Annotated in this window: 44 protein-coding genes (1 of these 44 running past the window's edge); 17 read left to right on the top strand and 27 right to left on the bottom strand. The window is 72.5% G+C overall.

Annotation, left to right across the window (positions count from 1 at the left end; all coding sequences use genetic code 11):
- Positions 1 to 1,326, top strand: partial view of a hypothetical protein gene (locus WG209_RS00430; protein WP_337173007.1) — the 3' portion only. Its footprint begins 69 nt before the window's first position; only the last 1,326 of its 1,395 coding nucleotides appear in the window; its start codon lies off the left edge, out of view; it ends in the stop codon at positions 1,324 to 1,326.
- A 155-nt stretch (positions 1,327 to 1,481) separates the two neighbouring features.
- Here WG209_RS00430 and WG209_RS00425 read toward each other — a convergent pair whose 3' ends face one another.
- Positions 1,482 to 1,694, bottom strand: a complete 213-nt coding sequence (locus WG209_RS00425) for a hypothetical protein (protein ID WP_337173006.1) — start codon at positions 1,692 to 1,694, stop codon at positions 1,482 to 1,484.
- A gap of 147 nt (positions 1,695 to 1,841) precedes the next feature.
- Here WG209_RS00425 and WG209_RS00420 point away from each other — a divergent pair, with 147 nt between their 5' ends.
- Both WG209_RS00420 and WG209_RS00415 read left to right on the top strand, forming a co-directional pair.
- Positions 1,842 to 3,179 carry a DUF1501 domain-containing protein gene (locus WG209_RS00420; RefSeq protein ID WP_337173005.1) on the top strand — a complete coding sequence of 446 codons (1,338 nt, stop codon included), beginning with the start codon at positions 1,842 to 1,844 and terminating at the stop codon, positions 3,177 to 3,179.
- Entirely contained in the window at positions 3,176 to 3,940 is a 765-nt protein-coding gene (locus tag WG209_RS00415; protein WP_337173017.1) for a vWA domain-containing protein, read from the top strand. The genes WG209_RS00420 and WG209_RS00415 overlap by 4 nt, the downstream gene beginning before the upstream one ends.
- Positions 3,941 to 3,958: 18 nt before the next feature.
- On the opposite strand, the gene WG209_RS00410 is transcribed toward WG209_RS00415, so the two are convergent.
- Positions 3,959 to 4,459, bottom strand: a complete 501-nt coding sequence (locus WG209_RS00410; RefSeq protein WP_337173004.1) for a DinB family protein — start codon at positions 4,457 to 4,459, stop codon at positions 3,959 to 3,961.
- 206 nt (positions 4,460 to 4,665) lie between these two features.
- Here WG209_RS00410 and WG209_RS00405 point away from each other — a divergent pair, with 206 nt between their 5' ends.
- Positions 4,666 to 6,063, top strand: coding sequence for an MATE family efflux transporter (locus WG209_RS00405; protein ID WP_337173003.1), 1,398 nt, complete (start codon positions 4,666 to 4,668; stop codon positions 6,061 to 6,063).
- Between the two features lie 17 nt (positions 6,064 to 6,080).
- Here the strand turns inward: WG209_RS00405 and WG209_RS00400 are convergent, their stop codons facing one another.
- From WG209_RS00400 to fdhD, 4 genes are read right to left on the bottom strand one after another with little or no spacing between them, the layout of a single operon-like run.
- Positions 6,081 to 7,319 (bottom strand): hypothetical protein, encoded by a 1,239-nt coding sequence (locus tag WG209_RS00400; RefSeq protein WP_337173002.1) that lies wholly within the window; start codon positions 7,317 to 7,319, stop codon positions 6,081 to 6,083.
- A gap of 2 nt (positions 7,320 to 7,321) precedes the next feature.
- The gene (locus WG209_RS00395) at positions 7,322 to 7,735 is read right to left on the bottom strand and encodes a hypothetical protein (protein WP_337173001.1); all 414 of its coding nucleotides are present in this window, start codon (positions 7,733 to 7,735) and stop codon (positions 7,322 to 7,324) included.
- 53 nt (positions 7,736 to 7,788) lie between these two features.
- The gene (locus tag WG209_RS00390; protein ID WP_337173000.1) at positions 7,789 to 10,161 is read right to left on the bottom strand and encodes an FdhF/YdeP family oxidoreductase; all 2,373 of its coding nucleotides are present in this window, start codon (positions 10,159 to 10,161) and stop codon (positions 7,789 to 7,791) included.
- 10 nt (positions 10,162 to 10,171) lie between these two features.
- The gene (fdhD, locus tag WG209_RS00385; RefSeq protein WP_337172999.1) at positions 10,172 to 10,966 is read right to left on the bottom strand and encodes a formate dehydrogenase accessory sulfurtransferase FdhD; all 795 of its coding nucleotides are present in this window, start codon (positions 10,964 to 10,966) and stop codon (positions 10,172 to 10,174) included.
- 362 nt (positions 10,967 to 11,328) lie between these two features.
- On the opposite strand from fdhD, the gene WG209_RS00380 reads away from it, so the two are divergent.
- Complete coding sequence (locus WG209_RS00380; RefSeq protein WP_337172998.1) at positions 11,329 to 11,838, top strand: hypothetical protein; 510 nt, start codon at positions 11,329 to 11,331, stop codon at positions 11,836 to 11,838.
- Positions 11,835 to 12,902 (top strand): endonuclease/exonuclease/phosphatase family protein, encoded by a 1,068-nt coding sequence (locus WG209_RS00375; RefSeq protein ID WP_337172997.1) that lies wholly within the window; start codon positions 11,835 to 11,837, stop codon positions 12,900 to 12,902. Before WG209_RS00380 ends, WG209_RS00375 begins: the two co-directional genes overlap by 4 nt.
- Positions 12,903 to 12,929: 27 nt before the next feature.
- Here the strand turns inward: WG209_RS00375 and WG209_RS00370 are convergent, their stop codons facing one another.
- Together WG209_RS00370 and WG209_RS00365 are read right to left on the bottom strand one after the other, a co-directional pair.
- The gene (locus tag WG209_RS00370; protein WP_337172996.1) at positions 12,930 to 13,883 is read right to left on the bottom strand and encodes a response regulator; all 954 of its coding nucleotides are present in this window, start codon (positions 13,881 to 13,883) and stop codon (positions 12,930 to 12,932) included.
- A gap of 99 nt (positions 13,884 to 13,982) precedes the next feature.
- The gene (locus WG209_RS00365) at positions 13,983 to 15,311 is read right to left on the bottom strand and encodes a protein kinase (RefSeq protein ID WP_337172995.1); all 1,329 of its coding nucleotides are present in this window, start codon (positions 15,309 to 15,311) and stop codon (positions 13,983 to 13,985) included.
- 469 nt (positions 15,312 to 15,780) lie between these two features.
- Between WG209_RS00365 and trpC the strand changes: the two genes are divergently transcribed.
- Complete coding sequence (trpC, locus tag WG209_RS00360; RefSeq protein WP_337172994.1) at positions 15,781 to 16,608, top strand: indole-3-glycerol phosphate synthase TrpC; 828 nt, start codon at positions 15,781 to 15,783, stop codon at positions 16,606 to 16,608.
- A 131-nt stretch (positions 16,609 to 16,739) separates the two neighbouring features.
- Positions 16,740 to 17,720: a hypothetical protein gene (locus WG209_RS00355; RefSeq protein ID WP_337172993.1), complete on the top strand. Its 981-nt coding sequence runs from the start codon at positions 16,740 to 16,742 to the stop codon at positions 17,718 to 17,720.
- Between the two features lie 78 nt (positions 17,721 to 17,798).
- Here the strand turns inward: WG209_RS00355 and WG209_RS00350 are convergent, their stop codons facing one another.
- Positions 17,799 to 19,475 carry a redoxin domain-containing protein gene (locus tag WG209_RS00350; protein ID WP_337172992.1) on the bottom strand — a complete coding sequence of 559 codons (1,677 nt, stop codon included), beginning with the start codon at positions 19,473 to 19,475 and terminating at the stop codon, positions 17,799 to 17,801.
- Between the two features lie 284 nt (positions 19,476 to 19,759).
- Between WG209_RS00350 and WG209_RS00345 the strand changes: the two genes are divergently transcribed.
- Positions 19,760 to 24,787: a PVC-type heme-binding CxxCH protein gene (locus WG209_RS00345; protein WP_337172991.1), complete on the top strand. Its 5,028-nt coding sequence runs from the start codon at positions 19,760 to 19,762 to the stop codon at positions 24,785 to 24,787.
- A 751-nt stretch (positions 24,788 to 25,538) separates the two neighbouring features.
- On the opposite strand, the gene WG209_RS00340 is transcribed toward WG209_RS00345, so the two are convergent.
- Together WG209_RS00340 and WG209_RS00335 are read right to left on the bottom strand one after the other, a co-directional pair.
- Positions 25,539 to 26,672, bottom strand: coding sequence for a DUF1559 domain-containing protein (locus WG209_RS00340; RefSeq protein ID WP_337172990.1), 1,134 nt, complete (start codon positions 26,670 to 26,672; stop codon positions 25,539 to 25,541).
- 159 nt (positions 26,673 to 26,831) lie between these two features.
- Complete coding sequence (locus WG209_RS00335) at positions 26,832 to 27,032, bottom strand: hypothetical protein (RefSeq protein WP_337172989.1); 201 nt, start codon at positions 27,030 to 27,032, stop codon at positions 26,832 to 26,834.
- A gap of 471 nt (positions 27,033 to 27,503) precedes the next feature.
- On the opposite strand from WG209_RS00335, the gene WG209_RS00330 reads away from it, so the two are divergent.
- Positions 27,504 to 28,262, top strand: coding sequence for a hypothetical protein (locus WG209_RS00330; protein WP_337172988.1), 759 nt, complete (start codon positions 27,504 to 27,506; stop codon positions 28,260 to 28,262).
- Here WG209_RS00330 and WG209_RS00325 read toward each other — a convergent pair.
- From WG209_RS00325 to WG209_RS00300, 6 genes are all read right to left on the bottom strand, one after another.
- Positions 28,243 to 29,706: a DUF1501 domain-containing protein gene (locus WG209_RS00325; RefSeq protein ID WP_337172987.1), complete on the bottom strand. Its 1,464-nt coding sequence runs from the start codon at positions 29,704 to 29,706 to the stop codon at positions 28,243 to 28,245. The genes WG209_RS00330 and WG209_RS00325 overlap by 20 nt on opposite strands.
- Positions 29,707 to 29,788: 82 nt before the next feature.
- Positions 29,789 to 30,175 (bottom strand): hypothetical protein, encoded by a 387-nt coding sequence (locus WG209_RS00320; protein WP_337172986.1) that lies wholly within the window; start codon positions 30,173 to 30,175, stop codon positions 29,789 to 29,791.
- A gap of 95 nt (positions 30,176 to 30,270) precedes the next feature.
- Positions 30,271 to 30,795, bottom strand: a complete 525-nt coding sequence (locus tag WG209_RS00315) for a methylated-DNA--[protein]-cysteine S-methyltransferase (protein ID WP_337172985.1) — start codon at positions 30,793 to 30,795, stop codon at positions 30,271 to 30,273.
- A gap of 11 nt (positions 30,796 to 30,806) precedes the next feature.
- The gene (locus tag WG209_RS00310; RefSeq protein ID WP_337172984.1) at positions 30,807 to 32,255 is read right to left on the bottom strand and encodes an AlkA N-terminal domain-containing protein; all 1,449 of its coding nucleotides are present in this window, start codon (positions 32,253 to 32,255) and stop codon (positions 30,807 to 30,809) included.
- A gap of 70 nt (positions 32,256 to 32,325) precedes the next feature.
- Entirely contained in the window at positions 32,326 to 32,940 is a 615-nt protein-coding gene (locus tag WG209_RS00305) for a nitroreductase family protein (RefSeq protein ID WP_337172983.1), read from the bottom strand.
- A 9-nt stretch (positions 32,941 to 32,949) separates the two neighbouring features.
- Positions 32,950 to 36,051, bottom strand: coding sequence for a PSD1 and planctomycete cytochrome C domain-containing protein (locus WG209_RS00300; RefSeq protein WP_337172982.1), 3,102 nt, complete (start codon positions 36,049 to 36,051; stop codon positions 32,950 to 32,952).
- Between the two features lie 281 nt (positions 36,052 to 36,332).
- Here WG209_RS00300 and WG209_RS00295 point away from each other — a divergent pair, with 281 nt between their 5' ends.
- The 4 genes from WG209_RS00295 to WG209_RS00280 all read left to right on the top strand — a co-directional run bounded on the left by WG209_RS00295 (position 36,333) and on the right by WG209_RS00280 (position 41,970).
- A complete protein-coding gene (locus WG209_RS00295) occupies positions 36,333 to 37,229 on the top strand; it encodes a glycosyltransferase family 2 protein (RefSeq protein WP_337172981.1) in 897 nt (298 codons plus the stop codon).
- A gap of 3 nt (positions 37,230 to 37,232) precedes the next feature.
- Positions 37,233 to 37,679, top strand: a complete 447-nt coding sequence (locus tag WG209_RS00290; RefSeq protein ID WP_337172980.1) for a lipid-A-disaccharide synthase N-terminal domain-containing protein — start codon at positions 37,233 to 37,235, stop codon at positions 37,677 to 37,679.
- 28 nt (positions 37,680 to 37,707) lie between these two features.
- The gene (locus tag WG209_RS00285) at positions 37,708 to 39,246 is read left to right on the top strand and encodes a hypothetical protein (protein WP_337172979.1); all 1,539 of its coding nucleotides are present in this window, start codon (positions 37,708 to 37,710) and stop codon (positions 39,244 to 39,246) included.
- Positions 39,247 to 39,720: 474 nt separating this feature from the next.
- Positions 39,721 to 41,970, top strand: a complete 2,250-nt coding sequence (locus WG209_RS00280; RefSeq protein ID WP_337172978.1) for a hypothetical protein — start codon at positions 39,721 to 39,723, stop codon at positions 41,968 to 41,970.
- A 679-nt stretch (positions 41,971 to 42,649) separates the two neighbouring features.
- On the opposite strand, the gene WG209_RS00275 is transcribed toward WG209_RS00280, so the two are convergent.
- The 8 genes from WG209_RS00275 to WG209_RS00240 all read right to left on the bottom strand — a co-directional run bounded on the left by WG209_RS00275 (position 42,650) and on the right by WG209_RS00240 (position 53,507).
- Positions 42,650 to 43,852 carry a SpoIIE family protein phosphatase gene (locus WG209_RS00275; RefSeq protein ID WP_337172977.1) on the bottom strand — a complete coding sequence of 401 codons (1,203 nt, stop codon included), beginning with the start codon at positions 43,850 to 43,852 and terminating at the stop codon, positions 42,650 to 42,652.
- Between the two features lie 81 nt (positions 43,853 to 43,933).
- Positions 43,934 to 44,971 carry a chemotaxis-specific protein-glutamate methyltransferase CheB gene (gene cheB, locus WG209_RS00270; protein ID WP_337172976.1) on the bottom strand — a complete coding sequence of 346 codons (1,038 nt, stop codon included), beginning with the start codon at positions 44,969 to 44,971 and terminating at the stop codon, positions 43,934 to 43,936.
- 114 nt (positions 44,972 to 45,085) lie between these two features.
- Entirely contained in the window at positions 45,086 to 47,452 is a 2,367-nt protein-coding gene (locus WG209_RS00265; protein WP_337172975.1) for a hybrid sensor histidine kinase/response regulator, read from the bottom strand.
- The gene (locus WG209_RS00260; protein ID WP_337172974.1) at positions 47,449 to 48,186 is read right to left on the bottom strand and encodes a chemotaxis protein CheW; all 738 of its coding nucleotides are present in this window, start codon (positions 48,184 to 48,186) and stop codon (positions 47,449 to 47,451) included. The genes WG209_RS00265 and WG209_RS00260 overlap by 4 nt, the downstream gene beginning before the upstream one ends.
- On the bottom strand, positions 48,183 to 49,499 hold the full coding sequence (locus WG209_RS00255) for a protein-glutamate O-methyltransferase CheR (protein WP_337172973.1): 1,317 nt from the start codon (positions 49,497 to 49,499) through the stop codon (positions 48,183 to 48,185). The genes WG209_RS00260 and WG209_RS00255 overlap by 4 nt, the downstream gene beginning before the upstream one ends.
- 122 nt (positions 49,500 to 49,621) lie before the next feature.
- Positions 49,622 to 50,065, bottom strand: coding sequence for a chemotaxis protein CheW (locus tag WG209_RS00250; RefSeq protein ID WP_337172972.1), 444 nt, complete (start codon positions 50,063 to 50,065; stop codon positions 49,622 to 49,624).
- Positions 50,066 to 50,110: 45 nt separating this feature from the next.
- Positions 50,111 to 52,126 (bottom strand): methyl-accepting chemotaxis protein, encoded by a 2,016-nt coding sequence (locus WG209_RS00245; protein WP_337172971.1) that lies wholly within the window; start codon positions 52,124 to 52,126, stop codon positions 50,111 to 50,113.
- A 55-nt stretch (positions 52,127 to 52,181) separates the two neighbouring features.
- Positions 52,182 to 53,507 (bottom strand): transporter substrate-binding protein, encoded by a 1,326-nt coding sequence (locus WG209_RS00240; protein ID WP_337172970.1) that lies wholly within the window; start codon positions 53,505 to 53,507, stop codon positions 52,182 to 52,184.
- A 263-nt stretch (positions 53,508 to 53,770) separates the two neighbouring features.
- Between WG209_RS00240 and WG209_RS00235 the strand changes: the two genes are divergently transcribed.
- Both WG209_RS00235 and WG209_RS00230 read left to right on the top strand, forming a co-directional pair.
- Positions 53,771 to 54,016, top strand: a complete 246-nt coding sequence (locus tag WG209_RS00235; RefSeq protein ID WP_337172969.1) for a hypothetical protein — start codon at positions 53,771 to 53,773, stop codon at positions 54,014 to 54,016.
- Entirely contained in the window at positions 54,013 to 54,408 is a 396-nt protein-coding gene (locus WG209_RS00230) for a type II toxin-antitoxin system death-on-curing family toxin (protein WP_337172968.1), read from the top strand. The genes WG209_RS00235 and WG209_RS00230 overlap by 4 nt, the downstream gene beginning before the upstream one ends.
- 33 nt (positions 54,409 to 54,441) lie before the next feature.
- Here WG209_RS00230 and WG209_RS00225 read toward each other — a convergent pair whose 3' ends face one another.
- Complete coding sequence (locus WG209_RS00225) at positions 54,442 to 55,203, bottom strand: J domain-containing protein (protein WP_337172967.1); 762 nt, start codon at positions 55,201 to 55,203, stop codon at positions 54,442 to 54,444.
- A 218-nt stretch (positions 55,204 to 55,421) separates the two neighbouring features.
- On the opposite strand from WG209_RS00225, the gene WG209_RS00220 reads away from it, so the two are divergent.
- Positions 55,422 to 57,251 (top strand): DUF4838 domain-containing protein, encoded by a 1,830-nt coding sequence (locus WG209_RS00220; RefSeq protein WP_337172966.1) that lies wholly within the window; start codon positions 55,422 to 55,424, stop codon positions 57,249 to 57,251.
- A 50-nt stretch (positions 57,252 to 57,301) separates the two neighbouring features.
- Here WG209_RS00220 and WG209_RS00215 read toward each other — a convergent pair.
- A partial coding sequence (locus tag WG209_RS00215) for a hypothetical protein (protein ID WP_337172965.1) occupies positions 57,302 to 57,671 on the bottom strand: 370 nt, incomplete at its 5' end.

Below are 57,671 nucleotides of genomic sequence, written 5' to 3'. Positions count from 1 at the left end.
GCCGGCGACTCCCCGGCCCCGGTCCCCGCCTTCCCGATCCCCAGCGACGCCGAGGCCTGGGCCAGGCTCCCGACGCCGGAGAAGGGGGGCGGCCAGCCGCTGCCCTCCTGGGCGCGGATGACCGCCGAGGCGCTGCCCAGGACGACGGCCATGATGCTCCAACTGGACTACGTCCAGCGCGCCGGGAGCCCGCTCGACCCCGGCCTGCGGGCCGCGATGCGGTACGTGGCCGCGAAGGCGAGCCGTTGCGCCTACGCCGAGGCCTACGCCCTGGCCGACGCCCGCGCGGCCGGCCTCTCCGAGGCCCGCGTCCAGGCCCTCCGCGACGGCGACCATTCCGACTGGTCCGCCGACGAGAGGGCGGCGCTGAGGTTCGCCCTCAAGATGGCCATCGCGTCGGGCACGGTGACCGACGAGGAGTTCGCCGCGCTCGTCTCCGCTTACGGCGAGTCCGGGGCCGCGGCGATGGTCCTGCTGTCCGCCTACGCGGGCTTCCAGGATCGGCTGCTGCTCTGCCTGGGCGCCCCGATCGAGGAGGGGGGGCCGAGGCCGCCGGCCGAGTTCGCCTTCAGGCGCGAGCCCATGGCGCGCGGGTCCGGGCTGGTCTCGCCGACCCCGCCGCCGCCGCTGGTCGACGGGGGCGAGGACGTGGTCGCGGACGATCCGGCCTGGTCCGCCGTCTCGTTCGAGGAGCTTCAGGCCCGGATGGAGCGCCAGCGCTCCCGGCCCACCCGGCTGCCCATCCCGACGTGGGAGCAGGTCCAGGCCGCCGCGCCCGGCTACTACCCCCCGGGGTCGAAGCCGGTCCGGGTCGTCTGGGGCCTCGTCTGCGCCGGGTACCAGCCCAAGCTGGCGATCGCCTGGAACTCGGCCATGTGGACGTTCTGGGCCGAGGCGGCCGACGTCCTGCCGCCGACCTTCTCGCACGGCGTCTTCTGGGTGACCACCCGCGCCAACGACTGCCCCTATTGCATGGGGCACAGCGAGATGATCATGGAGCTGAACGGGCTGAGCCGGTCGCAGATCGAGGACCGGACCCGACGGCTGGCCGGCGACGACTGGTCGGGCTTCCGCCCCGAGGAGCAGCGCGTCTTCGACTTCGCGCGCAAGCTGGCCTTCGACCCCTCGGGCGCCGTCGCCGACGTGGAGACGATCCGCCGCGACTTCGGCGACCGCCGCGCCATGACGATCCTCTGGAACGTCACCCACGGCCACTACATGACCCGCGTGTCGAACGGCTTCCAGCTCACCCTGGAGCGCGACAACGTCTTCCGCGACCGCTTCGCCGACCCCAAGCCCGCCACCGCCCCCGACGCGGCGCGCTGAGGCGGAGCCGGCCCATCGGGCGGCGGCCCGGCCCCTCCACGGCCGCCGCCCCGCGAGTCCGCCGATGACGCCGCCCCCTCGTCGGATCGGCGGCCGACACGCCCATTCGCCAGGCCAACGGACACCATGGCCCTCCGACCGGGGGTGGGTTCGGGCTACGGCCGCGATTCGTCCCCCTCGGAGTCCGAGCTTCGTCCCGGTCGGAACTGGGACGGGTCGGGGGCGTTCGCGTCGCGCGGGGGGGGCTGGTCGCTCCCCGGCGGGGGCTGGTTCGGGGCCTCGACGATGACGCCCTCGTCGGCGGGCTCCCAGCGCTGGCCGCTCGCGCCGGTCATGTTCTCGGCGTCGCTCTTCTCGGGGGTCGGCATGGCGTCCTCCTGTGGGTGGCGATGGACGGGGGATGACGCCGTGACGGGATGCGATTCCCGCGCCGCGGGTTGCCTCCCCTTGCCGAGCCCGTTACACTCCTGTTGAACAATTCCCCGAACAGGAACCGTGTCGCGAGGCTTATGGACATGCTCACGCTCTGGGGGCCGCGAGGCGGCGGGCGGTATTGCGACGGGGTCTCCCGGCGGTCGTTCCTGCGGGTCGGCGGCCTGGCGATGGGCGGGCTCGGCCTGCCGCAACTGCTGGCGGCGCGGGGCGGGGCCGCGACGGCCGACAACCACAAGTCGGTCATCATGATCTACCTGACCGGCGGCCTGGCCCACCAGGACACCGTGGACCCCAAGCCCGACGCCCCCGACGGCATCCGGGGCGAGTTCAAGCCGATCGCCACCAGCGTCCCGGGCGTCTTCCTCTCCGAGACCATGCCGCGCACCGCCGCGATCATGGACAAGGTGGCCATCATCCGGTCGCTCGTCGGCCAGATCGACGAGCATTCCAGCTTCCAGAGCATGACCGGCTTCCCGATGGTCGTCTCCCAGCGCGAGGGGAAGCCGCACTTCGGGTCGGTCGTGTCGAAGGTCCAGGGGTCGGTGAACCCCGTGACGCCGACGTTCGTCGACCTCGCCCCGGTGATGCAGCACCGGCCGTACAACACGCCCGACGCCGGCATCCTCGGCCAGACGTTCAAGGGCGCGCGGATGGAGGGGGACGACCTGGCGCTGTTGCAGCCGCCGCAAGGCGTCGCCCCGGAGCGGTTCGCAGGCCGTCGCGACCTCCTCGGCCAGTTCGACGCCTTCCGCCGGTCGGTCGACGGCGCGTCGGTCGACGGCATGGACTCCTGCTACAAGCAGGCGTTCGACGTCCTGACCTCCGATACCCTGGCCCGGGCCCTGGACGTGGAGCGGGAGGACCCCCGCCTCCGCGCCCGCTACGGGATGGGCTCGCCGAAGCACCTGGGCGACGGCGGCCCGATGTGGAACGACCAGTTCCTCGTCGCCCGGCGGCTCGTCGAGGCCGGCGCGCGCTGCGTCACCCTCTCCTACGGCTTCTGGGACACCCACGGCAACAACTTCAACCACCTCCGCAACGTGATGCCCCTGTTCGACCAGGGGGTCTCGGCGCTGGTGGAGGACCTGCATCAGCGCGGGCTCGACCGCGACTGCACGCTGATCGTCTGGGGAGAGTTCGGCCGGACGCCGAGGATCAACAAGGACGCCGGCCGCGACCACTGGGCCCCGGTCAACTCGGCGATCCTCGCCGGCGGCGGCATGAAGGTGGGCCAGGTGATCGGCTCGACCGACAAGATCGCCGCCAACGCCGTCAGCCGTCCGATCCACTACCGCGACGTCCTGGCCACCATCTACCACAACCTCGGCGTCGACCCCCACGCCTTCATCCGCGACCGGGCCGACCGCCCCATCTCCATCCTCCCGCCGGAGAACCAGCCGATCCCGGAGCTGATCTGACGGGGAACGGGCGCAAAGAGAAGACAAAGGCGACAAAGAGGCGGCGCATCCGATATCATTGCGGACGCGTCGCCCTGGAGGTCGATCGCGCGACGGCCGCGCGGGGGACCGGCCGGGGTGGCGGCCGGGGAGATCTCGCCATGGCCGACGCCGTCGCCTTGAACGCGCTGATCCTGCTGGACCGATCCGGCTCCATGGAGTCGCGATGGGTGGAGGCCCTGGGGGCGGTCAACGCCTATGTGAAGGGGCTGGGCGAGGCGGACGTGACCCTCGCGACCTTTGACGGCGTGGACGGGCTCAAGTTCGAGGTCATCCGCGACCGCGTCGCGGCGACGGCGTGGGAGGACGTGACGTCCGCCGAGGCGACGCCCCGCGGCAGCACGCCGCTGTTTGACGCCTTCGCCCGGATCGTCGCCCTGGCCGACGCCGCCGGCCGCGAGAAGACCGTGGTCATCGTCATGACCGACGGCGAGGAGAACGCCAGCCGCGAGGTCTCGCGGGTGGACGCCCGCGCGATGGTAGGGCGCTGCAAGTCCAGGGGCTGGCAGGTCGTCTTCCTCGGGGCCGACTTCGACGCGTCCGCCCAGGCCGGCGGCCTCGGCGTGACGATGTCCGCCGTCCTCAACATCCGCGGGGGTCGCTACGAGGCCGCCCTCGGGAGGCTGGCGGAACATACCCGCGCCTACGCCGACGCGGACGTCGCCGAACTCTCCTCGATCGAGTTCACCGACGAGGACCGCGAGGACGCGGCGGGGGGATGACGGCCCCCGCGCCCGGGCTCACTCGTCTCCCGAAGGCCCGTACATCCCCGGCACGGGGACGTCGTTGAGCCGGAGGTAGACGCAGAGGTGGGCGCGGTGGTGGATCATGTGGTTCAACACCAGGCTGCGGATCACCGTCTCGCGGGGCATCTTCAGGAGAGGCTCCCCGGCGCGCGCCAGCGTCCATTCCACGCCCAGATCCTCGTCCTTCGCCGCGGCGATCGCCTTGCGGGCGGACTCGACGTGCCGGTCGAAGACCTCCAGGATCTCCCGAACGGTCGCCAGCGCGGGGGTCTTGTACGGCTCGCCCCCCGGCGGGGCGGTGTCGAACACCGTCGTGGTCAGGATGCCGGAGACCCATTCGGGCATCTCCGCGAGGTGGTTGGCGTTCCAGCCGATCGTGTTCGACTTCGGGTGCGCCCGCCAGTCGAGCCTGTCGTCCGGGATGCGCTCCAGCACCTTGCGCGTGCTCGCCATCTCCTGATCGAACTCCGGCAGGATGGATTCCGCGTAGCTCATGGCGTCTCCCCCTAAGGATTGAAAGGCCTCCAATTCCGGGGAGAGATTGGACCCCAAAACCGGCTTGATGTCAACGCCTGTCCACTGAATATCTGAACACATCCCGGACGGGCGCGGTCAATCCGTCTTGCTGAAACCGGGGCGATCCCGCCACGCTGGGAGGCCGGGACGGCGGGGCATCGGGGGTCGGGAGACGGAAGGGGAGCATGGAAGGCCTGGAACAGGAGACGTCGCGGCGGGGGATCGGGCGCGAGCTGGGGCCGATGCTGCGGCTGGCGGGGCCGGTGATCTCGGCGGAGCTGGGCTGGATGGCGATGGGGATCGTCGACACGATCTTCGTCGGCCGGCTCGGGGCCGAGGCCATCGGCGCGGTCAGCCTGGGGAACGCGCTGTATTTCGCGGTCGTCATCTTCGGGATGGGGCTGCTGCTGGGGATGGACGCCCTGGTCTCGCAGGCGCACGGGGCGGGGGATCGGGAGGAGTGCCACGCCTGGCTGGTGCAGGGGCTGTACCTCGCGGTGATGGTCTGCCCGCCGATCCTGCTGCTGCTCTGGGCGGCAGACCCGCTGTCCGACCGCCTGGGCCTGAACCCGACGGTGCTGGCGCAGGCGAAGCCCTATCTCCACGCGGTCACCTGGGGGACGCCGGCGCTTCTGATCTACGCGGCCTTCCGGCGCTATCTCCAGGGGATGGGGCTGGTGAAGCCGGTGATGGTGGCGCTGCTGTCGGCGAACGTCGTGAACGCGCTGATGGACTGGATGCTCGTCCACGGCAAGCTCGGCGCGCCGGCGATGGGGGTGGCTGGGGCGGGGTGGGCGACGACGGTCTCGCGGTGCTACCTGGCGGGGTTCCTGGTCGTCTTCACGCTCGTCCACGACGCCAGGACGGGGCGGGGGCTGATCCGGTCCAGCCTCGCGCCGAGGCTGGCGGCGATCCGGCGGCTGTTCGCGATCGGCCTGCCGGCGGCGACGCACATCCTGCTGGAGGTCGGCGTCTTCGCGCTGGCGACGACGCTGGCGGGGATGTTGGACGCGGTCTCGCTGGCGGCGCACCACGTCGTGCTGGACGTGGCGAGCGTGACGTTCATGATCCCGCTGGGCCTGGCCAACGCCGGGGCGATCCGCGTGGGCCAGGCGATCGGCCGGGGCGAGCCCGAGGCGGCCTCGCGCGCCGGCTGGACGGCCCTGGCGCTGGGGGCCGCGTTCATGGCGACGGCCGGGATGTTCATGGTCGCCTTCCCGCGCGTCCTCTCGACCCTGTTCACCGACGACGCGGCGGTGATCGCGACGGCCTCGCGGCTGATGCTCCTGGCCGCGGCGTTCCAGCTCTTCGACGGCCTGCAAGGCGTGGCCACCGGGGCCCTCCGGGGCGCGGGGGACACCCACACGCCGATGGTCTATACCCTGTTCTGCCACTGGGCCGTCGGCCTGCCGGTGGGCTGGCTGCTCGCTTTCCGCCTGGGGCAAGGCGTCGACGGCCTCTGGATCGGCCTGGCCGCCGGCCTCCTCGCCGCCGGCCTGGCCCTCCTCTGGGCCTGGCACCGCAAGGCCGCCTCCCTCTCCCGCGGCGAATTCGCCATGGCCGCCGCGGGGGTGGAGCATTGATGTCGCGCCCGAACGCCTCACGCCGCGCCTTGGAACCAGCCCCCTGGCGGGACAGACGCCCGCACTTCGCGCGGGCTCCTGGCTTCGAAGGGCTTCGCCTCCTCCCGCGGCGAGGCGAGCCGCTCCTCATAGAGCGCGCGGTTGTGCCGGGCTCGTTGGTTCGAGGGATCCAGCCGGACGGCCTCTTCGAAGGCTTCTCGAACCATCGCGGGCGGGAAATCCAACTCGGCGCGAGCGATCGCGGTCCACTCCGCCAGTTCGCTCCTTGCGGCCTCGGGCCCGTCGAACCGCAGGGCTTCATCGCAAAGCCGCAGGCATTCCCGGAATCGACCCTGGCGGAAGTGATGGTGAGCCAGCGCGAAATAGGGCCAAATCATATCCACCTGATTGCGCGCAGCCCGTTCCAGGTCCTCAATTGCATTCGGATTAGTCCCGTATCCCAACAGCCCGCGCGCCGCGAGCAGAGAAACCCTGTCTGGATCAATGGCGAGCCCGCTCGTGTAAGAGTCCATCGCCGGCCGCAGCTCTCCAGCCGCCTCGAAGCAAAGCCCCAGGGTCCAGTAACCAAGCGGTCGCAGGGTGGAATCGAAGGACGAATCGGCGTCGGCCGATCTATTCAAGGCTTCATTAAGGATAGTTGCAAAGCGTAAGAAGTCCGCGCGAGTCGGTGGGGGGACCGACTGGCTCGCCGCGCCGATCGCATACGTCAACAAACTTAGAGGCCGCGCCTCCGGCTGTTCAAGGATGGCGTCGAGCTCCGGCCGCGCCTTCGCCGGGTCGGCGGTTTGAAGATAGACGACGAAATATCGCGGATCCTCGGGATCAAGAAGGTGCGCCCGCTCGAAGAACAGCGACGCTGATTCAGGATCGCCGGCAGCCCGCCAGACGGCCCCTCTCAGGTAAGCAAGGAGGGCGGGCGGAATATAATTCGCCCACTTCCGCAACAGCGCCAACGCATGGTCCCAATCGCCGCGCTCGCGGGCCTCGTAGAATTCGTTCAGGTTTGACTGGGCTTGGGGGTTCATCGGCTCCGGCTCATGGGGCGGATCGGAGAGAGAATAGAGATCCTCCGACAGTCCGTCCGTCCGCGCCGCTTCCGCCTCACTGAGGCCTCGCCACGGCAGGTCCATCGAATCGCGAATCTCATCGGCCTCCGTGGAATTGGACAGGCCGGCGATTTCCAGGCGATGCAACTCGCGAAGGCCGCGGGCGTAGGCGTGATATGCGGGGCTTAAAGCGTAGGGGCGAGGTCGCATGGCTAGGCCTCGTCGATGATCCAACCGGCACGGGTGGCGGCCAGGGCCGCTTCGAAGTCCGCGAGGGGCATGCGCGAGGCCGGCTCAACCACCGCATGCCTGGGAGAATCAGGCGAGAGGACCAGCCCATCAGCGAAGGCACCGGCCTCGAAAGGCCCGTCGCCGAAGCGGAAACAGGCCGCGTCATCCGAGCCGCGGGCCTTCTTCACCTGATCCCTCAGTCGCTTGGGGACGCGATGCGATGGCAACTGCCGCCACGAGGGAGACACAGACATGCCGCCACCGTTCGGCCCCACGTCGCCATTCTCGTCGACTTCTACGTCGCCCGGATGCCGCACGCCCAAATCGAGCGCGGTTCGCCCTATCCGTGGAAGCCCATCTTCGTCCTTCCACATCGCCCGATAAACACGCGGCATCCCGACTTCCCCGGCCCGACTCAGCGATTTACCTCATGCCATTATACCGATCCTCATCTCCCCGCCGGGTGGGTGGTTGGGACGACGCGGACGACGACGGACTTGGAGGAAGGGGTGAGGCTCCGGGGGTCGACGTCGTCGTGGGGGATCAGGGGGTTGGTCTCGGGGAAGTAGGCGGCGGCGGAGCCCTCGGGGACTTCGTAGGCGATCGCGGCGAAGCGGGGGCAGACGCGCTCGGCGCCGGCGTGCTCGCCGATCAGATCGACGACCTGGCGGTCGACCAGGCCCAGGCGGTCGATGTCGCGGGGGTTCATGAAGACGACGCGGCGGGCGTTGTAGACGCCTCGATAGCGGTCGTCGTGGCCGTAGATCGTCGTGTTGAACTGGTCGTGGCTGCGGATCGTCGTCAGCAGCAGGCGATCCGTCGCCGGGCGGGGGTCGGCGGGGATCGCGTGGGTCATGAACCGCGCCTTGCCCGTCGTGGTGGCGAACCGGCGCTCGGCCGCCGGGTTGACCAGCGTGAAGCCGCCGGGATGGCGGACGCGTTCGTTGAAGTCGTGGAAGCCGGGGATGGTTTGCTCGATCAGGTCGCGGATCCGATCGTAGTCGCCGGCCAGGGCGGCCCAGTCGACGGGGTCCGTCGGGCCGAGCGTCGCCGCCGCCAGCCGCGACACGATCCAAGGCTCGCTCCGGAGCATGGGGGAGCCCGGCTCCAGCACGCCGTGCGAGGCGTGGATGACGGACATCGAGTCCTCCACCGTGACGAACTGCGCGCCGGCCGACTGGCGGTCGATCTCCGTCCGGCCGAGGCAGGGGAGGATGAGCGACTCGCGGCCGGTGGTCAGGTGGCCGCGGTTCAGCTTCGTCGCGACGTTGACCGTCAGCCGGCAGCGCGAGAGCGCCTCGGCGGTGATCGCGGTGTCGGGCGAGGCCATCGCGAAGTTGCCCCCCATCGCGAAGAAGACGCCGACCTTCCCCTCGCGCATCGCCCGGATCGCCTCGATCACGCTGTAGCCCGGCTCGCGCGGGGGCTCGAAGCCGAAGACGTCGCGGATCCGGTCCAGGAACGCGGCGGCGGGGCGTTCGAAGATCCCCATCGTCCGGTCGCCCTGCACGTTGCTATGCCCGCGCACCGGGCATCCCCCCGCGCCGGGGCGGCCGACGTTCCCGCGCAGCATCAGCAGGTTGGCGATCGACTGGACGTTCGCCACGCCCCAGCGATGCTGGGTCACGCCCATGCCCCAGCAGGCGATGACGCGATCGGCCTTGATGTAGACCTCGGCCGCCTCGCGGATCGCCTCGCGCGAGACGCCCGACGCCGACTCGACTTCCGCCCAGGGCGTCGCCTCCAGGTCGGCCGCGAAGTGGTCGAAGCCCGACGTGAAGTCGCGGATGAACGGCGCGTCGAGGACCCGGCCGGGGGCGAGGGCCTCGGCCTCCAGCACGGCCTTCATGATCCCCTTCAGCAGCGCGATATCGCCGCCGACCTTCACCGTGATGTAACGCGAGGCGATCTCCGTCCCCCCGCGGAGCATGTCCACCGGGTGCTGGGGGTGCGCGAAGCGCTCCAGCCCGCGCTCGCGCAGGGGGTTGATCGCCACGATCTTGCAGCCGCGCCTGGCCGCGTTGGCCAGCGTGGAGAGCATCCGGGGGTGGTTCGTGCCGGGGTTGTGGCCGATGATGAAGATCGCGTCGGCCAGCTCGAAGTCGTCCAGCGTCACCATCCCCTTGGCGACGCCGAGCTGCTCCATCAGCCCGAAGCTCGTCGACTCGTGGCAGAGGTTCGAGCAGTCCGGCAGGTTGTTCGTGCCGAACCGGCGGGCGAACAACTGGTAGAGGAACGCGGCCTCGTTGCTCGTCCGGCCCGACGTGTAGAAGACCGCCTCGTCCGGCGACCCGAGCGCCTTCAGCTCGCGGCCGATCAGTGCGAAGGCGTCCTCCCAGGAGATCGGCTCGTAATGGGTCGCGCCGGGCGCCAGGCGCATCGGGCGCGTCAGCCGGCCCTGGTCTTCCAGCCAGCGGTCGTCCTTCGCGCGCAATTGTTCGACGGACCACTCGCGGAAGAACTCGGGGCGGACCTTCCGCCGGGTCGCCTCGGCGGCGACGGCCTTCGCGCCGTTCTCGCAGAACTCGAAGGTCTCGCGGCGCTCCCCGCCCGCCTCGGGCCAGGCGCAGCTCACGCAGTCGAAGCCCTCGACCTGGTTGATCTTCAGCGCCATGCTCGCCGAGCGCAGCGGCCCCATCCTCGGCAGCGCCATGGTCATCGTGTGGAGGACGGCCCCCACGCCGGCCGCCGCGCCGCGATAGGGGCGGAAGTCCACCTCGGCCAGCTCGACCGGCGGGGCGGGGGCGGGCGGAAGGGGAGCGGAGGGGGACGCCGACGGCGGCTCGACCGTACCCGCACGCGGCTGCTCGCGGTCCGACATCGGTTCTCTCCTATCGGTCGGCCCCCGGGGCGATGCGCCCGGGGTGGGAATAGATGTTGAATCGATCGCCGCGGAGGAAGCCGACCAGGGTGATCCCCAGCCGGTCCGCGACCGACGCCGCCAGGCTCGACGGGGCCGACACCGCGCAGACGATCGGCGCGCCCGCGACGGCCGCCTTCTGGAGGATCTCGAAGCTGGTCCGGCCGGAGACCAGCAGGATGCGATCGGAGAGGGGCAGGGCGCCGTCCAGGAACGCCCGGCCCACCAGCTTGTCGACCGCGTTGTGCCGGCCGACATCCTCGCGCGCCGCCAGCAGCGCGCCGTCGGCGTCGAACAGCCCGGCCGCGTGCAGGCCCCCGGTGCGGTCGAACGTCCGCTGCGCCTCGCGGAGCGACGCCGGCAGGCCGAGGATCGTGGCGACGTCGACCGTCGGCCCCGGCCCGATCGGCCCGCAGCGCACGGCGACCTGATCGAGCGAGGGTTTGCCGCAGACGCCGCAGCTCGACGTCGCCAGGAAGTTCCGCCGCGGCGCCGAGTCGTCGAACGGCCCCGCGAGCGCGACATGCGCCACGCCCCCGCGCGCCCAGGAGAGGGCCTCGACCACCGCGTCGTCGGGCCCGATCAGCCCCTCGGAGCGGAGGAAGCCGACGGCCAGCTCCAGGTCGGCGCCGGGCGTTCGCATGGTCACCGCGACGGTCGTCGGCGCCCGCCCCGGACCCGACGCGCGGATCTCCAGCGGCTCCTCCACGGCCACCCAGTCGTAGCCGTCGACCGCGCCGCCGGGCCCCACGACGCGAGCGGCCACGCGCGCCACCTCGCGCGCGGGGTGACACGCGACGGGCCGCCGGACGTCCGTCGGGATCGATCCTGGGTTTTTCATCGCACGACCCGCGGGGAGAGACGCCGCGCCGGGCCCGGCGCGAGGGTTCGCATGCCTCCGAATTATACGCCGACGGCCCGGCCCGTTCCCCGGTGGAGTCCCCGGCCCCCGGAATTTCGGGATCCGGCCCGATCCCGACGCCGCCCCTTTTTTCCGACGAATCGCCGGCGATGGATCGCCGCGGGGGCCGAGTCGCCTACAATTCAAGGCTGGGCCGTGGGAGGCCGCCTCCCCCCTCGCCGACCGCGCCGCCCCGTCTCGCTCGACGTACGTGAGGATCGCCCCCGATGGCCAACGACGCGCGCCGCAAGGACCCGACGCCGGACGAGCCCGGCCTCGACCTGGAGACCGACTCGCGGTTCCCCTCCGGGCCGTGGGTCGGCTACTTCCTCCAGAAGGAGCTGCCCCCCGGCAAGCACGGGATGGAGCTGCGGCTCACGTTCCGCCAGGGCGTCATCACCGGCGAGGGCCGCGACCTCATCGGCGAATTCATCATCCGGGGCAAGTACCAGGTCGAGGACGGCAAGTGCTGGTGGACCAAGCGGTTCATCGGCAAGCATGACGTCGCCTACGAGGGATACAACGAAGGCCAGGGCATCTGGGGCGTCTGGGAGATCCCCCCCTCGTGGCGAGGGGGCTTCCACATCTGGCCCGAGGCGATGGGCGACCCGACGCGGCGGCGGCTCCGCGAGGCCATCGAGGAGCCGTTCAACGACTTCATCGACGCCGACGCACCCGCCCCCGAGCTGGTCGCCGCCGGCGACGCCGAGCCCCAGGCCGAAGAACCGCTGACGTGAGCGAGCCGGGCCCGGGATGGCCGGGCCGGCCCACGCGACGACTCCTCGGCGTCGTCGGGCTGGCCCTGCTGATGCTCAACGCCGCGGCGCTCTCGGGATTCCTCCTCCGCGACCGCTCCGCCTGGCTCGCCCCGCTGATGTACCTGCCGCTCGCCCCGCTGGGGCTGGCCGCGGCGGGGCTCGACCTCGCGCGCCGAGGCGGGGGGGTGGGGCGGCCCCGTTTCCTCCTGACGGCGGTCGGGCTGGCGGCGCTCGGCTGTTCGTGCGCCGAGATGATCGGCCGCGGGCCGACCGTCCCCGCCTACGCCAGCGACGGCGAGCCGATCCGCCTGCTCCACTGGAACGTCCTCTGGGGAGGGCATCCGCGGACCGACGCGACGTGGACGTCCATCGAGGACGACATCATCCGTCGGGCCCCCGACATCGTGGTCCTCAGCGAGGCCCCGCCCGACGCCCGGATCGACTCCCTGAGGCGGCGGCTCGGTCCCGAATGGACCTCGACGCAGTGGGAGCACCCTCCGCGCTCTTCCTACTGGTACAAGCTCGTCGCCCTCTCGCGCTGGCCCGTCCGCGAGGGCCGGCCGGTCGCGATCCGAAACGGCGCGGCGCTCGACGTCCGCGTCGAACGCCCCGACGGCCCGCTGCGCCTGCTGATCGTGGACGGCCAGAGCCGACCGACGCAACTCCGGACTCCCATGCTGGAAGCCGTCGCCGCGGCCTGCCGCCGCGCCGCGGCCGAGGGCGAGCCCTACGACGCGCTCGTCGGCGACTTCAACGCCGTCGCCCGCGCCCTGGGCTTCGACGCGATCCGGTCCGCGGCCGGCGGCTACGAGGCGGCCTCGCGATCCTCCGCCGGCTGGCGCGGCACGTGGCCCATGCCGCTGCCGCTCTACGACATCGACCACGTCTGGATTCGCGCCGACCACCCCGTCCTGGGCTGCGCGCTCTTCGCGAACATGGCCAGCGATCATCGCGGCCAGCTCGTTCGATTCTCGGCATCCCGCTCGGCCGGATCGCGGGAGGAATCGACCGACGGGCCCGGTCCGGGGGCGGGTTCGCGGTGAGGCGCGGCCTTCGCGCCCCGCCGAGGCTCACCGCCGCGACGATTCCGGGGAGAAGTGCTTGACCAGGGTGACGGCGTTCCCCCGGTCGTTGTAGGTCACCTCGTCCATGAACGTGCGCATCAGGAGCATGCCCCGGCCGCCGACGCGCATCAGGTCCTCGGGCTCGACGGGGCGGTCGAGGCTGCGATGGTTGAACCCGGGGCCCTCGTCGACGATCTCGAAGACGCCGCGACGACGGTCGAACTCGGACCGGACGCGGATGCGGCGGGAGCGGTACGGCTCCATGCCGCGGCGCTCGTCGCCGAGCCTGTGGAAGACCGACTCGTCCTCCTGCCGCAACTCGGAGTCCAGCTCCAGGTTGCCGTGATACAGGGCGTTGGCCAACGCCTCCTGCAGCGCGACGTGGATCCGGAGCTGGTCGGGACGGCTGAGCAGCCCGATGGAGGCGACGTCCTCGGCGATCGTCGCGCCGAGGGCCGAGACGAGGTCGGGGTCCGATTCCAACTCGAACTGGGACACGCGGCGGGTCAGGCGCTGGTTGAGCGTCCGGCGGCGGCGGTCGACGACGCAGGCGTCCAGGGCGCGGCGGAGCGTGGGCCCCAGGTCCTTCTCCAGGCGGGACTTGGAGAGGTAGTCGGCCGCGCCGGCGCGGAGCGCCTTGACGGCCTCGTCCTCGCCGCCGAAGGCCGTCATCAGCAGGATCGGCAGGCCGGGCCGCGCCTCGCGCGCCCGTCGCACGAGTTCCAGGCCGTCGATATCGGGCATGACCAGGTCGGTGAGGATCAGGTCCGGCGGGTCGTGCGCCAGCGCCTCCAGCGCGGCGGCGGCGCCGGCGGCGAATTCGACGCGCAGGCCGTCGAAGTCGGCGAGGAGCCGGGCGATGCACCGCCGTTCGAAGGCGGAGTCGTCCACGATCAGGAGCCTGGGCGCCCCCCGCGTCTCGGGGGGCTCGACGACGGTCGGCGCGAGCTGCGTTATCATAGGAATCATCCCTCCCGCCATAATCATGTGTCGTGGCGAGCGCCCGGGCAACTCGGCCGCGAGAATCGGGAGGGGGGGGGAGGGGATGGCGGCTCGCGGTCAGGCGAACCAGGCGCGACGGTGGGCCTGCGGGCGTTCGCCGCGGAGCCAGCGGCGGAGGTCGGCGGCCAGGTCCTGGCACGACGGGTAGCGACGATCGGGCGCCTTGGCGATCGCCTTGCGGCAGATCTCGGCCAGGGCGCGCGGGACCCTCGGGTCGACGGCGTCGGGCGAGGGGGGCTCGTGGGCCGAGGCGCGGGCGAGGACCGACGGGGCCGGGCCGTCGAACGGGGGGCGGCCGCAGAGCATCTCGTACAGGACGGCGCCCAGGCTGTACTGGTCGGCCGCCGGCAGGGCCTCGCGACGGCCGCCGTCGGCCAGCTCCGGGGCGAGGTAGGCCGGCGTGCCGACGATCGCGCCGGGGTCGTCCTCGGGCGCGTCCGGCCGCGAGGCGATGCCGAAGTCCATCAGGTGGACGCCGCCGCGGTCGTCGATCCGGACGTTCGCCGGCTTGACGTCGCGGTGGACGACCCCGAGGCCGTGGGCGTAGGCGAGGGCCTCGGCGAGGTCGGCGGCGATCTCGACCGCCCGGCGATGCGAGAGCCGGCCGCCGGCCAGCGACTCGGCCAGGCTCCGCCCCTCGATCAGGGCGAGCGCCAGGTAGAGGCGGTCGCCGTCGCGGCCGGCCTCGTGGATCGCGACGATGCCGGGGTGCTTCAGCCGGGCCAGGGCGCGGGCCTCGCCCAGGAATCGCTCCCGCGCCCGCGACGACAGGGGGGCCTCGTCGCGCATCAGCTTCAGCGCCACCTCGCGTTCCAGGGTCGGGTCGAAGGCGCGGTAGACGCACGCGTGTCGACCCTCGCCCAGCAGGCCGAGGATCCGGAAGCGGTCCAGGCCGCGGTCCTCGACGGCGGCGGCGCGCCCGTCCAACTCCAGGTGGCGGGCCGCCGCGAAGATCCCCGTGCGCGAGGCGTCCAGCGGGCCCATCGCCGGGACCGAATAGGCGCTCTCGTTCCACTCGAAGCCCGAGGCGGCCTCGGCCAGGTCATCCCACGGCTCGTCCAGGTCGAATCCGGCGGCCAGGAACTCGCCGCTCTCGGCCATCTCCTGGACAGTGGGGGCCAGCACGGCCACGCCCCCGGAGCCCGAGCCAGAGCCGAAGCCCGACCCGAACCCCTGCGACGACGCCGCCGCGTAGGGCCGCGCGGCCACGCCGCGCCGGGGCGAGACGGCCGCCCAGGCGGACCCCGAGCCGGAGCCGGGCTCAACGGGCTCGGCGCGCAGCTTGGTCAGGCAGCGGGGGCAGCGAAAGACCCTGCCGAGGGGGTCGACGCCGCGTCGCGTGACGCGGCCGCACGAGGGGTTCGGACATTTCGCGATGGTGCTCATCCTTGATCTCCTCCGAAGCGTCGGAGGCCGGGGCCTCCCGCCATGCGGCGGCCCCCCGACTCGACGATTCGCTCGCGTCGTTGGCTAGCTTGCTGGAAACCTCGCGATCCGCTGAACTGGGCGGCCGTCGATCGCCTCGACGGCCCGAAAGATGGGAAGCGCCCTGGTCCGTCTCTCCTGGTTGCCGGGGTGGACTGTAGCCTTTACGCCGCTCGCTCCGCAAGCGTCAAGTCGAGGTTTTCCGCGGGTCCGCCGGGCCGCGCCGATCGAGGCTGGCCAAAGATCGGGCCGACGCTTAGGCTAGACAAGTAGATGCGGCATGGCGTCCCCGGACGCCTTAACCGTCGAGGCGTCCCGTCGAAACCGCCCGAATAAGCCTGCATCCCCCTTCGCTCGCGGGAGAAGGGGCGCTCGTGAGCGCGTTTCGCCCCGGACGTTCGACGCGGCCTACTCGACCGGACCCAGACCGATGCCCGAATCCCCCGGAAAGACGCCCAGCATCCTGGAAGAGATCGTCGCGACGAAGCGAAGGGAGGTCGAGCGCGACCGCCGGCGCATGCCGCTGGAGGAGTTGGAGGCGCAGGCCGCCGAGGCCCCGCCGGTCCGCGACTTCCGCGCCGCGCTGGACGGCCGGGGCGCCATCTCGCTGATCGCCGAGGTCAAGAAGGCCAGCCCGTCGGTCAAGGTGATCCGCGAAGACTTCGAGCCCGTCTCGATCGCCCGCGCCTACCAGGACCACGGCGCGGCGTGCATCAGCGTGCTGACCGACGTCCCTTACTTCCAGGGGCACCTCTCGTACCTCGCCCGGATCCGCGCGTCGGTCGCCATCCCCTTGCTCCGCAAGGACTTCATCATCGACGAGTACCAGGTCGTCGAGGCCCGCGTCGCCGGGGCCGACGCCATCCTGCTGATCGCCGAGATCCTCGACGACGCGACCATGGGCGCGCTGTTGGAGCGGGCCAGGGGGCTGGGCATGGCGGCGCTCGTGGAGTTCCACGACCCGGCGAACCTGGATCGCGTGCTGGCCGTCGGCGCGGACCTCGTGGGGGTCAACAACCGCGACCTCCACACCTTCACCACCGACCTCGACCGGACCATGCGCGTCCGCGAGCGCGTCCCGAACGACGTCCTGCTGGTCAGCGAGAGCGGCATCCACTCCCGCGCCCAGGTCGAGCGGCTCCAGGTCGCCGGCGTCGCCGCGATCCTCGTGGGCGAGTCGCTGATGCGCCAGCCCGACATCGGCCTGGCCGTGGAGCGGCTGATGGGCCTGGCCCCCGAGGGCGCCCCGGCGTCGTGACCCCTCGCCCCACGGCGAATAATAATCGGGTCCGGCCCGACGAATGCCTGGGGTGAGACGCGGGCGCCGGCGCGCGCCGACGGCCCGCCCGCCCGAATCGGACCGGAACGACAGCAAGGAGACGATGCATCATGCGACTCCACCCGAAGGCCGCCAGGACGCTCACGACGATCGGGGGGGTCGGGCTCATGGGCCTGGCGTTCCTCGCCGCCCCCGCGCTCGGCCGCGTCCTCCAGGACGGCCCGCCCCGCGAGAACCCCGCGCCCCCGGCCCCCCCGGCGCCCAGGCCCCCGGACGCCCCGGACGCCCCCACGCCCCCCGACGCGGACGACGACGCCGACGACGCGGAGGAGGCCGCCGACGCCGTGGCGAGGCGCGTCCAGGAGCTTGCCGAACGCCTGAGCAAGGAGGCCGAGCCCGTCGCCGACGAGGTCCGCAAGGCGATCGGCGACGCCGCCACGATCCTCGGCGACGCCCTCAAGCGCGACAACGCCTCCGCCGAGGACGTGAAGTCGGCCATCGAACGCGCCCGCGACGAGCTGACCCGCGCCTTCCAGGAAGGCGGCTCGATCGACCGCAGCGCCCGCGAGGCGATCCGCAAGGCCCAGGAGGAAGTCCGCGGCGACCTGGAGAGGTCCCGCGACGAGGCCCGCGAGGCCCTGCGCCGTCGCCACGAGGACGCCCGCGAGCGCCTCGGCGAACAGGCCTCCGAAGCCCCGGATGACATGGACGATGCCCACGAGGGCGAGGGCGAGGTCGATGACGACGGCGACGACACCGCGCGAGCCCGTCGCCGCGTCCGCTATCTCCAGCAGCAGCTCCGCGAGGCCCAGCGCGAGCTTCAGCAGGCCGAGCGCGAGGGTCGCGAGGCCCGCAGGCCGGGCTCGCCCCGCGGTCGCCTCGGCGGCGCCATGCGTCCTGGCCCCGGTCCCGGTCGTTTCGGCCCCGGCCCTGGCCCCGGTCGTCCCGGCCCTGGTCGTCCCGGCTCCGACGCCGACCGCCGCCTCGACGCCCTCGAAGCCAAGATGGACCGCGTCCTGGAGGCGCTTGAAGGGATCAAGGGCGACAAGCCCGAGGCGAGCGAGCCGGAGCCCGAAGGCGACGACGATTGAACCCCGCGGGCGGGCGGCCCTCGCGATGCCGGGGGCCGTCCGCCCGACTTCGACGACGGGCCGCCGGCCCCCGGCGCGTCACTTCGTGAACAGCACCGCCTCGTCGCGGATGACGTAGCGGGCGCCGATCGACCCGAGGAGTTCCTCGATCGCCCGGTCCAGCGGCCCGTCCTCCACCTTCCCGGTGACGCGGGCGTGGGGGTCGAGGCGGCCGGCCCCGAGGGCGGCGGGGTCGAGGACGAAGCTCTCGCCGGTCAGCGCCTCCAGGATGGCGGGGACGTCCTCAAGCTCGGCGTCCTCGATCGCGAACGAGCCCGGCTTCGCGAGCTTCTCCGCGATGGCCTGGTTGGTCGCCCGCTGGTGCGGCGATTGCTCGCGCGGGCCATCGGCCTTGACGACGCGCAGGCCGTCCTCGGCCGGCTTGACGTCCAGCCCCAGCGCGTCGAGCGTCAGCCCGAGCCAGCTCCGCAGCGAGAGCCCGGCCCCGAGCGTCAGCCGGGTCGGCTCGTCGGGGCTCACGCCGGCGGCCTTCAGCGACTCCTCGTCGATGATGATGGGGATGTCGCCCATCCGGGAGAAGAACTCAAGCGTCTTCCTCAGCGACACCGAGTCCGTGCCCAGAGCAATGTAGCGGTCGAGTGCCCGGGGGACGCGGCGGGCCATGGGGATCGGCGGCAGCTTATTCGCCAACTCCCGCGGGTGCGACTCGCCGATGAGGATGCCGTCCGGGTCGACGAGGAGGCTCGTGGGGAACCCCTGGACCTGGAGGGCGTCGACCGTCGCGCCGTGACCGGCCCGCCCCTCATCGCCGGGGGCGTCGAGCAGGACCGGGAACGGCAGGTCGCGGCCGCGCCAGACGGACTTCTTCGCCGGCCCGGTCTTCGCGTCCATCTCGGCGAGATCCTTCACGGAGCCGTCGTGGAGGGCGAGGATCTCGAACTTGTCGCGGTCGGCCTCGTGCTCCTCGTAGAAGTCGATCAGCTCGCCGAGCTGGCGGACGCAAGGGCCGCACCAGTAGCCCCAGACGTCGATCAGGACCCACTTGCCGCGGAAATCGGCGATCGTCACATCTTTCTTCACCCCCCGGGCGTCGGCCAGCTTCCACGGAGGGAAAGGCTTCCCCTTCATCAGCGCGAGGGCCTGCGCGGGGAGGTCGATGGTCCCCAGGTCGACCTCGGGTAGGTCGGGCTTGAGGGACAGGGGCCTCTTCACCCCCCGGACGTCGCTCCCATAGGCGTCCATCACGTAGTCGCCCGCCGGGGCGACGAAGGAGAACTCCCCGTCCTTCACGACGCGCTGGAGGACCCGGGCGTCGCCGGGCGTCGTGTTGAGGTAGGTGTTGGCCCAGGTCGGGAAATGGCCCAGCTCCTTGCTGTCCAGCTTGCCGCGGACGCGCACGGCCGGGGCCAGGCGGATCTCCACCGGCTTATCCAGGGCGTCCTTGGGGACGACCGCCAGGCTGGCATGCGCGCGGTCGGCGTCATAGGCGGCCAGGGTGAATTGATCGCCATAGGCTTCCTCCTTGAGGGCGAACCGGCCGTCGGCGTCGGTCTTCGCGCCGTGATACGACTTCACCTCGCCGGTCTCCTCGTCCACGATCCAGAATGAGGCGACCTCCGCGCCCGCGATGGGCTCGCCGTCGGCGTCGACGACCCGGCCCTCGATCTTCACCGTGGATTGCGCCCGCCCCTCGCCCATGCCCGACAGCATCGCCAGGCCCAGGGTCGCCGCCGTCACCAACCGTCGCCGGATCATGGCCCCCTCCTTCCGCCGTCTTACAAGCGTCGTCGCCCGCGGCGAGAGTGTGACGGAGGCCGCGCGGCCGGTCAAGGGTCGGTCGGCCGGGACTCGCGGGGGAGGGGGGCGGGGCCCGGACGACGCCCGGCGTGGAAGGACCGGAGGGTTGGATTCTTGATTGAAATCGGCCCGTCGGCGATCGACAATGGGGCCTCGTGCGAGGAGCGACGGCGTCTGTACGGTTCGCGGGGCCCGGAAGGCCTCGGCGGGCGGCCGTTCGCGGCGCGGGAACGGGGACGGGCATGATGGCGCAATTCGGGAAGCGGCGACGCGCGGGGTCGGCCGGGGTCTGGAAGGTCGTGGTCGGGTCGATCGCGGCCTGCATCCTGGCGACGGCGGCATCGACCGCCACGGCCCAGGACGGTCGGCCCCCCGAACTCCCCAGGGGAGCCCACGTCAGCATCATCGGCAACACCCTGGCCGATCGCATGCAGCACACCGGCTGGCTGGAGGCGACCGCCCACAGCCGGTTCCCCGACCACAACCTGACGATCCGCAACCTGGGCTTCAGCGGCGACGAACTCACCGTCCGCCTCCGCTCGGCCGCGTTCGGGACGCCCGACGAGTGGCTGACGAGGAACAAGACCGACGTCGTCCTCGCCTTCTTCGGCCACAACGAGTCGTACGGGGACCCGGAGAAGTTCCGCGCCGACCTCGACGCCTTCGTCAAGCACACGCTCGCCCAGAAGTACAACGGCAAGTCCGCCCCCGCGCTGGTGCTGTTCTCGCCGATCGCCTTCGAGGATCTCCGCGACCCGTCGCTCCCCGACGGCAAGGAGATCAACCCCCGCCTGGAGCGCGTGACGGCCATCATGGCCGAGGTCGCCAGGGCCCACGAAGTCCCCTTCGTCGACCTGTTCCACCCCACGCGCGACCTCTACGCCAGGGTGGACAGGCCCCTGACCATCAACGGGATCCACCTGACGTCCGAGGGCGACAGGGCCGTCGCCGAGATCATCGAGCGCGCCGTCTTCGGCGACGTCCATGAGCGCGACCCCGAGCGGTTCGAGAAGATCCGGCAGGCCGTGCTGGACAAGTCGGACACCTGGTTCAACCGCTACCGGACCGTCGACGGCTATTCCATCTACGGCGGCCGGGCCGACCTCGCGTTCGTCAACGACCAGACCAATCGCGAGGTCGCCCAGCGCGAGATGGAAGTGCTGGACGTGATGACGGCCAATCGCGACCGTCGAATCTGGGCGATCGCCGCCGGCGAGGATCCCGGGCCGGTCGACGACTCCAACACCCCGCCGTTCATCCCGGTCATCACCAACAAGCCGGGCCCCGGCCCCGACGGCGAGCACGTCTACCTCGGCGGCGAGGAGGCCATCGCCAAGATGACCGTCGGCCAGGGCCTGAAGGTCAACCTGTTCGCGTCCGAGGAGCAGTTCCCCGACCTGGCCAAGCCCGTGCAGATGACCTTCGACGCGAAGGGCCGGCTGTGGGTCGCCTGCTGGCCCACCTACCCCCACTACCGCCCCAAGTCGCCGCGCAACGACAAGATCATCATCCTGGAAGACACCGACGGCGACGGCAAGGCCGACAAGCAGACCACCTTCGCCGACGACCTGCACTGCCCCACCGGGTTCGAGATCGTCCCCCAGGGCGTCCTGGTCGCCCAGGCCCCGGACATCATGCTGCTGAAGGACACCGACGGCGACGACCGGGCCGACGAGCGCGTCCGCGTCCTGAGCGGTATCGACTCGGCGGACACCCACCACACGTCCAACAGCTTCCGCACGGGCCCCGGCGGCGACGTCTACTTCCAGGAGGGGACGTTCCACCACTCGCAGATCGAGACGCCCCACGGCCCCCCCGTCCGCCTGGCCAACGCCGGCGTCTTCCGGTATGAGCCGCGGTCCCAGAAGATCGACGTCCACGTCACTTACCCGTTCGCCAACCCGCACGGCCACGTCTTCGACCGCTGGGGCCAGGACTTCGTCACCGACGGCACCGGCAACGTCAATTACTTCGCCGCCGCCTTCTCCGGACACCTGAACTTCCCCGAGAAGCACGGCTCGATGAAGCCCTACTTCCAGCAGCGCACCCGCCCCTGCGCCGGCACCGAGATCCTCTCCAGCGTCCACTTCCCCGACGACTGGCAAGGGGACCTGCTGATCGCCAACGTGATCGGCTTCCAGGGGATCCACCGCTACAGGTACGAGGACGACGGCTCCGGCTTCACGGCCGTCGAGCAAGACCCGATCGTCTTCTCGTCCGACCCGAACTTCCGGCCGTCGGACATCGAGGTCGGCCCGGACGGCGCGATCTACTTCCTGGACTGGCACAACCCGCTGATCGGCCACATGCAGCACAACCTCCGCGACCCCAGCCGCGACGCCGAGCACGGCCGCGTCTACCGGGTGACGCACGAGGGCCGGCCGCTCGCCCCCCCCGCCAGGATCGCCGGCGCGACGATCCCCGAGCTGCTGGAGCTGCTGAAGTCCCCCGAGGACCGCGTCCGCTACCGGGCCAAGGCCGAGCTTTGCGCCCGCCCCGCCGACGACGTCCTCCCCGCGCTGGCCGCCTGGGTCGGCAACCTCGACCCCAACTCCGCCGACCTGGAGCATCACGTCCTGGAGGCCCTCTGGGTCCACCAGACGTATGACGTGGTCGACCTGGAGCTGCTGAAGCGCTGCCTGGCCTCGCCCGACTTCCGGGCCCGCGCCGCCGCGACCCGCGTCCTCTGCTGCTGGCGCGACCGCGTCCCCGAGGCGCTCGACGTCCTCCGCGAGCTGGCCCGCGACGAGCACCCGCGCGTCCGGCTGGAGGTCGTGCGAGCCGCGAGCTTCTTCGAAGAGCCCGACGCGCTGGACGTCGCCCTGACCACCGCCGAGAGCCCGACCGACTACTACCTGGACTACGCCCGCGGCGAGACCCTCCGCGCGCTGGAGCCCGTCGTCCGGCGGGCCCTCCGGGAGGGCCGCTCGATCGAGTTCCGGAGCGAGGTCGCGGCGCGGTACTTCCTCGACCGCGCGTCGACCGACAACCTCCTGAGGATGAAGCGGACGGCCCCCGTGCTGCGGGAAGTCCTCCTGCGCCCCGGCGTCTCCGAGGACGAGCGCCGCAAGGCGCTGGCGGATCTCGCCGCGCTCGTCGGCAAGGCGCCGGCGCGGGTGCTGGTGGAGGACCTGACCGCCCGCGACGCCGAGGGCGCCGCGGCGGTGGACGACGGCGTCGCGATGGAGCTGGCCCGCCTGCTGGGCGAGTGCGACCGCGCCGAGCTGGCCGAGGTCCGCGGCGAGGTCGAGGCGCTGGCGACGACGGGCAAGTCCCCCATCGCCCGCCGGATCGGCCTCGCGGCGATCGTCGCGGCCGACGGCTCGCCCGACGCCGCGTGGGCCCTCGCCTCGAATTCGGTCTCGTCGCTGCGCGACTTCCTCGCCGCCGCCCCGCTGATCCGCGACCCGATCGTCCGCTCCGGGCTGTATCCGAAGGTCGAGCCGCTGCTGACCGCGACCTCCCCCGACACGGGCCGGAAGGGGGCGCTCGGCCGGTTCGTCCGGATCGCCCTGCCGCGCAAGGGGACGCTCACGCTGGCCGAGGTGGAGGTGATCGCCGACGGCCGCAACGTCGCCCGCGGCGGCAAGGCGACCCAGAAGAACACGGCCAGCGGCGGCGACGCCTCGCGCGCCATCGACGGCAACGCCTCCGGCGCCTACGGCGACGGCGGGCAGACCCACACCGAGGAGCAGACCGACGCCCCCTGGTGGGAGGTCGACCTCGGCGCCGAGTACCCCATCGAGGCGATCGTCGTCCACAACCGGACCGAGGGCGAGCTGGGTCGCCGCCTCCGCGACTTCGAGCTGACCGTGCTCGACTCGTCCCGGGAGGTCGTCGACCGCAAGGCCGGAAACCCCGCGCCGGAGCCCTCGGCCCGCTTCGAGTACGACGGCGGCGGCCTCGCCGGCCTGGTCCGCCGGGCCGCGATGGACGCCCTGACCACCATGCGCGGCCACGAGGCCGACACGTTCCGCGCCCTGGCCAGGTTCGTCCGCGAAGGGGAGCCGGTCGACCGCCGCGCCGCCATCGCCGCGATCCAGAAGCTGCCCCCCGCCACCTGGCCCGACGACGCCCTGGCCCCGCTGGCCGACGCCCTGCTGGCCGAGGTCGCCAAGGTCCCCGTCGCCGATCGTCGCTCCCCCGCCGCGCTCGACGCCTTGCAGCTCGGCGACATGGTCGCCTCGCGCCTGCCGGCCGATCGCGCCAAGGCCGTCCGCAAGGCCCTGGGAGACCTGGGCGTCCGGGCGATCCGGGTCGGCACGGTGCTGGAGCAGATGCGTTACGACGTCGACCGGATCGTCGTCCAGGCCGGCAAGCCCGTCGAGTTCGTCTTCGAGAACGTCGACGTGATGCCGCACAACTTCGTCATCACCCAGGCCGGCTCGCTCGAGGAGGTCGGCGACCTGGCCGAGGCGACGGGGCTCCAGCCCGACGCCATGAAGCGGCAGTACGTCCCGCCCTCGGACAAGATCATCCTGGCGAGCAAGCTGCTCCAGCCCGGCGAGGTCGAGCGCATCGCCTTCACCGCGCCGACGACCCCGGGCGTCCTCCCCTACGTCTGCACCTATCCCGGCCACTGGCGCAGGATGTACGGCGCTCTCTACGTCGTGGAGGACCTGGACGAGTACCTGGCCTCGCCCGAGGGCTACCTCGCCGCCCACCCCCTGCCGATCGCCGACGAGCTGCTGAAGTCGACCCGCCCGCGCACCGAGTGGACCTTCGAGGACCTCGCGGCGTCGCTGGCCCAGCTCGAGCCCGGCGCCGACGCCGCCGGCGCGGGCGTCGGCCGCTCGTTCCAGAACGGGCGGACGCTGTTCCAGCTCGCCTCGTGCTCGGCGTGCCACCAGCTCGAGGGCGTCGGCAAGGAGTTCGGCCCGGACCTGGCGAACCTCGACCCGAAGCAGGGCCCGGCCGACCTGCTCAGGAACATCCTGGACCCCTCGGCCAGCATCAACGAGAAGTTCGTCTCCCACGCGATCGAGCTGGATTCCGGCCAGGTCGTGACCGGCCTGATCGTCGGCGAGACCCCCGAGGCGATCCAGATCGTCGAGAACCCCCTGATCAGCGCCGAGGCCCGCGCGATCGCCGCGGACGAGGTCGCCGACAGGGTCCAGTCGAAGATCTCCCTCATGCCCAGGGGCCTGCTCGACAAGCTGACCCGCGAGGAGATCCTGGACCTCATCGCCTACATCGCCGCCGCCGGCGACCCGTCCCACCCGCTGTTCCGCGGCGACCACGCCGGCCACGCCCACGGCGCGGGGCACTGAGCCCCCGCCGGTGACGCGCCCGACGCCAACGCGCGTCCCCCCCTCCCACCGGGGGGGGGGACGAAGGGCCGGTAATCACGCCGGCTCATCGAACGCGAGTTCCCCCTCCCACCGGCCACGGGCAAGGCCACGGCTCACCGGCCCAGAGTCCGACCGAAGTGGACCGGCTTCAGGATGACCCAGATGTCCTATTCATCCCCTCTCCTCTAGGGAACGGGTAGCCGCGTCAGCGGCGGGCGAGGGTCTTCCGAACGCGGATGAAGCTTTGGCGCGGCATGCCGTAAATTGTTGCCATGTCCACCGATCCGATGTCCCACCCCGCCCGACGGGCTGGATGCGTATCGGGCCGGCCGCTCGATTCGGCCTGGCACTAGCTCGCATGCGCGTGATCCCCGACGCGAATTTCCACAATTTTTTTCGAAATCATGAGATTTCCTGCCCGCCGCCGCGTACATTACGGACGTTCGGCGACCACGCTCCTTGGAAATTCGGAATCGGTTCAATAGGCAGGGACTCCCACGACGGCCATGCGATCGCAAGGCGACCCGCATGGCTTCCGAGTTCCGTCGACGGGCCAAGGCCTCGCCCCCACGCGTCGCGTCGTGAGGGAAGATCGCTCGCGCCCGGCCGCGAGGCGAAGGTCGCCCGCGCCGGACACGAAAAACGCCGACCCGCCGCGGTCGCGAGGACGGCGGCGGGCCGGCGATGAGGTTGACCGGTCACGGCCCGATGGGGCCGCTGCTAGATCGGATCAGTAGCTGTCGGAGCTGACGACCTCGCCGCCGGCGCGGGTGCCGAGGGCCCAGTAGGTGGCCATCGAGACGCTGCTCTTGACGAAGCGGGCCGAGCCGTCGGCGAACACGAAGTTCGAGCCGCCGGAGTGGTTGCTGTTGGCGTTGGTGATGTTGGCGTGGTCGGTGGACTCGATGGGGCACCCTCCGCAGCCGAAGCGGCAGCTACGCCACTGGTACTGCGTCGAGTTGGGCGGGACGATCGTGCTGAACATCGTCCACCCCTCGCAGCCCCAGCCCCAGTGCCGGCCATGGTCGCTCGAGAGGCCGTTGCCGGCGGTGGCCTGGCGGAAGCGGTCGTTGCAGACCTGGAGTCGGGCGCCGACAAGCGCGCCGGGCGCCACCTCGCCCATGGTCATGAAGTTGTAGGCGTCGGTGAGGTCGCCGTCGAGGCCGCCGGTGCCGTCCGGCAGGTTGGTGCCGGTGTTGTAGGGCGTGGCGCGGCCGACGCCGGTGCCGACGAGGCCCTCGCCGAAGGCGATGGTGTTCGACGTGCCGTCCGGGCAATCGGCGACGCCGTAGGTCATCTGATAGGTGAACAGGCCGCTGCTCCGGACGCCGCCGCAGTTGGGCGGCGCCCCGCTCGCCGACCCCCCGTCGCCGTTCATGCTGGTGCCGCGGCTGGCGTAGTAGGAGTTGTGGTAGGTCCGGCCCGCGTTGGAGTCCGACGGGCAGAGCAGGAACGTCAGCTTCGTCCGCCATGCGGTGCCGTTGATCTGCTCGCCGCCCGCCAGGATCGGGTCGAAGTTGAAGTTGATGGCGTTGTAGACCTGCGTCTGCTCCATGTAGCCGAGCAGCAAGGACTGCGCGCTCCACCCCGCCCACTGGATGCAAGCATTCCCGTTGTTGGCGGCGGGATTGGCGGAGTTGTAGGTCGCCGACACTCCCATGGGGAACGAGTTGTGCGCCGAATGGTAGTTGTGCATCCCCAGGCCAAGCTGCTTGAGGTTGTTGATGCACTGGGCGCGCCGGGCCGCCTCGCGGGCCGCCTGGACGGCCGGGAGCAGCAGGGCGATCAGGACCGCGATGATCGCGATCACCACCAAAAGCTCGATCAGGGTGAATCCCCGATCGCGACGAGTACACGGGATCATGCGATTTCCTCTTGTCGATAGGATACGGAGGAGGGAAGGGAACGAGGACAATGGCGCGGGACGGAAACGACGCGAGAATAACGATTTCCGCCGATGACCGGCCACGAATATCCGGACCGCCCGCCGGCTAGCCCATGGCGACGCGACCCGGGCGCGGGCTCAGCCCCTGGACTTGCCCTTCTTCGAATACTGCTGCTGCATGTACTCCATCGAGCCTTTCAATTCCTCCTGGAGCGGCTTCTCCTGCTCGATCGTGGCGGCGTCGTCCCCGCCGCAGCCCGGCAGGGCGACGAGGATCGCGCCGGAGGCGACCAGGGCGAACGCGCCGGTCAGGATTCCCACCGTCTTCCTGGCGTGCATGTCTGGAATTATCCTTTCTCCCGTCGGGCGCGATCGAGGACGCCCGCGCGCCGGCAATGCCGGGCCGCGCGGCTCCCGATGCGGGGCCGACCGTGAAAATAGCGATGGAGTGGGCCCGCGGCCCACCGACTGCGCGACGACACCGAGACGCACGGGGAAGGGAGCATCCCCCGGATGATGGGTCGATCGCGTCGCCGGATCCTGGGATCACATGACTGGCATCATGTTCGATCCGACGGAGCGTCGACCGCCCCCGACGCCCCACGGCCGATCTCGCCCGGCCGGGGCGCGGAAACCTCTAGACTGCTAGACTCGCATGAGGGCAGAGTATAAGAGACAGTTTCCGATAGCAAGGGGCGACATCGGCCAGGTGTCGAAATCCGACAACCGGCACCATCGGCCTCACCCCTCTTAAGGCCGCCCGTCGCGGGATCCGCCGGGGCCTGGGCCTACTTTCGCGAGGCCACGATCATGGCGGAAGGCACGGGATCGGGCGACCCGTCGCGGGGGCATCCAACTTTGGTCGCCTGCCTGCTCGCCGGCCTGGCGGGCGGGCTGTCGGCGTTCGTCGTGGGCGAGTCGACTTATGGGTCGTTCGAGGCCGCGGGGGTCGCGCGACGGTTCCAGGGGATCGTCTCGGACCTGCCGACTCCCGCCGCGCGGGATCTGGCGATGGCCCGCGAGTCGGCCGCGGCGTTCGCCGGGCTGGGGGCGGCGCTGGGGTTGTTCCTGGGACTGGCGGGGGGCATGGCCGGCGGCGGCCCCCGCCGGGGCATCTCGGCGGGCGTGGCCGGGCTGGTCCTCGGGGGCCTGGTCGGCGGGCTCCTGTCGCTGGGGTTGCTCCCCGGCGCGCTCCGGCTGCGCGATCGACTCGACGTCGACCCGATCCTGATCGGCACCGCGACCCAGGCCCTCGTCTGGGGCCCCGTCGCCGCCGCGGCCGGCGCGGCCTTCGGGCTCGCCTTGGGCGGGCGCGGGGCGGCCCCTCGGTTCGCCCTCCTCGCCCTGGGCGGCGGCGTCCTCGCCGCGATCCTCCACGGCGCGGCCGGCGCGGTCCTCTTCCCCCTGGCCGAGACCGACCGACCGCTGGCGACCGAGCGAGGCGCGCGACTCCTCGCCCACTTGCTCGTGGCCCTGTGCGCCGCCGCGGCCGTCGGCCTGGGGGCGACGGCGCGCCGGCGACGCGCCGAGCCCGAGCCCCCCGCCGCCGCTACGCCAGCAGCTTCGTGACGACCTCGCCGTGGACGTCGGTGAGGCGGAACGGGCGCCCCTGGGACTTGAACGTCAGCCGGGTGTGGTCGAAGCCCAGCAGGTGCAGCAGCGTGGCCTGGAGGTCGTGGACGTGGATCGGGTCTTCCACGATGTGGAAGCCCAGGTCGTCGGTGCGGCCGATGGTCTGTCCCCCCCGGATCCCGCCGCCGGCGAGCCACATGGTGAACGCCTGCGGGTGATGGTCGCGGCCCATGCTGCGGCCCAGCGCGGCGTTGGATTCGACCATCGGCGTGCGGCCGAACTCGCCCCCCCAGACGACCAGCGTGTCGTCCAGCAGCCCGCGCCGCTTCAGGTCCATCACCAGCGCCGCGGAGCCGCGATCGGTCTGGCCGCACTGGTGCTTCAGGCCGCCGGCGACGTCGGAGTGGTGGTCCCAGCCCTCGTGGAACAGGTTGACGAACCGGACCCCGCGCTCGACCAGCCGGCGCGCCAGCAGGCAGTTCAGCGCGAACGAGGGCTTGCCGGGCTCGGCGCCGTACATGGCGAGGGTGTCGGGGGATTCGTCGGAGAGGTCCATCAGGTCGGGGGCGCTGGCCTGCATGCGGAACGCCATCTCGTAGGCGCTGACGCGGGTGGCGATCTCGGGGTCGCCGACGGCGGCGAGGTGGTCGTGGTTGAGGTCGCGGATCAGGTCGAGCGTGTCGCGGTCGAACCGGCGGTCGACGCCCGGCGGGCTGGCGACGTCGAGGATCGGGTCCCCCTTCGACCGGAACGGGACGCCCTGGAACGAAGTCGGGAGGAAGCCGCTGGACCACAGCGCCGCGCCGCCGCTGAGGCCCGCCCCGGACGAGAGGACGACGAACCCCGGCAGGTCGGCCGACTCGCTCCCCAGCCCGTACACGGCCCAGGCCCCGATGCAGGGGCGGCCGGGGAAGGGGGAGCCCGTCTGCACGAATATCTGCGCCGGGGCGTGGTTGAACTGGTCGGTGTGCATCGACTTGACGATGGCGATGTCGTCCACGATCTTCGCCGTGTGGGGCAGCATCTCCGACAGCTCGGCGCCGCATCCGCCGTGGCGCGAGAAGCGGTATCGCGACGACATCAGGCTGGCGTCGGGCCGGATGAAGGCGTAGCGCTGGTCCTTGACCACCTCGGCGGGGATCGGCTTGCCGTCGTGCCGGGTCAGCTCGGGCTTGGGGTCGAACAGGTCGAGCTGGCTGGGGGCGCCGGCCATGAACAGGTGGATGACGCGCTTGGCCTTCGGCGCGTAGTGGGGCGGCCGGGGCGCGAGCGGATCGGCCGAGGAGACCACGTCGGCCGCGCGCGAGCGCCCTTGCCCCCGCATCATGAGCGACGCCAGCGCCATCTTGCCGACGCCCACGCCGCAGTCGCGGAAGAAGTGCCTCCGCGTCCGCGCGAGGTTCCACGCCGCGACTCGTTCGAGATGGGGGTTTCCAGACACCGTGCGGCCCTCCTTCGTCGACCCGGCGGGGGGATCCCCCCGCCCCGACCATTATCGCATCATGCGAGCGGGCCGGCCACCTTCATCGAAGCAGGTCTTCCGCGACGCTCAGGAACTCCTTCGCGTCGCCCCCTCGGTAATCCGTAATCCCAACCCGATAGCAAAGCGCATCGCCACGCACGCGGATGTTGAACACGATCGGGTCGCGCCCGGACTGGAACGCGAAGACGTATTCCGGCTTGATGTCGCCGACGGCGGTGTCGCTGGAGATCACCGGAGCCATCGACCGCAGCACCTTCGACGCCGTATTGAACGCGTCGCCGCCGAAAGAGACGGTGGAGTGATCGCGAGTCCGCTCCAGGCTGGCGTTGATGGATCGGCTTGCCGCCAGCCTGTTCAGGTCCGCGGTCGTCAGCGGCCGGTCGGACGGCGGGCGAAGGCAGCCCACCACGCCCGACAGGACCAACACACAAGACGTCCACCGCGCCCGCTTCCGCATCCCCGGCGTCTCCATGAGCGAGGTCCCGCCCGGGCCCGCTGGGGCCGCGATGGCCGCGCCGACCATTATCCCGACATGCGAACGGCCCGACCATGGCGAGCCTCGGCCACGCGCCGGGCCTCGTGTTCGAGGAGGAGCCGCTTGCATTCGAGGCCGCCGGCGTACCCCGTGAGCGCGCCGCCGGAGCCGACGACGCGGTGGCACGGGACGAGGATCGAGATCGGGTTGAGCCCGTTGGCGCGGCCCACCGCCCGGCTCGCCGCCGGACGCCCGAGCCGCCGCGCCAGCTCGCCGTAGCTGATCCGATCGCCGAAGGGGATCTCGCGGAGCGCGGCCCAGACGGCGCGCTGGAAGTCGGTCCCCCGGGGCGCCAGGGGGATGTCGAATGGACGGGCCTCGCCGTCGAAGTAGGCGAGCAGCCGCGCCTCCGCCGCCCGGAATGGCCCCGGGTCGCGCCGCCACGACGGGCCGACGGCCGGGGGGAGACGATGCCCCTCGGTGTACAGTCCCGTCAGCGCCTCGCCGTCCGACAGGAGGAGCAGGGCGCCCACGGGGCTGGGCAGGGTCGCGTACCAGACGGTCGGGTCCATCGGATCCTCCTTCAAGGGGCCGTCAATCTTCGCCAGAGGTGCATGACGGCGTAAGCCCGCCAGGGCCGCCAGGGCTCGGCCGCGGCCAGGGCCTCGGCGGGCGAGCGCGCGTTCAGGGCTTTCCGCAGGACGAGGTCGTGGTGGGGGAAGGCGTCGGGCCAGCGCCAGGCCCGCATGGCGATGTAGCGGGCGGTCCAGGGGCCGATGCCCGGGATCGACGTCAGCCGCGCCAGGTCGGCCTCCGGGTCGGGGCCCGGTTCGAGCGACAGCGTCCCGTCGCGCGCCGCCGTGGCCAGGGCCCGGATGCACTCCGCGCGGGCGCGGATCAGCCCCAGGGCGGCCAGCTCGTCGACCGTCGCGCCGGCGAGGCGCCCGGGCGCGGGGCTGAGGCGGTCCAGCTCCGGGAAGGGGGTTTGCGCCGGCTCGCCGAAGGCGCGGGCGAACCGGCCGGAGAGCGTCGTCGCCCCTCGGACCGAGACCTGCTGGCCCAGCACGGCGCGGACCGCCAGCTCGAAGGGGTCGAACGCGCCCGGGACGCGCAGGCCGGGCGTCCGCCCGACGTCCTCGCGCATCGCGGCGTCGCGCGAGAGATGCTCGTCGATCGCGCCGGGGGCCGCGTCGAGGTCGAACAGCCGGCGGAGCCGGGCCAGGAGCCCCGGGAGGCCGCGGGCCGCGGCGATCGGCAGGTCGACCGCAAGCGCGTGCCGGCGAGGGGCCGGCTCGACCCGGATCCAGCCGCCCCCGCCGACGTCCACGGTGCGCAGGTAGGCGTCGCCCGTCACCCACTCGACCCCCGCGACAGTATGCGCCCGCAGGAAGTCGAGCATGGCGTCCCAGGCGAGGGGGGGGCGGTAGGCGAGGGTCAGGCGGATCCGGCCGTCCGGGGCCGGCGCCCCGCCGCCGGCCGACTTGCGGAGGTCGCCGGGGGCGAGCCGATACCGCGCCCGGAACAGGGCGTTGAACCGCCGGAGGCTGGCGAAGCCGCTGGAGAAAGCGACGTCGATGATCGGCATCGACGTGTCGGTCAGCAGTTGCTTGGCCAGCAGCAGCCGATGCGTCTGGGCCAGCTCCACCGGCGAGACGCCCAGCTCGCGGCGGATCGCGCGACGGAGGTGGCGCGGGCCGACGCCCATCTCGCGGGCCAGGGCTTCGAGCCCGCCCCCGTCCATGGCCCCGGCGACGATCCGGGACGCGGCCAGCCGGGCGGTCCGGCCCACGGCGTCCACCGGCGCGGCCCCCGGCGCCAGCTCGGGGCGGCAGCGCCGGCAGGGGCGGAAGCCCTCGCGCTCGGCCGCCGCCGCCGCCGGGTAGAACCGGCAGCGGTCGCGCCCCGGCGTCCGCGCCGGGCAGATCGGCCGGCAGTAGACGCCGGTCGACGTGACCCCGACGAAGAACACCCCGTCGAAGCGCGGGTCGCGGGCGGACAGGGCCCGATAGCAGGAGTCCGGTTCGAGTTCCATGGCCGAATCATAGGGCCGGCCCGGCCCCGAGTCTGGCCGTTTTCGGACCCGAGGGCGCCGCCCGCGCGGATCAGCCCACGATCGACGACTTCTCGCCCCACGCCCCGCCGAAGACGAACTCTGCGAGCGGCTTCCGCCCCTTGGGGGTGAGGTCGCGAGGGCGGAGATTCTCCGGGAGCGCGTCCGGGTCGCCGAGGTAGCCGATGGCGATGCCGGTGAGCGGGCGGACCCCCTCGGGGACGCGGAAGACCTCGCGGACGCGGTCGGGGAGGATGCCGATCATCTGATGGACGTGCATCCCCAGCGCGATCGCCTGGAGCGCCAGGCTGGCGCTCGCCGAGCCCAGGTCGTGCTCGGCCGCCTCGTTCCGCTTGCCGTTGCGCGCGTGGTTCAGGCTCGCGCAGCCGATCGCCAGCGCCGGCGCCGCGCCGGCCCAGGCCCGGTTCCCCTCGTTGAGGCACGAGAAGACCTTCCCGTACGCCTCCGGGTCGGCCTTGGTGGCGACGATGTACGACCAGGGCTGCTCGTTGTACGACGAGGCGGCCCAGCGCGCCGCTTCGAACAGGGAGCGCAGGTCCTCGTCGGAGACGGGCCGGTCGGCGTAGGCGTAGGGGCTCCAGCGATGGGCGATCAGGTCGGCGATCGGGTGGTCGGGCCTCGCCCGGCGGATCTCTTCGGGGTCCATGAGGTCACCTCACTCTTTCGTCACCGCCTCGTCCAGGTTCAGGATCACGCGGGCGACGGCCGTCCAGGAGGCCAGCTCGGTCGCGTCGACCCCCTCCGGGGGGGCGAGCAGGGGGGTCGGCGGCTTTTCTAGGCTCGCGCCGGCGAGCTTCGCGGCGTCGAGGCCGCCGTCGCGGAAGCGGGCGAGCTGGGCTTCGTGGTAGGCCAGGACGCGGGCCCGCTCCTCGTCGCGCGGGGGACGGCCGAGCGCCAGGAGGAACCCGCGCTCGACGCGGGCCTCGGGCGTGTCGGCCTCGCGGACGATCCGACGGCCGAGCGCCTGGGCCGCCTCCACGAAGACGACGTCGTTGAGCAGCACGAGCGCCTGGAGCGGCGTGTTGGAGCGCTCGCGGCGGGTGCAGACGACCTCGGGCGTGGGGGCGTCCATCGTGGCGAACGCGGCGAACGGGGCCGTCCGCTTGATGAACGTGTAGAGGCCGCGACGGTAGCGGTCGGCCCCCACGCTGGGCGTCCAGGGCTCCTGGCCGTAGGCCAGCGTGGTCGCCCCCTCGGGCTGGGGGGGCTTCACGCTCGGGCCGCCGACGCGGCCGTCGAGCAGGCCGGCGGCGGCGAGCGCCACGTCGCGGATCGTCTCGGCCCCGACGCGGAACCGCGGCCCGCGCGCCAGCAGCTCGTTCCTCGGGTCGCGGGCGACCTGCTCGGGCGTCGCGCGGCTGTCCCGGCGATAGGCCGCGCTCGTGACGATCAGCCGATGCATGGCCTTCATGCTCCAGCCGCGGCGGGGGAACTCGGTCGCCAGCCAGTCGAGCAATTCGGGATGCGTCGGCTCCTCGCCCTGCGTGCCGAAGTCCTCGGGCGTCGTCACCAGGCCGCGCCCGAAGTACGTCTGCCAGAGCTGATTCATCACGACGCGGCCGACCAGCGGGTTCTCGGGGGCGACCAGCCAGCGGGCGAACGTCAGCCGGTCGCGAGGCGCGTCCGACGGCAGCGGATGGAGCACGGCGGGCACGCCGGGCTCGACGGGGTCGCCCGGCTGGAGGAACTCGCCGCGCTTGTGGATGCGGGTGGTCCGCGCGTGCTCGGGGTCGCGCTCGCGCATCACCATGGTCGTCGGGAACCTCGGCTTCGACGCCCGCAACTCGTCGATCGGCTTGCGGGCCTCGGCCAGCTCGGGGGCGATCGACAGGTAATGGCCCGTCAGCGCCCGGACCTGTTCGGCCGAGCGTTCCGGGGCCTCGACGAGCAGGATCTCCTCGATCTCCGCCGGCGGGCCCGAGGCCGCGACGGGGCGGGCGTCGGCCACGGAGAGGCGGAACCGGCCGATGGTCGTCTGGTGGATGAACTCCTGGCGGAGCGTCAGGTGGATCTCGGTCGGGCCGCCGTCGAGCGCGTCGGCCAGCTCGAACACCGCGGCGTGCGGCTTGCCGACGCCCCCGGCGATGCTCCAGCCGGTGTCGGGCACGCCGTCGACGGCCATCGCCGCGGACCGGCCCTTCGCGGCGAAGCTCTCGGTGGCCCGGGCGAACTTCAACGGCCTGGGCTCCTCGGTCGAGCCCTCGGGGCGGGCGGTCGCCTCCACCTCGGTCAGCAGGAAGTCCCCCACGGAGAACAGCGGCGCGCGGCCGGGGCCGTTCTCCGGCAGGCTCGGGTCGAGCAGGACTTCCAGGCGGATCGCGGTCGCCTTCAGATCGGTCTTGAGGGTCGCCTCGTAAACGTCGTTGTTCGGCTTGTCCCCGGAGACCAGCACCGAGGCGTCGGGCCGGACGGTCATCGTCGCGCCCTTGCGCGAGACGACCTCCACCGGGGGTGTCACGGTCCAGCGGACCGGATGGATCGAAGCCTCCCACGCCTCCATCTTCGAAGCCAGCGACTCCGGCCCCTCGGCCGGGTAGCGGCCGGGGAGTTCGGCCTCCATCGCGAGGGCCCGGGCCTCGATCGCCTCCCGCCGCGCGGCGATCTCCGGGTCGGGCAGGTCGACCTCGGGCTCGTCGGCGTTATTCAGGAAGGCGAAGAACTGGTAATACTCGCGCTGGGTGATCGGGTCGTACTTGTGCGTGTGGCACTGCGCGCACTGGACGGTCAGGCCGAGCCAGGCGGCGCCGGTGGTCTGGACGCGGTCGACGACGGCGGCGAAGCGGAACTCCTCGACGTCGATGCCCCCTTCCTCGTTGATCATCGTGTTGCGATGGAAGCCGGTCGCGGTGATCTGGTCGGGGGTGGGATCCGGCAGGAGATCCCCGGCGATCTGCTCGACGGTGAAGCGGTCGAAGGGCATGTCGGCGTTGATGGCGCGGATCACCCAGTCGCGATACGGCCAGATGGAGCGCTCGCGGTCCTTCTCGTAGCCGTTGGTGTCGGCGTACCGGGCGCGGTCGAGCCAGTGGCGGGCCCAGAGTTCGCCGTGGCGGGGGGAGTCCAGCAGGCGGTCGACCAGGCGCTCGTAGGCGTCGGGACGGTTGTCGGCGAGGAAGGCGTCGATCTCCTCGGGCGTCGGCGGCAGGCCGACGAGATCCAGGCTCAGGCGACGGATCAGCGCGCGGCGGTCGGCCTCGGGGGCGGGCTCCACGCCTTCCTCCTCCAGCCGCGCCTGGACGAAGGCGTCGATGGGGTTGCGGACCGCGTCCGCGTTAACGACGGCCGGGACGGCGGGGGGCTTCGGCGGGATGAACGCCCAGTGCTTGGGGGCGTGTCCCTCGGCGGTCGAATCCTCGACGTCGGCCCACTTCGCCCCCTGGTCGATCCAGGCGCGGAGGATGCCGACCTCCTCGGCGGTCAGGGGGTCGCCGGAGCCTTCCGGGGGCATCGCGGTGATCTCGTCGACCCGCGCGGCGGCCTCGATGAGCAGGCTCTCGGCCGACTCGCCCGGGACGATGACCGGGCCGGAATCGCCGCCGGTCATGGCCTTCTCGCGGGTGTGGAGCGACAGCCCCGCCCGGTGCTTGGTCGCGCCGTGGCAGGCGAGGCAGCTCCGCTCCAGCAGCGGGGCGACGTCGCGCGCGAAGTCGACCTCGCGCGTCGCGGCCGGCGGCAGCTCCGCCGCGTCGTCGTCACCGATCGCCACGGCCGCGACCGCGGCCCACAACAATCCCAGCAGCCCGAATCGACGCGTCATGCTTGGCCCTCCGTCCAACCTTTGATTATCCCACCTCGGGGCGGAAAAGGCGACCTGACTCTCGCGACGATCGATTTCGGGGTGGACGGGCGCGCGATTTCATGGAGAATGCCCCCCGCCAAGTCTGATCCTAATCCGTGACGACACGGAACGATCGGCGCGGGGGCCGGGGCAGGGAAGCCCGGACCCCGGAGAACCCGAGAGCCGGGCCGCCGATCCTCATCGCCCTCGGTCGAATCGACCGCGCCCGGGCGGCCACCCGACGAGCAAGGAGGTTCGCCGTGACGCCGAATCCCCAGGGACGGCCTCACTTCGCCGATCCCCCGGGCCGCGCCTGGAGGCGCGACGCCCCCGGGGTCGCCGAGACGTGGGAAGGCCCGACGCCCTTCCTCTCGGTCGTGATCCCCGCCAAGGACGAGGCCGAGGGCCTCCCCCGGCTGATGGCCGAGATCGCCGCCGCGCTCCGGCCGCTGTGCGTCCGGACCGAGCCGCGCCAGACGCGCCTCGGCGGCTTCGAGGTGATCCTGGTCGACGACGGGTCGACCGACGACACGCCCCGAGTCCTCCGCGACCTGGAGGTCGACTTCCCCGAGCTGCGGCCGGTCCGGCTGCGGGCGAACGTCGGGCAGTCGGCCGCCACCGCCGTCGGCTTTCGCGCCGCGAGGGGCTCGTGGATCGCCACGCTGGACGCCGACCTCCAGAACGACCCGGCCGACCTGGCCGCCCTCTGGCGCCGGCTCCCCGGCCACGACGCCGTCCTGGGCTGGCGCCGCGAGCGCCGCGACAAGTGGAGCCGCCGCGTGGTCAGCCGCTGGGCGAACCGGGCGCGCAACGCGGTCCTCGGCCAGACGATCCGAGACACCGGCTGCTCCGTCCGGATCTTCCGCCGCGACCTGGCCCTGCGGCTGCCGCTGTTCCACGGCTCGCACCGGTTCCTGGGCCCGCTCCTGCTCCGCGAGGGGGCGGACGTCGCGCAGATCCCGGTGAACCACCGCGCCCGGCCGCACGGGGCGTCGCATTACAACTTCCGGAACCGCTCGTTCCGGGTCGTCGTGGACCTGCTGGGCGTCGCCTGGCTGATGCGACGGCCGCTGCGATACGAGGTGGTCGAGCCCGGCCCGTCCGTGCCGGCGCCATTCCTCCGGCTGGCCGCGACGCCGATCCGCGAGGCGAGCTGACCCGTGGGCCCGTTCACCGATCCTTACTTCTGGATGGCGGTCGGCTTCGCGGGGCAGGGGCTGTTCACGGCGCGATTCCTCGTGCAGTGGCTGGCCTCGGAGCGCTCGGGCGAGGTCGTGGTCCCCACCGCGTTCTGGTGGCTGAGCATCATCGGGGCCGCCGCGATGCTGGCCTACGCGATCTCCCGGCGCGACCCGGTGGTGATCGCGGGCCAGGCGACGGGGTTCGTCGTGTACGCCCGGAACCTGATGCTGGGGAAGGGGGTCCGGGAGCGTCCGGAGGGGGCCCCGATCGCCCCGGCGTCGGCGACCCCCGCGCCCCACTTCGACGCGTCCGGGCCCGCCGGGCCGGCCCCGTCGCGGGCCCGGGCCGACCATGATGATCCTTCTCGGAGCGAGCGAGGACGTAGGCTCTCGGCGCAGGACGGCCCGGGGCGAATCATCGCATGAGGCAGGCCGATTGAGTGGAGTGAGGTCGATGTTCGCGTTTTCGACGAGAAGCGGCCGCGCCACGCGCCGCCGCCGTCCGTCCGCCCGCCCCGTCTCGCCCGAATCCCTGGAGGCCCGGCTCGCCCTCAGCGCGACGGCCTCGGCGGTGGTGCTGGATTCGGCCGCCGCGGTCGACTCCCACGCGGTCGAGGTCCGCTACACGGCCGACCCCACGGCCGCGAGCCGGCCCTTGCGCCTGGGCGTCTACCGCTCGGCCGACGAGACGTTCGACCCCTCCGACGAGGCGGTGACGACCTTCGAGGTCCCGGCGTCGGCCCGGACGCCCGGCGAGCACGCGCTGACGATCCCCGTCGCCGACGGCCTGCCGATCGACGTCGCCCGGCCCCACGTCCTGATCGTCGCCGACCCCGACTCCCCCGGCGCGGCGACCGACCCGGCGCGGACCGCGTCGTTCCGCAAGTTCTCGATCGGCGTGGTGACGCACGGCGGCATCATCAACAAGAGCTGGAGCAACGGCTCCCCCTGGCAGCTCCAGATCGGCCGGCTGATGGAGCAGGAGGGGTATGACGCCGTCATCCCCTTCAACTGGGTCAACGAGAGCAGCCAGCCCGGCCACGCCGCCCCCCAGGGGATCAAGCTCGCCCGCCAGATCGAGCGCCTGCTGGAGAGGATGCCGGACGACGCCGTGTCCGACCTCCACATGATCGGCCACAGCCAGGGGACGGTGGTCAACGCGGTCGCCCTCCGCAAGCTGGCCGAGGACGCCCCGCCGGAGCTGCGCGGCGGCTGGATCAAGAGCACGCTGCTGGACCCGCACCCGGCCAACAACCACGTCCCCGGCCAGTTGGACTCCTCCCTGACGGCCCTCGGCGGCCTCGCCCGCATGGTCGTGGAGGACTACCAGGCGCGGGCCAAGGATCCCAACCTCTCCGTCCCGCCGAGCGTCGACGAGACCGAGGTCTTCTACCAGCACACCCACGTCCGCGACATCCACCTGATGAGCCCCGGCGGCTACAACCTCTGGGGCCAGGTCCCGATCGCGAACCCCGGCGACGCGCCGATCCATTACTATAATTTGACCCAGGCCAACGCCACCCACAGCGGGGCCTCGGGCGTGGCGCATTGGTACCGCAACTTCGTCGCCACCACGCTCGCCGAGGGCGCGCCCCTGATCCGCGCCCTGCGCCTCGACGGCGCGCCGACGAACGCCGTCCCCACCTCCTGGGAGCCCGACATCCCGCTCTTCCGCCAGGCGGCGGAGAACTGGGGCCCGGACATGGTCGTCGACGGCGCCCGGCCGAGCTTCTCCGGGACCGCCGCCCCCGGCGCGACCGTCCGCGTCTACGTCGGCCCGACCTCCGACCTCTCGACGATCCGCGTCCTCGACGTCGTCACCGCCGACGACTCCGGCGCGTGGACCGTCACCGCCGACCGCGACCTCGCCGAGGGCCGCCACCGCGCCATCGCGATGGCCTACTCCCCCGAGCACCACACCCGCCCGGCCTTCGCCATCGTCTCCATGGCCCCGATGGGCCGCTTCTGGATCGGCGGCGACCCGAGGGTGTGAGGAAGGCCGAAACGCGGGAGGCCCGAGAAGCCGTCTCGCTCGGCAAATGACCGGGGAGCGCGAGCAGGAATCCCCCTTCTCCCCTCGTGGTGCTCTGTCGAAAGCAACGCCGAGGGGCCATCCATCCCCCCTTCTCCCCGCGTGGGAGAAGGGGGCCGAAGGCCGGATGAGGGGGCGACCGGCGCCGCGTCGCGAGCCCGCGAGGGATTCCAGGCCGGCGCTTTTCGGTCGCGCCCCCCCTCATCCGCCCCTTCGGGGCACCTTCTCCCACGAGGGGAGAAGGGATGCTTGTCGCCGCCCACTCCAGGGGTTCTCGACAAAGCACCCTCGCGGAAGAAGGGATGCCTCTCCACGCTCGTCTCGCATGCCCCCGAGGGTGCTCCTCCTTGCGCCATTCGCCGCCCCGGATCCGCTATGATGGTCCCGGTCGGACGTCCGGGCACATCCCATCGGCGCGGGGGCGATTCGTTACTCATGAGCCAGACCGAACGGGACAGCGGGGCGGGGTCGCTGGACGACCTCGCGCTGGAGGCGATCGCGGCGGGGACGCCGGGCGAGTCGGCCGAGGACGCCGGGCCGGTCGAGCCGATCGCGGCGCGGGCCGATCGCCTGGACCTGGACGTCCCCGCGCGGCTGCGGCTGTTCCAGTCGGCCTGCCGGATGGTCCACGCCCAGCACGCCCGGGGGCGGATCCTCGGCGACCTGAGGCCCACCCGGCTCGGGGCGACCGAGGCCGGCGAGGCGGTCGAACTCCCCGACGCCGACGCCCCCCCCGACGCCATGGACGCCTGGACCAGCCCCGAGCGCGTCCTGGGCGAGCCACCGACGACGGCCGCCGACGTCTACGCGCTGGGGGCGATCCTGTACGAGCTGCTGGCCGACCGGCCGCCGATCGCCGTCGACTCGACGGACCTCGACGCCGCGGCGAGCGCGATCGTCGAGCAGGCCCCGGAGCGTCCCAGCAGGGCCGCGCCGGCGGGGCGTCGCGGCGAGATCGGCGCGGACCTGGACGCGATCGTGCTGGAGGCGCTGCGGAAGGAGCCCGAGCGGCGGTACTCCTCGGCCGCCGCGCTGGCCGACGACATCGACGCCCACCTCGCCGGCCTCCCCGTCCGCGCCGGCAGGATGTCGGAATGGGGGCGAGTGGCCCGGTTCGCGCGGCGGAGGCCCTGGGTGCCCGCGGCGCTGGCGGTTGCGTTCCTCGCGGCGCTGGGCTGGGGCGCGTGGGAGGCGGGGCGGGCGCGGACGCTGCGCCGCGAGCGCGACGCGCTCGCCGTCGCGTCCGGCTCGGCGCGCGCGGCGGTCGCGTCGGCGGTCGATCGCCTGGCCGACGACGCCTCCCTGGACGACCCGGTCGCGCTCCGTCGCGACCTCCTGACGGACGCCCGCGAGTACTACACCGGCGTCGTCGGCACCCGGGCCGACGTCGCCGACTCCCTCGCGCGGATCGCGGCCGTCGACCGCGCGCTGGGGCGCAAGGACGAGGCCGTCGCCGGCTACCGCGCCGCGATCGAGCTGCTGCGGGCCCTGGCCGGCGCCCGGCTGGGCGACGCCGACCTCGCCGAGCGCCTGGCCGGAGCCCGCGCCGGGCTGGCCCGCGCGCTCGCCCCCACGGGGGCGGGCCCCGACGCCGACGCCGCCCTGGAGGCCCTCACGGCCGCCGGCGAGACCTATCTCGCCCTGGCCGACCGACAGCCAGACCGGACCCGCCACCGCCGCGACCTGGCCCGCGTCTTCCTCGAACGCGCCAGGATCGAGCACGCCCTGAAGCGCGATCGCGCCGCCGTGGCGTCGACGCGGCAGTCGATCCGGCTGCTGGAGGAGATCGGCTGGGCCGCCCCCGCGACCGACGCCGACGAGGCGCGCGTCGAGCTGGCCGGGGCCCACGGCCTGCTCGCGAAGCTGCTCGGCGCGCGCGACGACGGGGCCGAGGCCGCCGCGATGGCCCTCGACCGCGCCGTCGTCCTGCTCGACGGCCTGACCGGGCCCCTGAAGGACTCGCCGCGCGTGGCCTTCGAAAAGGCGGCGAGGCTGGTCGACCTGGCCGAGGCCCAGTCGTCGTTCGGGGCGATCCCCCCGGCGACGGCCGCGTTGGCCCGCGCCGTGGCGCTCCTGGAAGACCTGGCGGCGAGACGCCCGGCCGTCCCGTCGTATCGCGGCGAGCTGGCCTCGGCGTACAACCTGGACGTCGAGCTGCTCCGCGGCCAGGGCCGGCGCGCCGAGGCGAAGGCGCGTGCCGAGCAGGCGCGGACCCTGCTCGAACGCCTGGTCGTCGAGCGGCCCGACGAGCCCCGCTACGTCGCCTCGCTGGCGACCTCGCGGCAGCTCCTCGGCCGCCTGCTGGCCCAGGAGGGGAAGACGGCCGAGGCGGTGAAGTCGTTCCGATCCGCCGCCGACGCGCTCGACGGCATGAAGCCCGCCGACCGCGCCGGGGCCGACTCCTACGCCCTGGCGTGCAACCTCTCGCTCGGCCTCTCGCTCCTCGGCGTCGCCGAGGGGGGCCGGCCGATCCTGGACCCCGACGACCCCGCCCTGACCCCGAACGACCGCACCCGCCGCGAGTTCTACGCCCGCCGCGCCGTCGACGCGCTACGCCAGGCCGTCGCCCGCGGGTTCGACGACCTCGACCTCTACCGCCGCGACCCCGCCCTCGACCCGCTCCGCCCCCGCGAGGATTTCAAGAAGCTCCTCGCCGAACTCGCGGCGAAGCCGAAGCCCGAATGAGCGACCGCCTCCCCTCGCGGCGAGAGACCGTCATGGCTCCGGCCGAGTGATCCCAACACGATCTTCCCCCCTGAAGGGGGAAGACAGACCGCGAAGCGGTCGGATGAGGGGGGGCTTGCCCACCGGGCGCCGGAGTTCGCGGCCCGCGCCCAGGCCGATGGCCGGCAAAGGCCCCTTCAAAATCCGGCGCTCTTCTCGCTCGTCCCCCCCCGTCCGGCCCTTCGGGCCACCTTCCCCCTCCAGGGGGTAGGACGTCATGATCTCGGCCGATGGCTCCGAACGCCCCGATATTCGCCGGATCGCCATTTTCCTGAAATGCGAGGCAACCTCCCCGCGATCGTGCCTGAGATAAGGGACCGCGCGGCGCGGGCCCGGGGACGAGGCGAGGGGGGCGGGGCGGATGGCGACGAATCGACGAGGCCCCCACCACGACCCGGCCCAGGCGAGCGCCCCTATGCCGCGTCCCCGCCGCGCCGAGGCCGCGCGCGTGTCCCGCGCCGAGGCCGCCGCGCATGCCGCCCCGGAGACGGCCGCGGCGGGCCGGGTTTTCGAATCGATCTCGACGAACGAAGCCAACTCGAAAACGCGATCAATCCGTTTACCCGTCACGGCTTACGCGCGTCCCGACGAACCCGCGGCGCGCGCGAACGAAGCCAACTCGGGGCGGGGGTCGGCGGGCTCAGGATTCGAAGGTCAATTCGACCATGGAGAGGTCGTCGGCGAAGTCGTCCTTGCCCATCAGGGCGCGGTCGTGGGCGATGAGGGCGTCCATCTTGGGGGAGGCGGGGTCGTCGAACGGGCCCCGGCCCATGAACTCGATGAACTCGCCGAAGGGCCAGAGGTTGCCGTCGGCCTTCTCGATCTCGTAGGCGCCGTCGCTGAAGAGGTAGATCCGCGCGCACGGGCCGAGGGTCGCGTCGGCCTGGTCGTACTCCATGTCGGTGATCGCGCCGATCATGGGGCCCTTGGATTCCAGCATGGTCAGCGTCGTCTCGGCCGGGGAGGGGCCGTCGATCAGCACCGCCGGCGGGTGGCCCCCGCCGGAGTAGCGGACGACGCGGGTGGGCTTGTGGAAGACCCCGTACCAGATGGTGAAGTACAGGCCGTTCTGCTGGTCCATCTGGAAGGCGTTGTTCAGCGCGTGGAGCACCTGGCTGGGGTCGCGGAAGTCGGTGCTGGGCAGCGCCTGCGAGCGCAGGGCGTTCATCGCCGAGACCGACAGCAGCGCCGCGCCGACGCCGTGGCCGGAGACGTCCAGCAGGTAGAAGGCGAAGTGCTCGTCGTCCAGCCAGTGGTAGCCGAACGAGTCGCCCCCCAGCTCGGCGGAGGGGACGAACCGCCAGTCGGTCCGGATCTCCCCCTTGGTGAGCTTCTCCGGCAGGAGCGACTCGACGTAGCGCTCGGCCTGGCGGATCTCGTCGGACAGCCGCTTCTGGCTCTCCTCCAGGGCGGCGTAGGCCTCGTTGCGCTGGAGCAGCGCGATATATCCGCGCGAGTGGTAGCGGATGCGGGCGATGAGTTCCAGGCGGTCGGGGAGCTTGACGATGTAGTCGTTGGCGCCCAGCGAGAAGGCCTCGGCCTTGACGGCGGGCTCCTCCTTGGTGGAGAGGACGATCATCGGGATGTCGCGGGTCTCCTCCCGCGCCCGGAAGTTCTTGACCAGGGTCAGGCCGTCGACGTCGGGCATGACCAGGTCCTGGAGGATGACGGTGGGACGGATGCGCAGGGCTTCCTCCAGCGCCCGGGAGGCGTCGCGGCAGGCGTGGAACTCGATGTCCGCCTCGCCGACGAGCATCCGGCGCACGGCCTCGCCGATCATCGCCTGGTCGTCGATGAGGAGGACGGTGATCTTGTGGGCGGCGAACTGGGCGTCGTTGCTCATGGGGACCTTTCGTGGGCCTCGTGGGTCGCGCCCCGGGCGCGGGGACGGCGTGGCGGCGGGGCGGCCGGGCGCCCCTTGATCTTACCGGCCGGGGGCGCGGGCCCCGGCGCGGATTCCGTGGGCCAGGACGCCCGCGATCTCCTCCAGCGGGGCGACGACCTCGGCGGCGCCCAGCTCGACGGCCGCGCGGGGCATGCCCCAGACGACCGACGACCCCCGGTCCTGCGCCACGGTCGCCCAGCCGCGGCGGCGCAGGGCGAGCAACCCCTCGGCGCCGTCGCGGCCCATGCCGGTCAGCAGCGCCGCGGCGCCGGGGCCGGGCCAGTGCCGGGCGAGGCTGTGGAAGAGGACGTCCACCGAGGGGCGATAGCAGGCGTCCCGGGGCTCGGCCGAGTAGCGCAGGCGGCCGGACTCGTCCAGCCGCATGTGGCCGGTGGTCGAGGCCAGCAGGGTCCGGCCGGGCTCGGGGCGGTCCCCCTCGGCGGCGAGCCGCACGCGACGCCCGGAATGGTCGCTCAGCCAGCCGGCCAGGCCGGCGACGAAGCAGGCGTCGACGTGCTGGACGACCACCGTGGCCACCTCCCAGCCGTCGGGGAGCCCCTTGAGGATCTCGGCCACCGCGAACGGCCCGCCGGTCGACGCCCCCAGGGCGAGCAGCGGCTCGCGGCTCGTCCCCGCCGGCGGATCCTCGAGCGAGGAGTACGACGGGCACCTCGGCGGGCACTTGCCGATCAGCTTGGCGATCGTCCGGATCTTCCGCAGCAGATCCCCCCCGCCGGAGCAGCCGCCGCACGCCATCAGGACGGGCGTGTCCACGGCGTCGAGCGCGCCGAAGCCCATGGCCTGGTACACCTTGTCGACCTGGCCGCTGACCGAGGCCGTCACGACCAGGATGGGGCAGGGGGCCTCCGCCATGATCCGCCGGGTGGACTCCACGCCGTCCATCCGGGGCATGAACAGATCCATCAGGACCAGGTCGGGCCTGTCCGCCTTGACCCGCTCCACCCCCTCCTCGCCGTCACTCGCCGTCCAGGCGACCTCCAGCCCGTCGGCCGAGGCCACGACGCGCCGGAGCGCCTCGCGCGCGATCATCGAATCGTTGACGATGCCGATCCGCATGAAGGGGGACCCCGAGAGACATGCGCGACCCGATCTCGTGGACGCTCCCCATTCTACGCTGTCCGTCCATCCCGCGGCACTCCGGAATCCCGGACGGATCGGCGCGCCGGGTCGCTACCGCGCCTCGCCGATCAGGTCGACGACGGTCGCCAGGAACGTCTGGTCGTGGAAGCTGCTCTTGGTCAGGTAGGAGTTCGCCCCGGCGTCGAGGCCCCGGACGCGGTCCTCCTCGCGGTCCTTGTACGAGACGATGACGACGGGGATGGTCCGCAGGCGGGGGTCCTTCTTGATGAGGGAGACCAGCTCGATCCCGTCCATGCGCGGCATGTCGACGTCGCTGACGACCAGGTCGTAGCGGCCGGTGCGGACGGCGTTCCAGCCGTCGACGCCGTCGACCGCCACGTCCACGCGATAGCCCTGGTTCTCCAAAAGCTGGCGCTCCAGCTCGCGGACGGTGATCGAGTCGTCCACCACCAGCACGTGCCTGGCCCGGCGTCCGGCCGCGCCGCCGTCCGGGGCCGCGGCGTCGAGCCGCCCCACGCGGCGGCCTTCCAGCAGGCCGGCGATCGAACGGACCAGGTCCTCCACGTCCAGGATGAGGACCGGCCAGCCGTCCTCCAGGACGGACGTGCTGTTGAGGTTGGGCACCCGCCCCAGGCGGGGGTCGAGCGGGGCGACGCGCAGGTCGCGCTCGCCCAGGAACCCGTCGACGATCACGCCGAAGCGCTGGCCGCGGTCGCTGGCCACCACCACCGGCATCCGGCCCCCGGGCCGAGGCGCGGCGGATTCCAGCTCCAGGATCCGCGACGCCTCCACCAGGCCGACGGGCTGGCCGTCGACCATCATGTGGGGCTTCCCCTCCAGCTCGACCACCTCGTCGCCGGCGACCGTCGCGATCCGGTCGATGCGGTTCAGCGGGAAGGCGTAGGGCTCGCCGGCGATCCCGACGAGCAACGCCCGGATGATCGACATCGTCAGCGGGAGCTGGAGCGTGAACCGCGTCCCCTTGCCCGGCCGGGTCGATACGCGGAACGTCCCGCGCACGGCCTGGACCATCGTCTGCACTACGTCCAGGCCGACGCCGCGCCCGGAGATCTCCGTGACGCTGTCCTTGGTGGTGAAGCCGGGGAGGAACAGGAAGTCGAGCAGCTCGGCGTCGGACATCCGCGCGGCCATGGCCTCGGTGGCGTGGCCCATCGCCACCACCTTCGCCCGCAGCCGAGCCACGTCGATGCCGCGGCCGTCGTCCTCCAGCGCGATCTGGAGCATGCCGGCGGTGTGTCGGGCCTCCAGGCGGATCGTCCCGACCGGGTCCTTGCCGGCGGCCCGTCGCTCGTCGGGGGGCTCGATCCCGTGGTCCAGCGCGTTGCGGATCAGGTGGTTGAGCGGGGCGTCCAGGCCGTCGAGGATGTCGCGGTCGACGCCCGTCGCCTCGCCGACGACCGCGAACCGGGCCTGCTTCCCCATGTCGCGCGCCACGTCGCGGACCAGCCGGGGGAAGCCGCGGACGCCGTCGGCCAGCGGGCGCATGCGGCTGGCGAGCACTTCCTGATGGAGCCGGCCGGAGACGTCCTCGCCGTTGCGGGCGAACTCCTCCACGGCCTCCAGCGTGCCGGTCATCCCGGCCTGGCACCGCGCCGCCTCGTCGCGGGCGCGGGAGAGCATGGCGCGCTCGACGGCCCACTCGCCGTCGGCGGGGCCTCGCGCGGCGATGCGGTCCTCCAGATCCTGGAGCAGCTCCAGCAGGCCGGTCTGCCGGCGCTTGACCATCAGCAGGTCGTCGAACAGGGGCCGGAAGCGGCGGGTCTGCACCAGCGACTCCCCCGCCAGGCCCATCAGCCGCGTCAGGCTGTCGGCCGTCACCCGCACCACGCGGTCCGCCCCCTCGACCCCGGCCGTCGCGCCGGGCCTCGTCGGGGAGGCCGGCTCGCGCTCCACCTCCTTCCCGTCGGCCGCGGCGACCGGGGCCGGTTCGGCGACGGCCGCCGGCTCGGGCTCCGGCTCGGGCGGCGGCTCCGGCTCGGATGCCGGCTCGGGCTCGGGCTCTGGCGCCGCGGGCTCGGCCGCGACGGGGGCCTTGCCGGCCTCGACTTCGGCCAGGGCCGCGGCGATGGCCTCCACCTCGCCGGACCTCGACGCCTGCCACGCCTCCAGCTCGTCGTCCTTCACCTCCGAGACGGCGGCCAGGAAGTCCACCCCGCGCAGGAGCGAGTCGACGGCCGTCGGGGTCAGCGCGACCTTCCCCTTCTGGGCGGCGACGAGCACGTCCTCCATCGCGTGCGCCACCCTCACCGCCGCGTCCAGCCCCACCACCCGCGCCGCCCCCTTGATGGAATGCGCCGCGCGCATCAGGGGCTCGATCGCCGCGGGGGGGGCCTCGGACTCCAGGCCGACGATCCCTTGCGAGAGCACCGCCAGGCGTTCCTCCGCCTCCATGCGGAACAGGTCCATCATCGAGAACCCGCTGAGATCTTCGCTCATTGGCCGACGCTCCTGAGCGAGGCGAACACGCGGGACTCGTCCAGGAGGCCGACGGTCCGCCCTCCCCACGGGATGACGGCCTGGCTGAAGCTGACGGCCGGGTTCGCCAGCGTGGAGGGGACCCCCTGCAACGCCGGGCGGGCGAAGTGCTCGACGCCGTGGATCTCGTCGACGGCGCAGGCCCACGCATCCGCCCGCTCGGCGTCCCGGAGGACGACCAGCCGCCGCCGCGCCGTCGCCGCGTCGTCCGCGTCGTCCCGCGGCTCGGGGAGTCCGAGCAGGCCGTGCAGGGAGAAGCAGAGTTGAAGCTGCCCGTGGAGGCTCACCAACCCGCGGAGCACGGCGTTGCTCCGGTGGGGGACGCGGTGGACGGGCCTCGGCAGCGCGGCCTCCACCACGGCGCGGGTGTGGAAGGCCAGCCACTCCGGCCCCAGCCGGAAGATCAAGGCGCCGACCTCGTCGCGCCGGCCCTGGGCGTCGCGACCGGCGGCCAGCTCCGCCTCGTCGTCGCACTCGCCCGGGTCGGCGAGCCAGCGCGTCCACTCGTCGAGGTAGCCGGGCGGGGCGGGGCGATCGAAGAAGCGGCGGGCGGCCGAGGTGTAGACCGGGCAGTTGCGGCAGTGGACGTGGCCCTCGAGCTCCGGGCAGCTCCGGTCGCCGCCGATGCCGATGCGGTTCCAGCAGTCGTCGCGCCGATCCGGGGGGGCCTCGTCGAGGATCTGGAGGTCGTTCACGGCGTCTGGCCTCCCGTCGGGTTGCTCATGCTTTCATCGGACGCGCGGGCGCGATTCTTCAGGGCGCGTTCGGCCCGGCGGCGGAAGCCCGCCGCCGCGTCGCGGTCGCCGCGGCGCTCGGCGATCAGGGCCAGGGCCAGGAGCGCCTCGTCATGATTCGGGTCGAGATAGACGGCCTTGTGGAGGCAGGCCTCGGCGTCCGACTTCCGCCCGGCCGCCTGGTGGATCCCCCCCATGAGGAAGAAGGCGGCCGCCGACGGCCCCGCGCGGCGGATCTCCCGCTCGCAGCAAGCCAACGCCTGGCCGAGCCTCCCCGCGTTGGCGTGCTCGGCCGCCCGCGCCAGCGGCGGTCGCGGATCCTCGACCGCCGGCGGGGGCCCCGGCTCCGGTTCCGGCGGGGTGAGCGGAGGGGCCGGGGGGGGCGGGTCGAGGGGGAGTGGATGGGGCCTCGGCGGCGGGGCGGGGAGCGCCGTCCTGGCGGGCCTGGGCGCGGTCGCGGGCTCGCCGGGCTTGCGGCGGCGGTAGGCGAATGTCCCGCGGCCCGAGGCCGGCGCGAACGCCCGGCCGGCCTCGGACGCCCCGAGCGTGTCGGCGTGGCCGATCACCAGGACGCCGTCGGGGGCGAGGAGCCGATCCAGCGTCGCCTCGGCGCGGCCGCGGGCGTCGCGCGACAGGTAGATCAGCAGGTTTCGGCAGAAGACGACGTCGAACCTCGGCGCGTCGGCCAGCAGCGCCGGATCCAGGATGTTGCCGAGGCGGAAGTGGACCCGGTCGCGGATCGCCGGGTCGACCTCGAAGCCCTCGCCGCGCCCGCGGAACCAGCGGGCGACCCGTTCCGCCGCCACCCCGCGCAGGGCGTTGCGCGAGTAGACCCCGCGGCGGGCGTACTCCAGCCGCCGGGCGCCGACGTCCACCGCCTCGATCCGGTACCGCGACGGCGGCAGCCCGGCCTCCTCGAGCGTCACGGCGATCGAATACGGCTCCTCCCCGCCGGCGCAGGGGAGGCTCAGCACGCGCATCGGCTCGCGCCGGGGGCGGGCCGCCCAGCCCTCGCGGGCGAGGTCCCGCAGGAAGTCGAACGGGTGCCCGTCGCGGAAGAACCACGACTCCGGGACCGTCACCTCGTCCACCAGCGCCTGGAGCTCGTCCGGGCTCGTCGCGACCAGCTCCGCGTAGGCCGCCTCCTCCACCAGCCCGACCGCCCGCATCCGCCCCCTCACCGCGCGCGGCACCGCATCCCGGCCGATCGACGACCGATCCAGCCCCAGCCGCTCGTCCAGGATGGCGTCGATGATGCGCAAGGGATCGGACATAGGATTAGACGTCGTCAAGGCCGGGACGATTCGGCCCCTCCCCGCGCCCGAAGGGACCTCGGCGGGGAGCGCTCCGCGTCCACGTCATTGTACCTCGCGCCGGCCGGAAGTCGCGGGGGGGTTCAGGGGGGCGGGGCGTCCAGGAGGCGGTCGACGTGGAGGAACTGGACCATGTCGGAGCCGACCTCGGCGACGCCGCCGAGGTAGGGGGCCGAGGGGATCGCGACCAGGGGCGGGACGAGGGCCGCGGGATCGACCGGGGCCAGCTCGTCGACGTCCTCCGCGATCAATCCTAGCAGGGAGCGGGGGGCGTCGGCGGCGCCGGGATCGCTCCGGCGCTCGACCAGGACGATGCGAGTGCTCAGGCGATCCGGGGCCGGCGTGGAGCCCAGCATGACGCCGAGGTCGACGGCCGTGACCACCTCGCCGCGGTACTCGAACATCCCCGCCAGGTGGGGGGGGGCGTGGGGGAGCGCCCGCAGCCGCACCCGCGGCACCACCTCCGCCACCCGCGCGGCGTCGACCGCGTAGCGCTGGCCGGCGGCCCGGAACGTCAGGAGGAGCATGCGACGGCCTCCGGTCGGCGGGGTTGAAGGTGAAAGGGGGCGCGATCAGCGGGCGTCCGCGGCCGGCGGCTCCAGGGCGCCGACGGAGAACCGGGAGACCTCCTCCTTCAGGCCGCCGACGGCGTCGTGGAGGTGGTCGGCGGCGCTGTTGAACTCGCGGATCGAGGCCGTGGTCTGGCCGGCGACGTCGCTGAGCCGCAGCATGGCCTCGCGGATCTGGTCGGCCCCCTGCGACTGCACCCGCATCCCCTCGGTCACCTGCTCGAACCGCTCGTCCAGGCCCTGGACGCCGGCGATGATCTCGCCGAGCCGGCCGCCGAGCCGCTGGACCTCGGAGACCACGGCGCGGACCTGCTCGCTGAACTTGTCCATCTCCATCACGCCGGCGGAGACGCTGTACTGCATCTCCTTGACCATCCGCTCGATGTCCAGGGTGGCGACGGCCGTCTGGTCGGCCAGGCGGCGGATCTCGCGGGCGACGACGAGGAAGCCCAGGCCGTACTCGCCGGCCTTCTCGGCCTCGATGGCCGCGTTGATCGACAGCAGGTTCGTCTGGTCGGCGACCTTGGTGATGGTGGTCACCACCATGTTGATGTTGGCGGCGCGCTCGCTGATGACCGACAGCTTGGAGCCGATCGACCCGGTCGACTCGGCGAGCTGGCGCATCGTCCGGTCCATGCCGACCAGGCCGTCGCGGCCGGTCGCCGCCTGCCGCGCCGTCTCGCGGACGACGTCGTTGACCTCGGTCATGGTCCGGAGCAGCTCCTGGCTCGTGGCCGTGATCTCGTTGACGGCCGCGGCGGCCTCGTTGGTGCTGGCGCCGTACTCGTAGACCGACTGCTCCTGCTGCTTGGAGGCCGCCGCGATCTCCGTGGCGGTGGAGAGCAGGGCGATGCTCGACCCCTGGATCTTGCCGATGAGCGATCGCAGGTCCGAGGTCATCTGGCGGACGGCCGACAGCAGGAGCCCGACCTCCCCCGGGGCGGTCCCCCGGCAGGTGGCGGTCAGGTCGCCGGCCGCCACGCGCTCGGCCAGCGTCGCGGCCTCGCGGATCGGCCGGGTGATCGACCGCGACAGCCGCCAGGCGACGAGCGCCACGCCCAGGGCCGTCGCCGCCAGCAGGGCGCGGGCGGCCCTCATCTGCTGGTCGATCAGGGCGAAGGCCTCGACCCGGTCCTGCTTGACGTTCAGGCCCCAGCGGAAGGCCGGGACGTACGACCAGGCGGCGACCACCGGCTCGCCGCGGTAGTCGACGTCGGGCCCGTAGCCGTGGCCCCCGAGGACCGCGTCCTGGGTGGCCCGACCGGCCTCGCCACCCAGCGAGACGCGGTGGCGGAACGCGGCGTCGGGGATGTGCCGCAGCGGGGCGACGTAGACGATCTCGTCGCCCCGGCGCATGGCGACGACCGCCTCGCCGGTCTCGCCCAGGCCGCTGTAGTCGTGGAAGCCCCGGTCGATCTCCGCGTTCCCCACCTGGAGCGCCACCACGCCGACCAGCACCCCGTCCTTGAGCACCGGCTGGGCCAGGAACAGCGCCGGCTCGGCCAGGCCGGGGTACTCCTGGAAGTCGGAGACCTCCCCCTGCATCAGGACCTTCGCGCGGAGGAAGGCCGCGGCCAGCTCGCTGCCCCGGAGCGGGCCCTCGAGCAGCGACTCGCCGATCTCGAGGCCCTCGTTCAGGCGGAGCAGCGGCCGGCCGGCGACGTCGAAGACGTAGAGGTCGTCGTAGCCGTAGGTCTCGCAGAAGTTCCGCATGTCGGCCTCGGCCAGGAGCCGCGACTCCTCGGCCTCCGCCCCCCCCGCCACCTCCAGCCCCGCCTGCGCGGAGGCGATGTGTCCGAGGACCGCCAGATCCCCCTGGCGCTCGCGGATGAACGAGTCCAGCTCGCGCGACTTGGCCGCCGAGATCGCCAGCAGGCGGCTCCTCAGCCCCTTCTCCAGCGACTGCGACGCCAGCCGGTTGGCCAGGTACGTCACCAGGATGCACGGGACCAGCGAGATCGCCAGGAAGGCGATCATCAGTCGAGTCGCGATGCCGAGCCGCGCGAAGGTCGTTTTCATGGTCGTTCCAGCGTCCGGGGTCGGGCCGTCGTTCCAGGGGCCTCGCGGGGGGGCGTCAACGGGCGATCGGGCCGTTCGCGGCGGCCGGGCGCGCCGGCGTCGGCGGCTCGCCCGGCGGCGGCGCGGGCGAGCCGGCCTCCCGCTCGCCGATCGAGCGCCATCCCTCCAGCGCCGCCCGCCACTCCGAGCCCGGCCGGAAGATGGGGTAGGCGATCGGGCGGATCGAACGGTCCAGCGACCAGACCTCGTCGATCTGGCCGTCGCGGCGGATCTTCCCCACCCGGAACGGCCGCCAGGCGTGGACCATGTCGCGATCGACGGAGATCACCTCGTCGCGCATCCCCACGCTCTGGCGCGGCAGGTGTTCGAGCAGCTCGACCGTCCGGGTCGACCCGGCCTCCTCCACGGCCCGCGCCCAGAGCTTCACGCCGTAGTAGGCCGACGCGGCCGGGTCGCCGACCGTCCGCTCGGCCCCGTGCCTCGCCCTGAACCGCTCGACGAACCGACGGTTCGCCTCGCCGCCCAGCGACTGGAAGTAGGCCCAGGCGGCGTAGTGGCCGGCCGCGTGCTCGGGGGGGATCCGGCGCAGGTCGTCCTCGGAGACGCGCAGGCAGACGATCGGCAGCTTCTCCGGGGTCAACCCGGCGGCGGCGAACTGGCCGAGGAACGCCGCGTTGGCGTCCCCCACGATCGTGCTGATCGCGACGTCGGCCCCCGACGCCTTCATCGCCGCGGCCAGCTCCCCCGCGCCCGAGCCGTCCAGCCCCACGAACCCCTCGCCGACCGCCTCCCCCCCCAGCGCCTTCAGCTGGTCGCGGACGACGGCGTGGACGGCGTACGAGGAGACGTCGCGGACCCCGGCCAGGAAGAACTTCCTCGCCCCCAGAGCGTCGACGCACCACGAGACGGCCGGCATCGCCTGCTGGTTCGGGAGCGGGCCGAGCCCGAACCACGACATCGAGTTCTCCATCCCCTCGAACAGCCCCGCGTGGATCAGCAGGACGTCGGCCGACCCGATCGCGCCCATCAGCGCCTCGCGGCTCGCCGACGTCAGGCCGCCGACGATCGCCGCCACCTTCTCCTCCTCGACCAGCCGGCGGGCCTCGCGGCCGAACTCCCGCGGCTCCGAGCGGCCGTCGGCGACCCGCCACTCCAGGCGGCGCCCCAGGAGGCCGCCGGACTCGTTGATCTCCTCCAGCGCGAGGATCTCGGCCTCCAGCATGGCCGACTCGGCCCCGCCCAGCGGGCCGGTCGCCGAATGGACCAGCCCGACCACGATCGGCGCCTCCACGCGACGGAGCAGCGGCGGCAGCCAGAACAGCCCCGCAACCGCCGCCAGAACAGCCGCCGCCAGCGACGCCCAGATCCACCACCGCCTCATCGCCACCCCCGCGCCCGGGAACGGACCTCCGCGCGGAACCGAGCCCGCGCCGACTCGATTATACCCCACGCCCGCCCCGTCGACCGGCCCGCCGCCGCAAACCCTCCCCATTTTCGCGCGACCACGGAATTAGCCGGGTCGTCCCGCCGCCTCGGGCGACTCCCGCGAACCTCCGGGGCATCGCCACCGTCGATCTCGAAGGGCCGTCAGCGTATAGTGGAATGTTGGCGCCAACGCCCTCCATCTAGCGAAGGATGATCGACATGGTCGCGACCCTGCGACGGATCGGCGACGAGTGGAGCCTCACCCTGGACGACCAGAGCCTGAAGGATCTGGGCTGGGACGCCGATCGGCCGCTCAAGATCGAGAAGACCCCGGACGGCCGGGGGTTGATCCTCTCGCCGGCGACCGAGGAGGATGGCGGGCCCGCGCGCCTGGCCCGCGTCCGCGAGATCGGGACGAAGCTCACGGACCGTCACGAGAGCGTCCTGAGGAAGCTCGCCGAATGAGGCCGGACTTCCTGTCGACCGAGGAGGTCGTCGAACTCCATCGCATCCAGATCGAGCGTTGCGGGGGCTCCGACGGCATCCGCGACCTCGGCCTCCTCGCCTCGGCGATCGCCCAGCCTCGGGCCGCCTTCGCCGGCGAGTTCCTGCACGAAGACCTCTTCGCCATGGCCTCCGCATACCTGTTCCACATCGTCATGAACCATCCGTTCATCGACGGGAACAAGCGGACCGGCTTCGTCGCCGCGCTGGCGTTCCTGGAATTGAATGGCCTCGTCCTGGAAGAAGCACCCAGCGAAAACCTGTACGAGATCACCATGGCCGTCGCCGAGGGGAGGCTGGACAAGGGGGGGCTCGTGGAGGCGATGCGCGGGCTCCGCTGGTCGCCGACGTAGGGGGCCGTGGGGAGGGCGCCCGCGCGGCGCGGCTCAGCCGGCCCAGCTCTCGGGGATGACCTCGTCGCGGGTCTGGAGGTGGACGGTCATGTCGTGGCCGCGGAGGTCGTCGCGCAGGCGGAGGAACGCGGCCTGGGCGGCCAGGACGTCCGGGAAGCTCAGCCAGCCGACGAACTGGCCGTCCTCGATCCGCGATCGCGCCGACAGCGGGCCCGCGCCGCGGCGGAGGTCGTCGAAGGCGTCGATGACGCGGCGGAGCGTCTTGTCGAGGTTGGCGTACTCGGCCGAGCGCGACACCAGCGATCGCAGCGGCCACGAGACGACCATGCAGACACTCAGGGTTCCCCCCTCGGCGTGCTCGGCCGTCGCGCCCGGCATCCCGAATCGGATCCAGATCAGCTCGACCTCGACCTGCTGGAAGACCCCGGGCGGCTCGGCCCGCGGCGGCTCCGGCTCCGGCTCGGCCGCGGTCGGCTCGGCGGCGGTCGCCGTCGCCGTCGCCGTCGCCGACGGGCCCGCGTCCGCCGCGCCGAAGGGGAAGCGCCCCTGGGAGAAGAAGTCCGACGCCGCGCGTCGGACCCACGGCGGGGGCTCGGCGGGGGGGGACGCCCCCTCGGACGTCGCCTTGAGCACCTCGTAGGCGCGCGCGACCATCCGGAAGGCCCACTCGTCGCCGCCGAGGTCGGGGTGGTGCTTCTTCGACTTGTCGCGAAAGGCGTCGTGCACCTGTTCCGGCGTCGCGTCGGCCGGGACCCCCAGCACCTCGCGGGGGTCGAACGGGAAATGGTGGATCATGGGCGTCCCTTGCCTGCGGGCGAGGGCGGTCGACGACCGCCGCCGGATCCCCCTCCAGCAATCCTCACGCCAGCCCCTCGCCGGCCCGTCGCGAATCTCGCGAGGCCGCCGCACCCATGATCGCGAAGCCGGGCGCGGCTATCCTGCGAGGTTGGCCGGGCGCGGGCTCGCCATCGCGATCCCCCCGGCCCTCCCACCCCATGAATGAGGAGGCCGTCATGATGAACACCCGCCTGGGGTTCGCGATAACCCTCGCGCTGCTGGGGGCGACCGCCCCGGCCGCGGACAGCCCCGACCGCGTCGTCGTGGTCGCGGCCGACGCCCACCCCGCCGAGCGGCGCGCCGCCGAGGAGCTGCGCGACGCGCTGGCCGAGGCGACCGGCGCGCGCCCGGAGATCGTCGCCGAGGCCCCCGCCGGCCGGCCGGCGATCGCCATCGGCCGGGCGTCGGGCCTGGCCACCGACGGGCTCGGCGAGGAGGACTTCACGATTCGCGTCGCCGACGGCGACGTCGCCATCGCCGGCGGGTCGCCGCGCGGCACGCTCTACGGCGCCTATTCCTTCCTGGAGGACGAATATGGCGTCCGCTACCTGGCCCCCGATTCCACCAGCATCCCCAGGGCCGACCCCGGCAAGACCCTCGCCGACGGCGAGCGGACCTTCCGCCCCCGGTTCTCCTGGCGCTATTCCTACTACGGCGCCAACCGCGACCACCCCGAGCTGGCCGCCCGGCTCCGCAACAACGCCGCCGTCCGGGCCCCCGAGCTGGGCGGGAGCGCCGCCTGGTCGCTGATCTCCCACACGGTCGCGAACTGGATCCCGGTCGGCAAGCTGGGCAAGGAACACCCCGAGTTTTTCAGCCTGGTCGACGGCAAGCGCCGGGCCGACATGAAGGACGACCACTTCGAGCGCGGGGGGACGCAGCCCTGCTTCACGAACCCCGAGGTCAAGCGGCGGATCATCGCCGGCGTCCTCGCCCAGTTGGAGCGCGACGGCCAGACCGACGGCGTGATCAGCATCAGCCAGAACGACAACATGCAATACTGCCGCTGCCCCGACTGCGCCGCCATCGACGAGCGCGAGGGGACCCAGATGGGCTCGCTCCTGGCGCTCCTGAACGAGGCCGGCGAGGCCGTGGCGAAGGTCCGGCCCGGCGTCCACGTGGGGACGCTGGCCTACCAGCACACCCGCAAGCCGCCGAAGTCCATGCGCCCCGGCCCCAACGTCGCGATCCAGCTATGCAGCATCGAGGCGTGCCAGGTCCACGCCCTGGACGACCCCTCGTGCGAGCCGAACCGCGCGTTCCGCGACGACCTCGACGGCTGGTGCGGGATCAGCGACAAGGTCTACGTCTGGAACTACAACGTCGACTTCACCAGCTACAACCTGCCGTGCCCCAACATCGAGATCATCGGGGCGAACGTGAAGTACCTGGCGCGCAACAACGTCCGCGGCGTCTTCATGCAGGCGGCCGGCGACGCCCGGAACACCGAGCTGTGCGACCCGCGCAATTACCTGATCTCGCGGATGCTCTGGGATCCTTCCCTCGACCCCGAGGAGGTCGTCGGCGAGTTCATCGGCCGCTATTACGGCGCGGCGGCCGACGACGTGAAGGCGTACGTCCGCCTGATCTGCGAGACGCCGCGAAGGAAGGGGATCCACCGCCACTGCTTCGGGACCGCCGCCGACTACGGCTATGACGACGACATGGGCCGCGAGGCCCTCGCCCTGCTGGAGCGCGGGATGTCGAAGGCCGAGTCGCCCGCGATCCGCGACCGGGTGGAGAAGCTGACCATCGGCCCGCGCGCCATCCTGCTCGAACGGCCGTTCGTCCGCTGGGTCGCGGGCGCCCAGGGCGAGATCGTCTCCGGCCGGCTCAAGGAGGCGCCGCCCGAAGCCTACACTGGCAAGGAGGCCGAGATCCGCGAGCTGTTCCGGCTCTACGAGAAGCACGGCGTCGACCGCTACTCCGAGGTCCTCCCCGCCGCCCCCCTGAAGGCGACGCTCCCCGCCTCGCTGTTCGAGGCGCCGGAGGGCAAGGAGGGATGAGGCGGCGCGACGGCCGGGGCGATCGATCGCCCCGGCCGCCTCGCGTGGCATCAGACCAGCAGGGGCTGCTGCTGATAGATCGCGGCGTTGGGGCCGAGGATGTCGGCGTTGGAGAAGTAGTTGCCGCCCGTGTTGCGGATGACCACGTCGCCGTTGGCGACCTGGTCGCCCAGGTAGCTGATGGCGGTGGAGCGGATGTCGGAGTAGAGCTGACGGGCCTCGTTCGGCGCGTAGAACTGCAGCGAGCCGTTGACGTACTCGATCAGCCCGTTCTGCCGCGCGTACGGCAGGCGGCCCAGCTGCGCGCCGATCTGGCTCGCCGCCCGGTCGTACGCCGCCTGGCTGCCGTTGCTGCGCGCCAGCTGCTCCGTCGCCCGGTGGATGTTCACCAGGATGTTGTTGTACGCCCGCGTCGTCAGC

Origin of the sequence: Paludisphaera sp., from assembly GCF_037189885.1 — a bacterium.
In the GTDB taxonomy this organism is placed as follows: domain Bacteria; phylum Planctomycetota; class Planctomycetia; order Isosphaerales; family Isosphaeraceae; genus Paludisphaera.
This window is presented reverse-complemented; position numbering and strand designations above follow the sequence as displayed.

Excerpts from the sequence above, each read along its gene's own strand:
- WG209_RS00425 (WP_337173006.1), bottom strand. The coding sequence starts at position 1,694 with ATGCCGACCCCCGAGAAGAGCGACGCCGAGAACATGACCGGCGCGAGC.
- WG209_RS00420 (WP_337173005.1), top strand. The coding sequence starts at position 1,842 with ATGCTCACGCTCTGGGGGCCGCGAGGCGGCGGGCGGTATTGCGACGGG.
- WG209_RS00410 (WP_337173004.1), bottom strand. The coding sequence starts at position 4,459 with ATGAGCTACGCGGAATCCATCCTGCCGGAGTTCGATCAGGAGATGGCG.
- WG209_RS00405 (WP_337173003.1), top strand. The coding sequence starts at position 4,666 with ATGGAAGGCCTGGAACAGGAGACGTCGCGGCGGGGGATCGGGCGCGAG.
- WG209_RS00400 (WP_337173002.1), bottom strand. The coding sequence starts at position 7,319 with ATGCGACCTCGCCCCTACGCTTTAAGCCCCGCATATCACGCCTACGCC.
- WG209_RS00395 (WP_337173001.1), bottom strand. The coding sequence starts at position 7,735 with ATGCCGCGTGTTTATCGGGCGATGTGGAAGGACGAAGATGGGCTTCCA.
- WG209_RS00390 (WP_337173000.1), bottom strand. The coding sequence starts at position 10,161 with ATGTCGGACCGCGAGCAGCCGCGTGCGGGTACGGTCGAGCCGCCGTCG.
- WG209_RS00380 (WP_337172998.1), top strand. The coding sequence starts at position 11,329 with ATGGCCAACGACGCGCGCCGCAAGGACCCGACGCCGGACGAGCCCGGC.
- WG209_RS00370 (WP_337172996.1), bottom strand. The coding sequence starts at position 13,883 with ATGATAACGCAGCTCGCGCCGACCGTCGTCGAGCCCCCCGAGACGCGG.
- WG209_RS00365 (WP_337172995.1), bottom strand. The coding sequence starts at position 15,311 with ATGAGCACCATCGCGAAATGTCCGAACCCCTCGTGCGGCCGCGTCACG.
- trpC (WP_337172994.1), top strand. The coding sequence starts at position 15,781 with ATGCCCGAATCCCCCGGAAAGACGCCCAGCATCCTGGAAGAGATCGTC.
- WG209_RS00355 (WP_337172993.1), top strand. The coding sequence starts at position 16,740 with ATGCGACTCCACCCGAAGGCCGCCAGGACGCTCACGACGATCGGGGGG.
- WG209_RS00350 (WP_337172992.1), bottom strand. The coding sequence starts at position 19,475 with ATGATCCGGCGACGGTTGGTGACGGCGGCGACCCTGGGCCTGGCGATG.
- WG209_RS00345 (WP_337172991.1), top strand. The coding sequence starts at position 19,760 with ATGATGGCGCAATTCGGGAAGCGGCGACGCGCGGGGTCGGCCGGGGTC.
- WG209_RS00340 (WP_337172990.1), bottom strand. The coding sequence starts at position 26,672 with ATGATCCCGTGTACTCGTCGCGATCGGGGATTCACCCTGATCGAGCTT.
- WG209_RS00335 (WP_337172989.1), bottom strand. The coding sequence starts at position 27,032 with ATGCACGCCAGGAAGACGGTGGGAATCCTGACCGGCGCGTTCGCCCTG.
- WG209_RS00330 (WP_337172988.1), top strand. The coding sequence starts at position 27,504 with ATGGCGGAAGGCACGGGATCGGGCGACCCGTCGCGGGGGCATCCAACT.
- WG209_RS00315 (WP_337172985.1), bottom strand. The coding sequence starts at position 30,795 with ATGGACCCGACCGTCTGGTACGCGACCCTGCCCAGCCCCGTGGGCGCC.
- WG209_RS00310 (WP_337172984.1), bottom strand. The coding sequence starts at position 32,255 with ATGGAACTCGAACCGGACTCCTGCTATCGGGCCCTGTCCGCCCGCGAC.
- WG209_RS00305 (WP_337172983.1), bottom strand. The coding sequence starts at position 32,940 with ATGGACCCCGAAGAGATCCGCCGGGCGAGGCCCGACCACCCGATCGCC.
- WG209_RS00300 (WP_337172982.1), bottom strand. The coding sequence starts at position 36,051 with ATGACGCGTCGATTCGGGCTGCTGGGATTGTTGTGGGCCGCGGTCGCG.
- WG209_RS00285 (WP_337172979.1), top strand. The coding sequence starts at position 37,708 with ATGTTCGCGTTTTCGACGAGAAGCGGCCGCGCCACGCGCCGCCGCCGT.
- WG209_RS00280 (WP_337172978.1), top strand. The coding sequence starts at position 39,721 with ATGAGCCAGACCGAACGGGACAGCGGGGCGGGGTCGCTGGACGACCTC.
- WG209_RS00275 (WP_337172977.1), bottom strand. The coding sequence starts at position 43,852 with ATGAGCAACGACGCCCAGTTCGCCGCCCACAAGATCACCGTCCTCCTC.
- cheB (WP_337172976.1), bottom strand. The coding sequence starts at position 44,971 with ATGCGGATCGGCATCGTCAACGATTCGATGATCGCGCGCGAGGCGCTC.
- WG209_RS00265 (WP_337172975.1), bottom strand. The coding sequence starts at position 47,452 with ATGAGCGAAGATCTCAGCGGGTTCTCGATGATGGACCTGTTCCGCATG.
- WG209_RS00255 (WP_337172973.1), bottom strand. The coding sequence starts at position 49,499 with ATGTCCGATCCCTTGCGCATCATCGACGCCATCCTGGACGAGCGGCTG.
- WG209_RS00250 (WP_337172972.1), bottom strand. The coding sequence starts at position 50,065 with ATGCTCCTCCTGACGTTCCGGGCCGCCGGCCAGCGCTACGCGGTCGAC.
- WG209_RS00245 (WP_337172971.1), bottom strand. The coding sequence starts at position 52,126 with ATGAAAACGACCTTCGCGCGGCTCGGCATCGCGACTCGACTGATGATC.
- WG209_RS00240 (WP_337172970.1), bottom strand. The coding sequence starts at position 53,507 with ATGAGGCGGTGGTGGATCTGGGCGTCGCTGGCGGCGGCTGTTCTGGCG.
- WG209_RS00235 (WP_337172969.1), top strand. The coding sequence starts at position 53,771 with ATGGTCGCGACCCTGCGACGGATCGGCGACGAGTGGAGCCTCACCCTG.
- WG209_RS00230 (WP_337172968.1), top strand. The coding sequence starts at position 54,013 with ATGAGGCCGGACTTCCTGTCGACCGAGGAGGTCGTCGAACTCCATCGC.
- WG209_RS00225 (WP_337172967.1), bottom strand. The coding sequence starts at position 55,203 with ATGATCCACCATTTCCCGTTCGACCCCCGCGAGGTGCTGGGGGTCCCG.
- WG209_RS00220 (WP_337172966.1), top strand. The coding sequence starts at position 55,422 with ATGATGAACACCCGCCTGGGGTTCGCGATAACCCTCGCGCTGCTGGGG.